The sequence below is a fragment of the Thalassovita mediterranea genome (genome assembly GCF_001458435.1).
Lineage (GTDB): Bacteria > Pseudomonadota > Alphaproteobacteria > Rhodobacterales > Rhodobacteraceae > Thalassobius > Thalassobius mediterraneus.
Window position 1 is genome coordinate 1 of the sequence record NZ_CYSF01000012.1, and the last position, 56,337, is coordinate 56,337.

General features: G+C 57.6%; 55 protein-coding genes, 2 tRNA genes and 2 rRNA genes (1 of these 59 only partly in view). 40 read left to right on the forward strand and 19 right to left on the reverse strand.

The window, feature by feature from the left end:
• The 3 genes from TM5383_RS11165 to TM5383_RS11175 form a co-directional block, all read left to right on the forward strand.
• Positions 1–1,935 (forward strand): 23S ribosomal RNA (locus tag TM5383_RS11165); the annotation flags it as partial.
• 105 nt (positions 1,936–2,040) lie between these two features.
• Positions 2,041–2,155 (forward strand): 5S ribosomal RNA (rrf, locus tag TM5383_RS11170).
• Between the two features lie 64 nt (positions 2,156–2,219).
• A tRNA-Met gene (locus TM5383_RS11175) sits at positions 2,220–2,296 on the forward strand.
• Positions 2,297–2,417: 121 nt separating this feature from the next.
• Here the strand turns inward: TM5383_RS11175 and tmpB are convergent.
• Together tmpB and tmpA are read right to left on the reverse strand one after the other, a co-directional pair.
• Complete coding sequence (tmpB, locus tag TM5383_RS11180; protein ID WP_058319129.1) at positions 2,418–3,020, reverse strand: (R)-1-hydroxy-2-trimethylaminoethylphosphonate oxygenase; 603 nt, start codon at positions 3,018–3,020, stop codon at positions 2,418–2,420.
• A complete protein-coding gene (gene tmpA / locus TM5383_RS11185; RefSeq protein ID WP_058319130.1) occupies positions 3,017–4,156 on the reverse strand; it encodes a 2-trimethylaminoethylphosphonate dioxygenase in 1,140 nt (379 codons plus the stop codon). Before tmpA ends, tmpB begins: the two co-directional genes overlap by 4 nt.
• 104 nt (positions 4,157–4,260) lie before the next feature.
• On the opposite strand from tmpA, the gene TM5383_RS11190 reads away from it, so the two are divergent.
• Complete coding sequence (locus tag TM5383_RS11190; RefSeq protein WP_058319131.1) at positions 4,261–5,115, forward strand: LysR family transcriptional regulator; 855 nt, start codon at positions 4,261–4,263, stop codon at positions 5,113–5,115.
• Positions 5,116–5,131: 16 nt separating this feature from the next.
• Here TM5383_RS11190 and TM5383_RS11195 read toward each other — a convergent pair whose 3' ends face one another.
• Both TM5383_RS11195 and TM5383_RS11200 read right to left on the reverse strand, forming a co-directional pair.
• Positions 5,132–6,526, reverse strand: a complete 1,395-nt coding sequence (locus TM5383_RS11195) for a DUF3179 domain-containing (seleno)protein (RefSeq protein WP_058319132.1) — start codon at positions 6,524–6,526, stop codon at positions 5,132–5,134.
• A 127-nt stretch (positions 6,527–6,653) separates the two neighbouring features.
• A complete protein-coding gene (locus TM5383_RS11200; protein ID WP_231725140.1) occupies positions 6,654–7,607 on the reverse strand; it encodes a carbohydrate kinase family protein in 954 nt (317 codons plus the stop codon).
• A gap of 215 nt (positions 7,608–7,822) precedes the next feature.
• Between TM5383_RS11200 and TM5383_RS11205 the strand changes: the two genes are divergently transcribed.
• Together TM5383_RS11205 and TM5383_RS11210 are read left to right on the forward strand one after the other, a co-directional pair.
• Positions 7,823–8,392: a hypothetical protein gene (locus TM5383_RS11205; protein ID WP_058319134.1), complete on the forward strand. Its 570-nt coding sequence runs from the start codon at positions 7,823–7,825 to the stop codon at positions 8,390–8,392.
• Positions 8,393–8,642: 250 nt separating this feature from the next.
• Positions 8,643–9,077, forward strand: a complete 435-nt coding sequence (locus TM5383_RS11210; protein WP_156415730.1) for a hypothetical protein — start codon at positions 8,643–8,645, stop codon at positions 9,075–9,077.
• Here TM5383_RS11210 and speB read toward each other — a convergent pair.
• Positions 9,074–10,018: an agmatinase gene (gene speB, locus TM5383_RS11215; RefSeq protein ID WP_143570325.1), complete on the reverse strand. Its 945-nt coding sequence runs from the start codon at positions 10,016–10,018 to the stop codon at positions 9,074–9,076. The two genes, TM5383_RS11210 and speB, sit on opposite strands and share 4 nt — an antisense overlap.
• A gap of 319 nt (positions 10,019–10,337) precedes the next feature.
• On the opposite strand from speB, the gene TM5383_RS11220 reads away from it, so the two are divergent.
• The 8 genes from TM5383_RS11220 to TM5383_RS11255 all read left to right on the forward strand — a co-directional run bounded on the left by TM5383_RS11220 (position 10,338) and on the right by TM5383_RS11255 (position 14,605).
• Positions 10,338–11,531: a tyrosine-type recombinase/integrase gene (locus TM5383_RS11220; RefSeq protein ID WP_076400283.1), complete on the forward strand. Its 1,194-nt coding sequence runs from the start codon at positions 10,338–10,340 to the stop codon at positions 11,529–11,531.
• On the forward strand, positions 11,531–12,136 hold the full coding sequence (locus tag TM5383_RS11225) for a hypothetical protein (protein WP_058319138.1): 606 nt from the start codon (positions 11,531–11,533) through the stop codon (positions 12,134–12,136). Before TM5383_RS11220 ends, TM5383_RS11225 begins: the two co-directional genes overlap by 1 nt.
• Positions 12,137–12,235: 99 nt before the next feature.
• Entirely contained in the window at positions 12,236–12,418 is a 183-nt protein-coding gene (locus tag TM5383_RS11230) for a helix-turn-helix transcriptional regulator (RefSeq protein ID WP_058319139.1), read from the forward strand.
• A gap of 216 nt (positions 12,419–12,634) precedes the next feature.
• A complete protein-coding gene (locus tag TM5383_RS11240) occupies positions 12,635–13,153 on the forward strand; it encodes a hypothetical protein (RefSeq protein ID WP_058319141.1) in 519 nt (172 codons plus the stop codon).
• A 170-nt stretch (positions 13,154–13,323) separates the two neighbouring features.
• Positions 13,324–13,545, forward strand: coding sequence for a hypothetical protein (locus TM5383_RS11245; protein ID WP_058319142.1), 222 nt, complete (start codon positions 13,324–13,326; stop codon positions 13,543–13,545).
• The gene (locus TM5383_RS11250; RefSeq protein ID WP_058319143.1) at positions 13,538–13,978 is read left to right on the forward strand and encodes a hypothetical protein; all 441 of its coding nucleotides are present in this window, start codon (positions 13,538–13,540) and stop codon (positions 13,976–13,978) included. The genes TM5383_RS11245 and TM5383_RS11250 overlap by 8 nt, the downstream gene beginning before the upstream one ends.
• Before the next feature lie 41 nt (positions 13,979–14,019).
• Positions 14,020–14,214, forward strand: a complete 195-nt coding sequence (locus tag TM5383_RS17000; RefSeq protein ID WP_159438582.1) for a hypothetical protein — start codon at positions 14,020–14,022, stop codon at positions 14,212–14,214.
• A gap of 79 nt (positions 14,215–14,293) precedes the next feature.
• Positions 14,294–14,605: a GIY-YIG nuclease family protein gene (locus TM5383_RS11255; protein ID WP_058319144.1), complete on the forward strand. Its 312-nt coding sequence runs from the start codon at positions 14,294–14,296 to the stop codon at positions 14,603–14,605.
• 215 nt (positions 14,606–14,820) lie between these two features.
• Here TM5383_RS11255 and TM5383_RS11260 read toward each other — a convergent pair.
• Positions 14,821–14,907 (reverse strand) — tRNA-Leu (locus TM5383_RS11260).
• 148 nt (positions 14,908–15,055) lie between these two features.
• Between TM5383_RS11260 and TM5383_RS11265 the strand changes: the two genes are divergently transcribed.
• Together TM5383_RS11265 and TM5383_RS11270 are read left to right on the forward strand one after the other, a co-directional pair.
• Positions 15,056–16,033: a complex I NDUFA9 subunit family protein gene (locus TM5383_RS11265; protein WP_058319145.1), complete on the forward strand. Its 978-nt coding sequence runs from the start codon at positions 15,056–15,058 to the stop codon at positions 16,031–16,033.
• A 229-nt stretch (positions 16,034–16,262) separates the two neighbouring features.
• Positions 16,263–16,814, forward strand: a complete 552-nt coding sequence (locus TM5383_RS11270; protein WP_058319146.1) for a DUF120 domain-containing protein — start codon at positions 16,263–16,265, stop codon at positions 16,812–16,814.
• Between the two features lie 16 nt (positions 16,815–16,830).
• On the opposite strand, the gene TM5383_RS11275 is transcribed toward TM5383_RS11270, so the two are convergent.
• Positions 16,831–17,637 (reverse strand): undecaprenyl-diphosphate phosphatase, encoded by an 807-nt coding sequence (locus TM5383_RS11275; protein WP_058319147.1) that lies wholly within the window; start codon positions 17,635–17,637, stop codon positions 16,831–16,833.
• Between the two features lie 224 nt (positions 17,638–17,861).
• On the opposite strand from TM5383_RS11275, the gene TM5383_RS11280 reads away from it, so the two are divergent.
• The 7 genes from TM5383_RS11280 to msrA all read left to right on the forward strand — a co-directional run bounded on the left by TM5383_RS11280 (position 17,862) and on the right by msrA (position 27,783).
• Positions 17,862–19,301 carry an NAD(P)-dependent oxidoreductase gene (locus TM5383_RS11280; RefSeq protein WP_058319148.1) on the forward strand — a complete coding sequence of 480 codons (1,440 nt, stop codon included), beginning with the start codon at positions 17,862–17,864 and terminating at the stop codon, positions 19,299–19,301.
• A 132-nt stretch (positions 19,302–19,433) separates the two neighbouring features.
• Complete coding sequence (gene gltB, locus TM5383_RS11285) at positions 19,434–23,972, forward strand: glutamate synthase large subunit (protein WP_058319149.1); 4,539 nt, start codon at positions 19,434–19,436, stop codon at positions 23,970–23,972.
• A 194-nt stretch (positions 23,973–24,166) separates the two neighbouring features.
• Positions 24,167–24,907 carry a monofunctional biosynthetic peptidoglycan transglycosylase gene (gene mtgA / locus TM5383_RS11290; RefSeq protein ID WP_076400285.1) on the forward strand — a complete coding sequence of 247 codons (741 nt, stop codon included), beginning with the start codon at positions 24,167–24,169 and terminating at the stop codon, positions 24,905–24,907.
• A 70-nt stretch (positions 24,908–24,977) separates the two neighbouring features.
• Entirely contained in the window at positions 24,978–25,643 is a 666-nt protein-coding gene (fzlA, locus tag TM5383_RS11295) for an FtsZ-binding protein FzlA (RefSeq protein WP_058319150.1), read from the forward strand.
• A 75-nt stretch (positions 25,644–25,718) separates the two neighbouring features.
• The gene (queG, locus tag TM5383_RS11300) at positions 25,719–26,774 is read left to right on the forward strand and encodes a tRNA epoxyqueuosine(34) reductase QueG (protein ID WP_197407400.1); all 1,056 of its coding nucleotides are present in this window, start codon (positions 25,719–25,721) and stop codon (positions 26,772–26,774) included.
• A 65-nt stretch (positions 26,775–26,839) separates the two neighbouring features.
• The gene (gene msrB / locus TM5383_RS11305; protein ID WP_058319151.1) at positions 26,840–27,286 is read left to right on the forward strand and encodes a peptide-methionine (R)-S-oxide reductase MsrB; all 447 of its coding nucleotides are present in this window, start codon (positions 26,840–26,842) and stop codon (positions 27,284–27,286) included.
• A complete protein-coding gene (gene msrA, locus TM5383_RS11310) occupies positions 27,286–27,783 on the forward strand; it encodes a peptide-methionine (S)-S-oxide reductase MsrA (RefSeq protein ID WP_058319152.1) in 498 nt (165 codons plus the stop codon). The genes msrB and msrA overlap by 1 nt, the downstream gene beginning before the upstream one ends.
• Before the next feature lie 114 nt (positions 27,784–27,897).
• Here msrA and TM5383_RS11315 read toward each other — a convergent pair whose 3' ends face one another.
• Positions 27,898–28,476, reverse strand: a complete 579-nt coding sequence (locus TM5383_RS11315; RefSeq protein WP_058319153.1) for an outer membrane protein — start codon at positions 28,474–28,476, stop codon at positions 27,898–27,900.
• A 257-nt stretch (positions 28,477–28,733) separates the two neighbouring features.
• Complete coding sequence (locus TM5383_RS11320; RefSeq protein ID WP_058319154.1) at positions 28,734–30,239, reverse strand: malonate--CoA ligase; 1,506 nt, start codon at positions 30,237–30,239, stop codon at positions 28,734–28,736.
• Between the two features lie 113 nt (positions 30,240–30,352).
• Between TM5383_RS11320 and TM5383_RS11325 the strand changes: the two genes are divergently transcribed.
• A complete protein-coding gene (locus tag TM5383_RS11325; protein ID WP_143570331.1) occupies positions 30,353–31,276 on the forward strand; it encodes a DMT family transporter in 924 nt (307 codons plus the stop codon).
• A gap of 218 nt (positions 31,277–31,494) precedes the next feature.
• On the opposite strand, the gene TM5383_RS11330 is transcribed toward TM5383_RS11325, so the two are convergent.
• The 4 genes from TM5383_RS11330 to TM5383_RS11345 all read right to left on the reverse strand — a co-directional run bounded on the left by TM5383_RS11330 (position 31,495) and on the right by TM5383_RS11345 (position 35,472).
• Positions 31,495–32,307 carry an ABC transporter permease subunit gene (locus tag TM5383_RS11330; RefSeq protein ID WP_058319156.1) on the reverse strand — a complete coding sequence of 271 codons (813 nt, stop codon included), beginning with the start codon at positions 32,305–32,307 and terminating at the stop codon, positions 31,495–31,497.
• Positions 32,307–33,194, reverse strand: a complete 888-nt coding sequence (locus TM5383_RS11335; protein WP_058319441.1) for an ABC transporter permease subunit — start codon at positions 33,192–33,194, stop codon at positions 32,307–32,309. The genes TM5383_RS11330 and TM5383_RS11335 overlap by 1 nt, the downstream gene beginning before the upstream one ends.
• Positions 33,195–33,196: 2 nt before the next feature.
• Positions 33,197–34,324 (reverse strand): ABC transporter ATP-binding protein, encoded by a 1,128-nt coding sequence (locus TM5383_RS11340; RefSeq protein WP_058319157.1) that lies wholly within the window; start codon positions 34,322–34,324, stop codon positions 33,197–33,199.
• Between the two features lie 62 nt (positions 34,325–34,386).
• Positions 34,387–35,472, reverse strand: coding sequence for a polyamine ABC transporter substrate-binding protein (locus TM5383_RS11345; RefSeq protein WP_058319158.1), 1,086 nt, complete (start codon positions 35,470–35,472; stop codon positions 34,387–34,389).
• Positions 35,473–35,620: 148 nt separating this feature from the next.
• On the opposite strand from TM5383_RS11345, the gene TM5383_RS11350 reads away from it, so the two are divergent.
• The 6 genes from TM5383_RS11350 to TM5383_RS11375 all read left to right on the forward strand — a co-directional run bounded on the left by TM5383_RS11350 (position 35,621) and on the right by TM5383_RS11375 (position 43,157).
• Positions 35,621–36,298: a GntR family transcriptional regulator gene (locus TM5383_RS11350; RefSeq protein ID WP_058319159.1), complete on the forward strand. Its 678-nt coding sequence runs from the start codon at positions 35,621–35,623 to the stop codon at positions 36,296–36,298.
• 129 nt (positions 36,299–36,427) lie between these two features.
• A complete protein-coding gene (locus TM5383_RS11355) occupies positions 36,428–37,825 on the forward strand; it encodes an aspartate aminotransferase family protein (protein ID WP_058319160.1) in 1,398 nt (465 codons plus the stop codon).
• Between the two features lie 448 nt (positions 37,826–38,273).
• On the forward strand, positions 38,274–39,374 hold the full coding sequence (locus TM5383_RS11360; RefSeq protein WP_058319161.1) for an ABC transporter ATP-binding protein: 1,101 nt from the start codon (positions 38,274–38,276) through the stop codon (positions 39,372–39,374).
• A 122-nt stretch (positions 39,375–39,496) separates the two neighbouring features.
• A complete protein-coding gene (locus TM5383_RS11365) occupies positions 39,497–40,588 on the forward strand; it encodes an extracellular solute-binding protein (RefSeq protein ID WP_058319162.1) in 1,092 nt (363 codons plus the stop codon).
• A gap of 80 nt (positions 40,589–40,668) precedes the next feature.
• A complete protein-coding gene (locus TM5383_RS11370; RefSeq protein WP_058319163.1) occupies positions 40,669–41,940 on the forward strand; it encodes an ABC transporter permease in 1,272 nt (423 codons plus the stop codon).
• Between the two features lie 5 nt (positions 41,941–41,945).
• Positions 41,946–43,157, forward strand: a complete 1,212-nt coding sequence (locus TM5383_RS11375) for an ABC transporter permease (protein ID WP_058319164.1) — start codon at positions 41,946–41,948, stop codon at positions 43,155–43,157.
• Between the two features lie 133 nt (positions 43,158–43,290).
• On the opposite strand, the gene TM5383_RS11380 is transcribed toward TM5383_RS11375, so the two are convergent.
• Positions 43,291–44,157, reverse strand: coding sequence for a branched-chain amino acid aminotransferase (locus TM5383_RS11380; protein ID WP_058319165.1), 867 nt, complete (start codon positions 44,155–44,157; stop codon positions 43,291–43,293).
• 209 nt (positions 44,158–44,366) lie between these two features.
• Here TM5383_RS11380 and TM5383_RS11385 point away from each other — a divergent pair, with 209 nt between their 5' ends.
• The 5 genes from TM5383_RS11385 to dxs all read left to right on the forward strand — a co-directional run bounded on the left by TM5383_RS11385 (position 44,367) and on the right by dxs (position 48,727).
• Positions 44,367–44,864, forward strand: a complete 498-nt coding sequence (locus TM5383_RS11385; RefSeq protein WP_058319166.1) for a MarR family winged helix-turn-helix transcriptional regulator — start codon at positions 44,367–44,369, stop codon at positions 44,862–44,864.
• Entirely contained in the window at positions 44,861–45,562 is a 702-nt protein-coding gene (locus tag TM5383_RS11390; protein WP_058319167.1) for a response regulator, read from the forward strand. The genes TM5383_RS11385 and TM5383_RS11390 overlap by 4 nt, the downstream gene beginning before the upstream one ends.
• 98 nt (positions 45,563–45,660) lie before the next feature.
• Positions 45,661–45,903, forward strand: a complete 243-nt coding sequence (locus tag TM5383_RS11395; RefSeq protein WP_058319168.1) for an exodeoxyribonuclease VII small subunit — start codon at positions 45,661–45,663, stop codon at positions 45,901–45,903.
• 4 nt (positions 45,904–45,907) lie between these two features.
• The gene (locus tag TM5383_RS11400; RefSeq protein ID WP_058319169.1) at positions 45,908–46,777 is read left to right on the forward strand and encodes a polyprenyl synthetase family protein; all 870 of its coding nucleotides are present in this window, start codon (positions 45,908–45,910) and stop codon (positions 46,775–46,777) included.
• A gap of 21 nt (positions 46,778–46,798) precedes the next feature.
• The gene (dxs, locus tag TM5383_RS11405; protein WP_058319170.1) at positions 46,799–48,727 is read left to right on the forward strand and encodes a 1-deoxy-D-xylulose-5-phosphate synthase; all 1,929 of its coding nucleotides are present in this window, start codon (positions 46,799–46,801) and stop codon (positions 48,725–48,727) included.
• A 30-nt stretch (positions 48,728–48,757) separates the two neighbouring features.
• Here the strand turns inward: dxs and TM5383_RS11410 are convergent, their stop codons facing one another.
• Positions 48,758–49,618, reverse strand: a complete 861-nt coding sequence (locus TM5383_RS11410; protein ID WP_058319171.1) for an SDR family oxidoreductase — start codon at positions 49,616–49,618, stop codon at positions 48,758–48,760.
• A gap of 20 nt (positions 49,619–49,638) precedes the next feature.
• Complete coding sequence (locus TM5383_RS11415; protein WP_058319172.1) at positions 49,639–50,070, reverse strand: DUF1810 domain-containing protein; 432 nt, start codon at positions 50,068–50,070, stop codon at positions 49,639–49,641.
• 171 nt (positions 50,071–50,241) lie between these two features.
• Here TM5383_RS11415 and TM5383_RS11420 point away from each other — a divergent pair, with 171 nt between their 5' ends.
• Both TM5383_RS11420 and TM5383_RS11425 read left to right on the forward strand, forming a co-directional pair.
• The gene (locus tag TM5383_RS11420; protein ID WP_058319173.1) at positions 50,242–51,726 is read left to right on the forward strand and encodes an AMP nucleosidase; all 1,485 of its coding nucleotides are present in this window, start codon (positions 50,242–50,244) and stop codon (positions 51,724–51,726) included.
• Between the two features lie 131 nt (positions 51,727–51,857).
• A complete protein-coding gene (locus TM5383_RS11425) occupies positions 51,858–52,145 on the forward strand; it encodes an HU family DNA-binding protein (RefSeq protein ID WP_058243622.1) in 288 nt (95 codons plus the stop codon).
• Positions 52,146–52,241: 96 nt separating this feature from the next.
• Here TM5383_RS11425 and TM5383_RS11430 read toward each other — a convergent pair whose 3' ends face one another.
• On the reverse strand, positions 52,242–52,628 hold the full coding sequence (locus TM5383_RS11430; RefSeq protein ID WP_058319174.1) for a VOC family protein: 387 nt from the start codon (positions 52,626–52,628) through the stop codon (positions 52,242–52,244).
• A 93-nt stretch (positions 52,629–52,721) separates the two neighbouring features.
• On the opposite strand from TM5383_RS11430, the gene TM5383_RS11435 reads away from it, so the two are divergent.
• The 3 genes from TM5383_RS11435 to TM5383_RS11445 are packed head-to-tail and all read left to right on the forward strand — an operon-like array spanning position 52,722 to position 54,803.
• Complete coding sequence (locus tag TM5383_RS11435) at positions 52,722–53,597, forward strand: DMT family transporter (RefSeq protein WP_058319175.1); 876 nt, start codon at positions 52,722–52,724, stop codon at positions 53,595–53,597.
• 57 nt (positions 53,598–53,654) lie between these two features.
• Positions 53,655–54,368: a cytochrome c biogenesis CcdA family protein gene (locus TM5383_RS11440; RefSeq protein WP_058319442.1), complete on the forward strand. Its 714-nt coding sequence runs from the start codon at positions 53,655–53,657 to the stop codon at positions 54,366–54,368.
• 18 nt (positions 54,369–54,386) lie between these two features.
• The gene (locus TM5383_RS11445) at positions 54,387–54,803 is read left to right on the forward strand and encodes a thioredoxin family protein (RefSeq protein WP_058319176.1); all 417 of its coding nucleotides are present in this window, start codon (positions 54,387–54,389) and stop codon (positions 54,801–54,803) included.
• 18 nt (positions 54,804–54,821) lie between these two features.
• Here the strand turns inward: TM5383_RS11445 and TM5383_RS11450 are convergent, their stop codons facing one another.
• Together TM5383_RS11450 and aroC are read right to left on the reverse strand one after the other, a co-directional pair.
• Positions 54,822–55,490, reverse strand: a complete 669-nt coding sequence (locus tag TM5383_RS11450) for an HD domain-containing protein (protein ID WP_058319177.1) — start codon at positions 55,488–55,490, stop codon at positions 54,822–54,824.
• Positions 55,490–56,337, reverse strand: the 3' portion of a protein-coding gene (aroC, locus tag TM5383_RS11455) for a chorismate synthase (RefSeq protein ID WP_058319178.1). Its footprint extends 259 nt past the window's final position; only the last 848 of its 1,107 coding nucleotides appear in the window; its start codon lies off the right edge, out of view; its stop codon occupies positions 55,490–55,492. Before aroC ends, TM5383_RS11450 begins: the two co-directional genes overlap by 1 nt.

Sequence of the window (56,337 nt, forward strand, 5' to 3'; positions counted from 1 at the left end):
AATGGGGCCCCACAGGCTTACTGATCCTAACCAAACTCCGAATACCCGGGAGTACTAGATGGCAGACACACTGCGGATGCTAACGTCCGTAGTGGAGAGGGAAACAACCCTGACCTCCAGCTAAGGCCCCTAATTCATGGCTAAGTGGGAAAGCAGGTGGGACGACCAAAACAACCAGGAGGTTGGCTTAGAAGCAGCCATCCTTTAAAGATAGCGTAACAGCTCACTGGTCTAAATAAGTTGTCCTGCGGCGAAGATGTAACGGGGCTCAAGCCATGAGCCGAAGCTGAGGATGCACATAGTGCATGGTAGCAGAGCGTAGTGTGACATAGTTCCATGCGTCTTTAACCTTCGTCATCGAAGGTCTTAGACGCAAGGAGCTTTCTGTGAAGCCGGGGCGTGAGCCATCCGGTGGAGAGATCACTAGCGAGAATGATGACATGAGTAGCGACAAACAGGGTGAGAGACCCTGTCGCCGAAAGTCCAAGGGTTCCTGCTTAAAGCTAATCTGAGCAGGGTAAGCCGGCCCCTAAGGCGAGGCCGAAAGGCGTAGTCGATGGGAACTAGGTTAATATTCCTAGGCCGTGAGGTGGTGACGGATCACAGAGGTAGTTCAGGCTTAACGGATTGTCTGGGCTGCTGAGTGGTCCCTGGAAATAGCCCCTCTTTAAGACCGTACCCTAAACCGACACAGGTGGACTGGTAGAGTATACCAAGGCGCTTGAGAGAACGATGTTGAAGGAACTCGGCAAAATACCTCCGTAAGTTCGCGAGAAGGAGGCCCAGTTTCTAGGCAACTAGTGGCTGGGGGCACAAACCAGGGGGTGGCGACTGTTTACTAAAAACACAGGGCTCTGCGAAGTCGCAAGACGACGTATAGGGTCTGACGCCTGCCCGGTGCCGGAAGGTTAAAAGGAGATGTGAGAGCGTCGAATTGAAGCCCCGGTAAACGGCGGCCGTAACTATAACGGTCCTAAGGTAGCGAAATTCCTTGTCGGGTAAGTTCCGACCTGCACGAATGGCGTAACGACTTCCCCGCTGTCTCCAACATCGACTCAGCGAAATTGAATTGCCTGTCAAGATGCAGGCTTCCCGCGGTTAGACGGAAAGACCCCGTGCACCTTTACTACAGCTTCGCACTGGCATCAGGCACAATATGTGCAGGATAGGTGGTGGGCTTTGAAACTGGGACGCCAGTCCCAGTGGAGCCTCCCTTGAGATACCACCCTTATTCTGCTTGATGTCTAACCGCGGTCCGTTATCCGGATCCGGGACCCTGCGTGGCGGGTAGTTTGACTGGGGCGGTCGCCTCCTAAAGAGTAACGGAGGCGCGCGAAGGTTGGCTCAGAGCGGTCGGAAATCGCTCGTTGAGTGCAATGGCAGAAGCCAGCCTGACTGCGAGACTGACAAGTCGAGCAGAGTCGAAAGACGGCCATAGTGATCCGGTGGTCCCGCGTGGAAGGGCCATCGCTCAACGGATAAAAGGTACGCCGGGGATAACAGGCTGATACTGCCCAAGAGTCCATATCGACGGCAGTGTTTGGCACCTCGATGTCGGCTCATCTCATCCTGGGGCTGGAGCAGGTCCCAAGGGTATGGCTGTTCGCCATTTAAAGAGGTACGTGAGCTGGGTTTAGAACGTCGTGAGACAGTTCGGTCCCTATCTGCCGTGGGTGTAGGATACTTGAGAGGAGTTGCCCCTAGTACGAGAGGACCGGGGTGAACGTTCCACTGGTGGACCAGTTATCGTGCCAACGGTAGTGCTGGGTAGCTATGAACGGAAAGGATAACCGCTGAAGGCATCTAAGCGGGAAGCCCCCCTCAAAACAAGGTATCCCTGAGGACCGTGGTAGACCACCACGTCGATAGGCCAGAGATGTAAGTGCGGTAACGCATTCAGTTGACTGGTACTAATGGTCCGATAGGCTTGATTTGATCCAGTAAAAGTAAGACTGATAAATCAAAAGCATACACCAAAGTGTACTCGGCTTAGACAACACGTTGATAAGGGCTAACAAAAGCCCGTTGTTGCTTATTCGGTTTGGTGGTCATAGCACGAGTGAAACACCCGATCCCATCCCGAACTCGGAAGTTAAGCACCGAAGCGCCAATGGTACTGCGTCTTAAGACGTGGGAGAGTAGGTCACCGCCAAACCTAATAAACAACAACAATCTCTCAAAAACGATGAAAAGCGCATTCGTCACTACGGTGACACTGGCGCGGGGTGGAGCAGCCCGGTAGCTCGTCAGGCTCATAACCTGAAGGTCGCAGGTTCAAATCCTGCCCCCGCAACCAACTTACTAACGCAAGGCACCCTATCGGGTGCTTTTTGCGTTTCAGGTGTTAGAAACACCGAGCGATAAAGCACGTTTTGCACCTAATTTGATGCAAAACGTGCTGTTTGGTGTTCGATGTTTTAGATCGCGCTAGGTTTTTGTGCTGAATGAGCGTCGACCAAGCGTTGGACGCACGGTGCGAAATGACGGAAATCTGGCGTTTCCATACCCGCAATTTTGCCGGCTTCATCGAGATAGCGAACCGCGATGATTTCTTTCAGGTTTGGGTTTTGTTCGAATTCTGAAACCTCTTCTGGGCTCATAGGGCCCCCCTGCAGATTGAGTGAATGAATAGATGCTTCGGACAACCGTTCGAAGTAGCTAGGCTTGGTTGCGCAGAGGTATCGTTTGGCTGCTACGTGGTAACGGCAACAATCGGTGACGACGCTAGGGAAGAACCTTTCCAGTACTTCCGCGCCTGCGTCCTCGTGGTGACGGTCTTCTGTATCGTCCATGGTGAAAGTGCCAAATTCCGAGGTGAAATGTCCTATGTCGTGTAGCAATGCGCCGACGATGATTTCATCTGATTGTCCATTTCGTTCGGCGATTGTCGCGCCTTGCAACATGTGTTCACCCATGGTGACAGGTTCGCCGAGGTACTCTTCGGCGCCGCGGCGTTCAAAGATCGAGGCAAGGAATTCAACGATTGTCTCTGCTGTCAGCGTGTCGATCTGTTGGCTCATTCTGCAGCCTCCTGTCCCAAACGACGCAGGGCGTCACGGGTAGAACGCAGGCCATCTTTGTCGGCGTAACAGCCCTGTAGCCAGCGTGTTCCTGTGCCGGAATAGGCCTTGCGGGCATGCAGAACACGGGTGTTGTCGACAACAAAGGCCTCACCCGGTTCCAGACGGAAGGTGACTTCCATTTCGGGATCATCAATGATTTCGCCCAACCGTCTATATGCCGCGTACCACAGGTCCATTTGGTCGAAGGGAATGTCAGTTGCCGCTGAAAGTGATCTGTTGTTGAACCGAACGCCGATCAATTCGCCATCAGGCGCCAGCTCGATCATCGGGCGGCGCGAGGTAAGGCAAACCCCGTCTTCGCCAGCATACTCGAATTGAGCGCAGTGGCGGGCCAAAACGTTGAAATACTCAGGGTTTTCCAGCTGCAGGCGATGTACGCAGGCAAAGCCGTCAACCACCATATTTTCGCCGCCAGCGGCGGAGCTTTCGAGGCAATACAGAACTTGGATTGAGGGCACGGGATCACGGTAGGGATTGTCTGTGTGCGCTTGCAGGCCTAGGCCGGTAAAGGCGAGGTTGGTTGGATTTACTTCGGTTCGCACTTCGAAATGGCGCCCATAATTTGTTTCCCGAACGAAGCCGAACAGATCTACAACCTTGAACAGGGCGCCGCTTTCGACTGGCCCGCCTTCAATTTTTCCGAACCCGTAACGGGTCACCTGTTCGATCCAATTTGCGAAATCCGCCCCGCGTTGGGCCAGCGCGCTAAATTGCGCTACCGGCACATCGGTTTGCAGGTTGGCGTCCCAAGTTGCGACATTCTCTGATAGCCAGCCCTGGCCGTTCCGTTTCGGTGCGTCATAGGCATGTTCCGCGAGCCAGCCGAGCTGAAAGGTGACCGTTTTGTTTTCAGGCGCAAATGTCACCTGAAGCGTACCATCATTGATGGATGCGGCTGCAATATGCGTATCGACGGGGATGTCACGCAGGGCGATCAGCCGCTGTCCATTTCCGGCGGCGCGGGTTTCGGGATCTGGTGAATTGTCACGCAGCCAGATCGCGTGGTAGCGCGTCGCCCTATCATTCTGGTGCAGTGTTAAATAGGCGCCGTCGGTGGCGATTGTTACGTGCATTGGGTTTTCCTTATCGCTGTTCGCACAAACATTGCCCTTACGTTTCACGAAAACATGCCATAGCCTCAAATTAGAAATACCCCACCTAAGAGGCTGAATTACTTATGAGTGAATCGTCTTATACCCTGCCCCCATTGGAATGGGTTCGCGCGTTCGAGGCGACGGCCCGTCTGGGCAGCTTTACTGCAGCGGCGCAGGAGACCGGACTCACACAGCCAGCGGTCAGCCAGCGCATTGCGAATTTGGAAAAGCACTTGGGCGCGCAGCTGTTCATTCGCCAGCCCCGCACCATTGCGCTTACAGTCGAGGGGGAAACCTGGTTGCCACATGTGCAACGGGCGCTGTCAGGGCTAAGCGACAGTTCCGAAATGTTGTTTGCTAGCGGTCGCAGCCGTTTGACCTTGTCTGCCAGTCAGTCGGTGATCGCTATGTGGCTGGCGCCGCGGATGTCGCAGCTTTGCGATGCAACCAATGCCGAGTTTTCTATTCAGTCTTATACATTAGGCGGCCAAGAGGCGACGACAGACAATACTGTGCAAATCCGCTACGGTGCAGACGATTGGTCCCACGACTATCAGATCCCACTCTTCAAAGAGCAACTGGCGCCGGTTGGCGCACCGCATCTGGTGGCGGCAGGCTGGGAACAGTTGCCGCGGATCGGATGCACTGGCCCCAGACCTGATTGGGACCATTATGCAGCGCGGTTCGGTATTCCTTTGACGCCGATCCCCCAGATACGCATGGATACGATGAATGGTGCTGTTGCGGCTGCACGTGCAGGGCAGGGAGTCGCACTGGCGTCTTTGCCATTATGCGCGTCTGAGCTGACCGACGGATCACTCGTTCAGTTGGGCGGTGATATCTATGATCACAATGAAACCTATTGGCTGGTCGCCACCCGCAGCGCGATCGGGCGACGGCAATGGCAGGCGCTGTGTGATGTGCTGACAGCGCCGTAAAGCCAACCATTGCCGATCATGGGGTCCATAGGCTGGTTTCAGGGTAGAACTGCGACCATGCGAACCAGAAGGCTTCGTGGCTGGCAATGGCTGTTCCAGTTGCATCTGATGCAACTAGACCACCCGCTGACCGGGATAGCTGTACGCCTTTATATTCGACGGATTGCCCTTGTTGCAGCGCAGCCATTGCTATTGCGCGTGGGAATGCAACGGGGCCAGCGGCGGTCAGCACACCAATCACATCCTCCTGCACCGGCAGGCGCGGGTCTACATCGCCAACGGGGAAGATCGGGCCATTGGCATCACGGTTGTTGCGGAAATCAGGGTCGCGCCCTAGCGCCAGACGTTCGGCCAGAACGGTGGTGTCTGGATAGGCGGCCTTCCAGCTGGCCCAGTCCGATGTGATGACGGTCGCCTGATCCAGCACCAGCCCACGTTTGCCATGCGGCCCGGTCAGTGCGTTGCCGCGGAATGTGTCAAAGATCGAATAGGTGGTCAGGTCATACATGACCTTGTTGGATCGGCTCAGCAGGCCAGATGTACGCATCACAGGCCGTTCAATACCTGCGGGCAGCTGATCGGTGAAATACGCCTGTGCCGCACCACAAAGCGTGCAGTAGGGCAACGCCAGATCACGCCCACCCAGTGTATCGTTGACCATTTCACGCACTTCCATGATCTGGCGGGGATAGGCGCGGGCCTCCCCGTTAATGACCACGCCAAAGACCACATCGTCATCATCCACCCAATCGGCCTCTGCCGCGCTGGTCACGGGGGGATTGTCGGCGGCGGGGATGCAGTTGCAGGCGTCATCTGTGGTGTCAAACGGCCGGTCATCAATCAACACGCCGCCCCAGGAGACATGCCGCCAGTCAATGTTGCCCTCGACGAAAATGCGATCCCAGCCGGGGATGATTGTGGTGTAGATCCGTCGCTTGATATCAAGATAATTCGGCGGTTCAGGAATGTCCCATGCGATCAGTGGATCGGTGACATTGCCCCATGCGTTTTGGGTGATACGTGGACGGTTCAGCAGCGTGGCCCCTGCATCGGCCAAGGCATCGCTGAGCTGGCGATTGGTGATAAAGCGCAGCATGTCTGAAATCACCCACGCCAGACGTGGATCGCCCGAATTGCTGATCACCTCCAGTGCGGCGTTATGTTCGGGGCCCCATTGCCCACGCTCGACACTCTCGACAAAGGCCAACTGAACGGCCGCCGCCACATCTTCTGTTAAGGGGCCAGTGGGGACTTCTGGGGCTGCGCCGAATTGGTCGATCACATGTGCGGGCATTTCGGCGCTAACGGCGGCGGTGCTTTTGGTGCCGTAGTCCTGCGCACAGGCGCTGATCGGGGCTAGTGTCAGCCCGGCAAGGGCGGCAAGCAAGGCAGGACGGGTGATTTGGCGCATGTGTAGATCCCTCTGATAACGCGGCAGGTCATGGGCATTACTCAGCGTTTAGTCTGTCGCGGCAGATGCAGCGGCACCAATCACATTGCCTCATCTCTTGGTGAGACGGGCGTCAGGCCATTGGCGCTTAACTGGTTAGTTCGTGTGCCCAAGGGGGATTTGCGCCCTGGCGCGTGACAGTCACCGCCGCGACACGGCTGGCATAGCTAAGAAGGGCGTGCAGGTCTGTCGCTGTCAGGTCTGCTATGTCCTGCCGTGTCAGCGCACCCTGTTTTTGCAGATGCGCCAATGCGCCAGCGTTGAACGTGTCACCTGCCCCGACGGTATCCACCACCGTGACGCTTGGCGCCGAGGTTTCGGCCTGCGCGCCGTTTTGGTGATATGCACGTGCGCCATCCGACCCAAGGGTCAACAGGATGAGCTGGGGCCCCTGCGCCAGTACGGCAGAAATCTGGTTTTCCAGCCCCTTGGCATCGGGGGCCAGCCAATCCAGATCTTCGTCTGACAATTTTACGATGTCGGCCACTGCCAGTAGGGCAGCCAAGCGGTTGCGATACACCTCGGGTTCTTGGATCAGCGTTGGGCGAATATTGGGATCCATCATAATGACACGCTGTGGCGCCTCACGCTGTGCGAGATCCGTGTAAGTCGCTGCAGCTGGCCCATCAATCAAACTGATGCCGCCGATAAACAGTGCCTTAACCGCATCAGGCAAAGGTGCGATATGTTCCAAACGCACCGCCTGCCCGGCGGAGTTTTCATCATAAAAACGGTAGGTTGCCTGCCCGTCGCGAAGCTGTACCATCGCCAGCGTTGTGAGTTCATCATATCTGCAAACATGGCCTGTACTGACGTTACTGTCTGCCAGCCCTTGCAACAGAAGATCCCCAAAACCATCGCGAGAAATCCCCGACAACAGCGCGGTATCGGCGCCCAGACGTCCCAGACCGATCGCCGTGTTGTAGACCGCACCGCCGGCATGGGGAACATAGCCACTGGCCCCGCCAATGGTGGGTTCTGGGATCATGTCGATCAGGGCTTCGCCCGCACAAAGGATCATGTCGCACCTCTTAATTCTCATGAAATGCACCTTAGCCCGATGCGGTAGGGCTGCACAGTTGTCTTATCGCTAGGTGCTGGCCATTGCGTATTGGGCATTCCAATTCTACTAAGGATTCCGACTTATACATCCCATTGAGAAACTTTTTCGGATGCACCCGCTAAAAAGTAGAGCAGTTCTGGCGTTCTTTTGGAGGACAGCAGTGGCGCAACGGACACCAGCGGAGGGATGCAGCAGTGGGATTGTTTCAAGATATCGCCGATCAAACCGCATACAATGTCTCGACTCCGCGGCGTCGTGGTTTTGGCCAGAAAGCCAACACCAACCAATCTGCGCAGTCCGCAGCGGAGGCGCCCGTGAAACGTGACTCGCTTTCTCGTTCGATTTATCGTCAGCGCCAAAGCATTGGCCCTGCCCCGCTGTTGGGTAAAAAGGTCCTGTGTGTCAGCGCCAAGGCGAATTGTGACGTTGAACAGATGTCGATCACCCTGGGCGCCAATGTGATGCCGGTTAGTACCCTGGGCGAAGCAGAGCGCATGCTGCGCGAAGCGCCGCGCGAATGGGATCTGTTGTTCATTATGCGGGATGGCCTGATGCCCCTGGATCATCTGGTGACCGACCTGTTGAGCCTGCGGTTCGCTTTTTCCAACCTGCCGGTTGTGATGTTCTCCACCGCGTTCATGGCCGATGACATGACCAAGGACCGCAGCCCGATCTCTGATGCCTCGATGTGCCTGCCGATGACACAGGGCCGCCTGAAGATGTGTGTCGAAGCCGCGATCGAAAACAACCGCAACAAAGAATAAGTTGCTTTATCACTCAAGCAGGAGCCGGGCAGATGCCCGGTTTTTTTGTGTGCAATGGGTGCTTGCATTAAGGTGACTGTTTTACTAAGAAATATCCAGCCAAGCGATCCGGCCAGGTGAACGCTGTGCAGCGGGAAAACCCGAACAGCGATATATCGGGCGTTCGGTTCACGTTCGCCCCCTCAGGCGGAGTGATCAATTGGCAGACCATACAGGCAACAATCAACACATTCACAGACAAAGCAGCGGTGTGCGCGATACGGATCTGCGCGCCTATGGGTTTGATGGTACGGAATTGGCGCTACTCGCCCTATGCCGTCGACTGTTCGAAGCGGTCAGCAATGGCCGCCCGGCAAGCTGGACGGCGGCACGCGCGGCGGCAACGGAATTTTACGGCTGTGGTTTGGCTGAACCAGTGTTGAACGCAACCCTAGAGGCCGTCGATGCGATGCGCCGCCTGCGCAGTACTGCGTTCAATTATCGCAAAGATGGCTGCAGTTGTTGCCGCAACCGCATCACCCCCGAAGAGCGGTTGTTCATTTCGGCTTTTCATAATCTGCGACGTGGCAAACGATCACGCGCCTATGTGAAGTCTATGCTGCTGGTTGAGGGGCAAGAGCCCGCGGCGCTTTTGGTTGCGTTGGAAATGCTGGACTATACACTTTACGAGCTAGGGCTGACCTAACACGCAGCTGACACACCGGGCAGTACACACAGCATTTCATAGAGCAGGTTCGCTGCGATCATCGCGGTATTGCCAGACGGATCATAGGGCGGCGACACCTCTACCAGATCGCAGCCCACTAGATTTAGACCCTGACACCCGCGCACAATTTCCAACGCTTGGATCGTGGTAAGGCCGCCCATTTCTACGGTCCCTGTACCGGGGGCAAAGGCGGGATCCATACTGTCGATGTCGAAACTCAGGTAAACAGGCCGGTCCCCGATCTGCGTCCGCACCTGTTCCATCAGTGGCGCGGCGGATTTGTGCCACAGCTCTTCGGCCTGAATGACGGTAAATCCCCAGTTACGCGCTGTGTCGAAATCATCCGGTCCATAGCCCGTGCCGCGCAGCCCGATCTGAAAGGTGTTTTGTGCATCGATTAGCCCCTCTTCATACGCGCGGCGGAAGGGGGTGCCGTGGGCGATCTCCTCACCAAACATGTGTTCGTTGATGTCGGCATGGGCATCGACGTGGATCAACGCCACCGGCCCGTGTTTCTTGGCAATTGCGCGCAGCACCGGCAAGGACAGTGTGTGATCGCCGCCCATGGTCAGGGGCACCACCGGATGCTGCAGCATGTCGTCGTAAAATTCGGTGATCCGGCGCACGGCGTCTTTCAGATCAAAGGTATTGATCGCAACGTCCCCGATATCGGCTACGTTGAGCGCGTCAAAGGGGGCTGCGCGGGTCCACATATTGTAGGGGCGGATCATTGCGCTTTCGCTGCGAATCTGACGCGGGCCAAAGCGGGTGCCGGGGCGGTTGCTGGCACCGATATCCATCGGAATTCCCACAAAGGCGGCATCCAGCCCCACCGCCGTGTCCTGCGCAGGCAGCCGCATGAATGTCGACGGCCCGCCAAAGCGCGGCATTTCATTTCCACCAAGGGGTTGATTGAACATCTGACACCTCATCTGCACAGCCTGTTTCAGCCATTAAGAACGAAGTATCCCCATGAAAGATAGGGGTTTTCTAACCCAGCGTGCGAATTCAGTGGAAATTTAGACGCAAAAAAACCGGCTGTCGAAACCTTGAACTCAAGGGCGATCAGCCGGTTTTTTATGGTGCCCAGAAGAAGCACCAACACATTGTTTTTGCATAACTTTCTATGATCAATTCACCCTAATATCCCCCTAATAGTACGGCAAATACTGTCCTGTAGCGTCTTGTTCTGTCCGGGGGCATCCACTACCTTAGGGTGGATATTTAGGTGGATATATAATGCGGGCACAAAACAGGCTTTCGGCATCCTTTGTAAAAGGCGCACCAACTGGAAAGCACTGCGATGGCGCTGGGCTTTGGCTGATAAAGCGCGATGATGGTGGAGCGCAGTGGGTGTTGCGCGTTACCGTTCACGGCAGGCGACGGGAAATGGGCTTGGGTGGTTATCCAACATTGGGCTTGGCTGAAGCCCGCAAAGTCGCCCAGCGCTGGCGAGAAGTGGCGGCAGGTGGCCGTGACCCGATTAAGGAACGCGAAGCCGAAGAGCGGGCTGCACGGCGCGAAGATATTTCATTGGCCATTATCACGGCAGACGCCTTTGAAGCACGCAAAGCCGAACTGAAAGGCGATGGCACGGCTGGGCGGTGGCTTTCTCCTTTGAACATTCACGTTTTGCCAAAGCTTGGCCGCGTGCCGGTGACGGATCTGGACCAACGAGACATTCGGGACACGCTGGCCCCTATCTGGCACACGAAGGCCGACACCGCACGCAAAGCCATGAACCGACTATCAATCGTGATGAAACACGCGGCGGCGCTGGGCTTAGATGTGGATCTGCAAGCCACCGACAAGGCGAAGGCACTTCTGGGCAAGTCGCGGCATGTACCAAAGAACATTCCTGCGATGGCTTGGGCCGATGTGCCAAGCTTCTACGCAAGTCTGGAAGAGCCGACACCAACGCACCTAGCCATGCGCCTTCTTATCCTGACCGGTGTCCGCTCAAAACCATTACGGCTGATCCGACTTGAACAGATTGAAGGTGATGTTTGGACCATTCCCGGCGAAAGCATGAAAGGCCGTAAAGGGCAGACACCTGATTTTCGCGTGCCGCTTTCAATCGAGGCCCAGCGCGTGATTGATCTGGCGAAACCACACGTCCGAAACGGCTTTCTGTTTCCGAACAGCCAAAAGGGCGTGATTAGCGACATGACGCTTTCACGGCACATGGAGCGGCGTGGACTAGAAGCGCGCCCCCATGGCTTTCGCACGAGCTTGCGCACATGGCTAGCAGAAGCCACGGACGCCCCGCACGAAGTCGCTGAAACGATGCTAGGGCATACGGTGGATAGCGGCGTGGTGCGGGCCTACCGGCGCACTGACTTTCTTGAACAACGTGCCAAGCTAAGTGAGCGCTGGGCAGATTATGTAACCGGCGGCGCTGGGCAAGTAGTGAAGTTGGCGGGGGGAGTGTGATGGACAAAGGCAAAAAGGACGGGGACACACTTGCGACAACCGCGACACAGCCCACTTATCCCGAAGCCGTCACAATGGCGCGGCGCTTTCTCGAAAGCTGGATGGCGGGCAATGGACAAGGGCTTGTGGCTGGCAAAAGCCTAGCTGATCCTTGTGACTGGAAGGCGATGAATAACGAAGTCTTAGGAGCTGCGATGTTGCGCAAGCGACCTGATGATTTAGTAGACTGGGCGAATGCTGACCGTGACGGATGGGATGCCCTGCAACTCGGTCTGGCAAACGCCGTAGAGCGGGGCAACGCAATCCCAGCTGAAGCGAGGCAATGGCTGGGTCTTTTTCTTCGTGGCGAGATTGAAAGGCCGCATGGCAGCGCAGGAACGCATAGCGCGGAAGGGCTGCACCTTGCCATTTACATGGCTATTCATGCACTGACACAACGAGGCATAAAGGCGACCCGTAATGACGCGAGTGCACCCGTCAGCGCGTGCGATGCTGTTGCGGATGCTCTGGTACAATTGGGCAAAGAACCCACCACTTTTCACGGCGTCAAAAGAGTGTGGCAGGCGATGAAGAAGCAAGTGAAACCCGGCATCCCCCGGTCTTGACCTTGTGGGGCCGTAATCGTTCCAATTGCAGAGCCATGCACCGAGAAGCCGATTCGGACAACTTTGCATCATCTGAAATCAAAAAGGATGGTGCATTAAATGCAACGCTTTCTAACTTTGACCGAACTGCGCGCCAAGCTTGGCAATCGAAGCCGAAGCGCAATCTATAATGACCTCGAAGCGGGCCGTTTGCCCCAGCCAATCAAACTTGGCGGACGCCTATATTGGCCAGAAAACGAACTGGACGCACACCTTCAAAGCCTGCGCGAAGAGGCCGCTTGATATGGGCGGCGGGCAAATGAAAACCCCGGCGCACGGGCAAGTGCAACCGGGGCAGGATAACCGCTATGCGAATGCGGCGGGCATCCCCAAAGTATCACAACCAAAGCGCTGCGCAAAGCGCGCTGGGCTGTATCAGATCCACCCTGATGGCGGCGCTTTCGCGGGAACTTATGGCCGTTACATCTTGCGCGCCCAAGTCGTGAAAGGCGGTGCGGAATGAGCAAGCCATACAAATATCACAAGAAAGGCACTGGGCGGCACGTACAGCTTCCAGAGTGGCTTCAAGCGACGGAGGCATGGGCAACCATGCGCCCAGCGCCAAGGGCGCTCTACATCGAATTGAAACGGCGCTTTAACGGATCGAACAATGGGGAGATCTATCTTAGCCACCGTGTCGCTGGAGAAGCTTTGAATGCTGACAAAGACTCGATTGGTCCATGGTTGAAAGTGCTACAAGAGCGCGGATTCATTTCCCTAAGCACTCCACCACACCTTGGATCTTCTGGCATTGGGAGGGCATCAAAATGGCGGTTGGAAGAACTTCCAACGCCTGATGGAAAGCCCGCAACTAAGAGCTTTATGCGATGGAAGGAAAAACAAAATCCCCGCGCAAAAAACGGGACACCGCGTCACAAAAAACAGGACACTAAACCCGATAACGCGGCTCAACAGGCAGGAACTGTCATAGAAATTGGGACGCCCAGCGCGCAAAATCAAAAAGTCGCGTCACAATGATTGGGACATATATAGATATAGCCATAGGCAGTGCGTTCTATGACAGTTGGATAGACGCCACCAAATGCGCTCTACCAAATTGGCTTTCCGCACTGCCAAGTTGGTGCTGGCCTTTCTTGGTTCCAGACTACTGCGCCCCTTCACAGTCGCTTTGGCAGTGGGTGACGCTCTTGTTTGCACACTTTGGTTTGGGCACGTTTCTGGGCCTCTTTTCGCCACGCATTGCGCTGGGCGTCCTGATGCTCTGGGCCACCAAAGAGGGCTTTGCGGATCTGCCGATTGCGGGTTGGCCTTGGCAAGTGGTGCTGGATAGCGCCATCGACTTAGGCGCGGGCATTCTGGGTGTGGTGGCTATCACTCGACCAATCAATAAACGGAGGCGTCATGGCTGACCGAAACAACCGCCCCAAAACGGGCCGCGATGAAGCTGGCCGATTCACAACGGGAAACCCCGGACGCCCCCTAGGAGCGCGCCACAAAGCCACTAAGGCAGCGCTGGCGTTGCTTGATGGTGAGGCCGACGCCCTATCGCGTAAAGCAGTCGAACTGGCCCTAAACGGCGACACAACGGCTCTGAGGCTATGTCTTGAGCGTATCGCCCCGCCACGCAAAGACGCGCCCGTCACTTTTGACCTTCCGGCAATGCAATGTGCACAGGATGCAGCAAAGGCCGCTGGCACGGTGTTGCAAGGCGTTGCGCTGGGCGAATTGACGCCAACCGAAGGCGCACACGTTATGGCCTTGATTGAGAACTACCGGCGGACCTTGGAAACAACAGAAATTGAACAGCGCATAGCAGCGCTGGAAGCGGAGGCGCTTAAATGACGTTTAGACATCGACTAGATAAGCTTGCTGCAAAGGCCCCAATGTCAGCAAGTGAACGCCCGACTGAAATCTTTATTGTTGGTATCTGTCCGGAAACCCAAGAAGCTGTTTCCGCTTTTGGTATGTATTCTAGGCAGTCTTTCGAACGCACAAGCGACGAAACTGAAGTGGAGTTTAACGAACGTATCAATCGGTACGGACGGGCGAAGGATATACTACCAGAAAAATCGCATTGATTTTCATCCAAATCGCTTGGCTTCTCTTGGATGAAATGCAGACTTAACTTTGAACGTAGCGAATCAAAGAGGTTGTCACGTGAGCTTTTATCCGGAACGAAAGTTCAAGTATGTCGTTTACAAACTAACGTTTCCGAATGGCAAAATTTACGTAGGCAAAGACATCGGCGTAGGGGGCCACTCAATCCGGTATTTCGGGTCATGGAACCGTGAAATCGTTGGAAAGGACTTTACCAAAGACGAGCTTGCAGACTTCACCCTTCGCAAGGAAATCATCTTTGAGTGCGAGGATAAGACCGAAGTTTCCAAACGCGAGATGGATCTAATAGTCGAGCTTGGGGCTAACAATCCTGAGCGGGGTTACAACCAGACGCCCAAGTTTAGGGGTTAAAAAATAACCTGCACCTTTTAGAGGGTGGCTGTTTCCCTCATTGAGCCAACCAGTGACCTGCGTGGGGAGGCGTATTGCATACACCCCTAAATAACATTCTAGCACAGACGGCTAAATCAGTGGTTCACCAACAGCGCAAAGGGGGATAATTAGGGGGATAAGAAACCATACAATCCGCCATTTATCAAAAAAAACAAATGATTAGGCTGGATTTATGGTGCCCAGAAGAGGACTCGAACCTCCACGTCCATACGGACACTAGCACCTGAAGCTAGCGCGTCTACCAATTCCGCCATCTGGGCACGGGTTGGTGAGGGGCGTTCTAAGGTTAGTGCGGGGGGGTGTCAACGCGATTTTTGAAGTTTTTTTTGCCGCAGGCAATCTCCTTGTGAAAAACCCCTGTAAGCGTTAGAAAACTGCAGCAAATTTTTCTTAGCCGGAGCCTGTAGTATGTCGAAACTCGTGACCATTTTTGGCGGATCTGGATTCGTCGGCCGCTACATCGCGCGCCGTTTGGCGAAAGAGGGCTGGCGCGTGCGCGTTGCAGTGCGTCGCCCGAATGAGGCAATGCACGTAAAGCCTTACGGCACCCCTGGTCAGGTCGAACCCGTGCTGTGCAACATCCGCGATGAGGCATCGGTTGCCTCGGTCATGACTGGTTCGGACGCGGTAGTGAACTGTGTGGGTATTCTGGCAGAGGCAGGCAAAAACGGCTTTGATTCTGTGCAGGCCGAAGGTGCTGGTCGCGTCGCCCGGATCGCTGCGGACCAAGGCGTCGAAACCTTTGTTCATCTGTCGGCCATTGGCGCTGACGCCACCAGCAAGAGCGCCTATGCCCGTACCAAGGGTGCCGGCGAGGCAGCGGTTCAGGCGGCCTTCCCGTCTGCGGTGATCCTGCGCCCGTCGATCATTTTTGGGCCAGAAGACGATTTCTTTAACCGCTTTGCGGGCATGTTCGGTCCGGTCCTGCCGCTGGTGGGGGGCAACACCGTGTTCCAGCCGGTCTATGTTGATGATGTCGCCCGCGCCGCAGTTCTGGGTGTGGAGGGCAAGGCGCCTGCGGGCATCTACGAGCTGGGCGGTCCTGATGCACACAGCATGAAAACCCTGATGAAGGATATGTTGACCGTGATCCGCCGCCGCAAGCTGGTGGTGAATCTGCCGTTTTTTGCGGGCTCGCTGATGGGCTGGTCGTTTGATCTGGTGAAAAAGCTGAGCTTCGGTCTGGTCAAGGGGCCGATCACTGCGGATCAGGTGAAACTGCTGCGTCAGGACAATGTGGTGTCCGAAGGCGCTAAAGGCTTCACAGATCTGGATATCTCCCCCGTCGCGATGGAGGCTGTCCTGCCCGATTACCTGTGGCGGTTCCGTCCGTCGGGGCAGTATCTGGCGATCAAGGAATCGGCCAAGAACCTGCGTCACGGCTGATCCACAGTCGATACTGATTTCATGACTTGGGCGTCGGGATATTCCCCGGCGCCTTTTTCGTATGCCGCACGGCTGATTACGGGGGATCGGGTTATTGGGACGGTTGTGGTATCCCAGTGGTGTGTTAGGCATACCTATCAATTGTAGGGATGATTTGCTGCCCGTATGGGCAGAAGGTGGATCTACCAAATTCCGTTATTTCCTAGCCATTTAATGAAGGCGTCGCTTGGTGTCAGATCGCTTGGTCAGTTACAATGCGTCCGTGGTGTCGGGGCGTGGCATTGCCCGCGACCATGTTGCAGCCGAATACAATGATTTTCGGCAAGCGACGGGAGAGGAGCTGTTTCTTGGTTCATTGAACCTTGTCTTGGCTGAACCTGTCCTCCTCAACAGGGACACAGCGGTTTCAACTGGCGATAGCGGACGTCTGCTTTGGCAGGCGCACCTTCAGGGGATGTCTGTTTGGGTTTATCGCTATGCGAACGCTCCCTTGCATGTAGCGGAGATACTATCGCCGGTAAAATTGCGTGATGCGTTTGACCTGACCGATGGGGATACTGTCGATATTGTCTTGTCTAAACGTGATATCGTGCCGTTGTCGCGAAGACGGCAGGCGGCCTGGCGGCTTTTGTGGCAGGGGCGCGGACATTGGGCATACCAACGGGATTGGTACTACTGGCGATTTCGAACCTTGGCGGCAGATTTGGGGGCGACCCAAAAACCGATCCGCCGCGGGGTTGTCTTGTCTATTCTGAAATATGTTATTCGTGGCTTTCGCTAGAATGTGCGGTCGTGGATCAGGCCGTATAGCCGATCCACAACAGCGCGATACCCAAAAGCACCCGATAAATCACATAGGGGGTGAAGCTGACGGATCGCAGCAGTCGCATCATTAACGTCAGTGCCAGCAGGGCTGCGATAAAGGATAGGCCGGCGACGATTGCGCCATCGCGCAGTGCGTTCATGTTTGCTTCTCCGGCTGCTTTGACGCCCAGCAGGCTGCCTGATGCGATGATTGTCGGGATCGACATCAGCATGGCCAGCTTGGCAGCGTCCTGTCGATCGTAGCCTAGCCAGCGACCGGCGGTGATGGTGATGCCTGATCGCGATGTCCCGGGGATCAGCGCCAACATTTGCGCGATCCCCATCCACAGTGCATCACGCCAGGTCCAGTCGCCTGTGGTCTTCTCGGCGGAGCCACGTTGGTCAGTCCAGTAAAGAAGCAGACCAAAACCCAGCATCGTCCAGCCGATCACGGTGATCGACCGCATGTGGTCGTTTAGTCCAGACATGGCCAGAAACAGTCCAAACAGGATCACCGGAACAGTCGCGATCAGCAGAAGGAATGCCAGCTTGCTTCCTTCGGTGTCGATGCGACCGGTGAGCATACGGGGGATGCCGCTGAGGCCGATCCGCACATCGCGCCAAAAATACAGGACGACTGCGCCCAACGTGCCAACGTGGGCAGCGACATCAATGATCTGGCCTTGGTCCTGCAGGCCTGAAAGATTCGGTAGTAGAATCAGGTGGCCAGAGGATGAAATCGGTAGAAATTCGGTAATGCCCTGAATTAGGGCCAAAATAGTTAGGTGAAGAATAGACATTGTGGATTTTCTCAGATGCTGAATTGTCTTGTGTATAACTTATTGAGTTTTCATCAGAAGAATTAATAAAGGTCCGACTCGGACTTAAAAATCATCGCTTGGCGGCGATATTTCTGCTGTGCGGCGAAAAAATCCGCAACTTAGGTCAGCTTTTATGACTTTTCTTTAATTCGATGCTGTCTTAAAAGGCGCTGGACTAATGTTTTGTTCAGAAAGGCAGCGCCGTGGCCAAGCAACCGATGCTGAAATTTGTGACCGTTGATCGTGACATGCCGGTAAAACGGCAGGCGGATGAGCGTAACAAAGACTTCAATGAGATCTACGCGGAATATGCGACCGCCAAGGCCGAAGAGCAGGCCAGCCGGTGCAGCCAGTGTGGCGTGCCCTACTGTCAGGCGCATTGCCCGCTGCACAACAACATTCCCGACTGGCTGAACATGACCGCCACCGGCCGTCTGGAAGAGGCTTATCAGATCTCTCAGGCTACAAACTCCTTCCCGGAAATCTGTGGCCGTATCTGTCCGCAGGACCGTCTGTGCGAAGGCAACTGTGTGATCGAACAGTCGGGCCATGGCACTGTCACTATCGGCTCGGTCGAGAAGTACATCACCGACACCGCGTGGGAAAACGGCTGGGTGAAACCGATCGTACCGACGGTTGAGCGTGACCAGTCGGTTGGCATCATCGGCGCTGGCCCCGGTGGCATGGCGGCAGCGGATATTCTGCGTCGTCAGGGCGTTCAGGTAACGATTTATGACCGCTATGACCGTGCGGGCGGCCTGCTGACCTATGGTATCCCCGGTTTCAAACTGGAAAAAGACGTGGTGATGCGCCGCGTTGAACAGCTGGAAAAATCCGGCGTTGAATTTGTGCTGAACTGCAACGTGGGCGAAGACATCTCGTTTGATGCGATCCGTGGCAAGCATGACGCGGTTATGATCGCTACCGGTGTTTACAAAACCCGCGATCTGTCCGGCCCTGGTTCGACCGCGACCGGCATTGAACGTGCGATTGATTACCTGACCGTATCGAACAAGCTCAGCTTCGGTGACGAAGTGGCCGAATACGCAGATGGCTCGCTGAACGCTGCTGGTAAAAAGGTTGTGGTTATCGGTGGTGGTGACACCGCGATGGACTGTGTGCGTACCGCTGTGCGTCAGGGCGCAACCTCGGTCAAATGTCTCTACCGTCGTGACCGTGCCAACATGCCCGGGTCCCAGCGCGAGGTTCAGAACGCCGAGGAAGAAGGTGTGGAATTCGTCTGGCTGGCGGCGCCCAAAGGTTTCACCGAAACCGATGGCAATGTCAGCGGTGTGATGGTTCAGAAAATGCGTCTGGGCGCGCCGGATGCGTCGGGTCGTCAGGCCCCTGAGGTGATCGAAGGCGCAGATTACGTCGAAGACGCCGATCTGGTGATCAAGGCGCTGGGCTTTGAGCCTGAAGATCTGCCCAAGCTTTGGAACACCGACGGTCTGGAAGTGACCCGTTGGGGCACCATCAAGGCCGAGTTCAAGACCGGCAAGACCGCTCTGGATGGTGTGTATGCCGTTGGCGACATCGTGCGCGGTGCTTCGCTGGTGGTCTGGGCGATCAAGGACGGCCGCGACAGCGCCGAGGCGATCCTGGAGTATCTGAACGACGCTCAAAGCGTCGCGGCAGAATAAGCCCCAACTGTAGAAATTCTGGGCGGCCCGACGCCGCCCATCCCCGCAAAGATACGGCACTGAACGCAGGGCGTGGACATTCCGCCTGACGCAGCGCCGAGAAGATCACTGCCTCGATTAAGGAGAGCTGATATGACCAAATTTGACGCGAACTGGGCCGCAGCCGAGGAAGCAAAGCGCCAGTGGCTGGCCGAAAACGGCATGTATTCCGTCGAGGAGGAACATTCCTCCTGTGGTGTGGGTCTGGTGGTATCGCTGGATGGTAAACCCAGCCGCAAAGTTGTTGAATCCGGCATCACTGCGCTGAAGGCGATCTGGCACCGTGGTGCTGTGGACGCGGACGGCAAAACCGGTGATGGCGCAGGCATTCACGTGCAGATCCCAGTTCCCTTCTTCTATGACCAGATCAAACGTACGGGTCACATTCCGCACGAAAACCGCCTGATTGCGGTTGGTCAGGTGTTCCTGCCCCGTACCGATTTTGGCGCGCAGGAAAAGTGCCGGACCATCGTTGAAACCGAAGTGCTGCGCATGGGCCACTACATCTACGGCTGGCGTCACGTGCCGGTAGATGTGTCCTGCTTGGGTGACAAGGCAAACGCCACCCGTCCCGAGATTGAGCAGATCCTGATTTCCAACGCCAAGGACATCACCGAAGAAGAGTTCGAGCGCGAGCTGTACGTGATCCGTCGCCGCATCGAAAAGGCTGCGACGGCTGCGGGCATCAATGGCATGTACCTGTGTTCGCTGTCCTGCCGTTCGATCATCTACAAGGGCATGATGCTGGCCGAACAGGTTGCGGATTTCTATCCCGACCTGAAAGACGAGCGCTTTGAAAGCGCCTTTGCGATCTATCACCAGCGTTATTCCACCAACACCTTCCCCGAATGGTGGCTGGCCCAGCCGTTCCGCATGTTGGCTCACAACGGTGAGATCAACACGCTGAAAGGCAACGTCAATTGGATGAAGAGCCATGAGATCCGCATGGCCTCGGGGGCCTTTGGTGATCTGGCTGAAGATATCAAACCGATCATTCCTGCCGGCTCGTCCGACTCGGCGGCGCTGGATTCGGTGTTTGAGGTTCTGGTCCGTGCCGGCCGTAACGCGCCGATGGCGAAAACCATGCTGGTGCCTGAATCCTGGTCGAAACAGGCCAAGGAACTGCCGCAGGCATGGCGTGACATGTATTCCTACTGCAACTCGGTGATGGAACCGTGGGACGGCCCTGCCGCGCTGGCGATGACCGATGGTCGTTGGGTTTGTGCCGGTCTGGACCGTAACGGTCTGCGCCCGATGCGCTATGTTGTGACTGGTGACGATCTGCTGATCGCGGGCTCCGAGGCGGGCATGGTCCCGACCGACGAATCCAGCGTCAAAGAAAAAGGCGCACTGGGTCCGGGTCAGCTGCTGGCGGTGGATATGGAAGAGGGCAAACTCTACCACGATACCGAAATGAAGGACAAATTGGCCGCCGCACAACCGTTCGGTGAATGGGTTGGCAAGATCACCGATTTGGAGGCCGCACTGTCCGGTCTGACCGAACAGCCGATGTTCACCGGTTCTGAACTGCGCAAGCGTCAGATCGCAGCTGGCTACAGCATCGAAGAGCTTGAGCAGATTCTGGCCCCGATGGCCGAGGATGGCAAAGAGGCGCTGGCCTCGATGGGTGACGACACCCCGTCGGCGGTTCTGTCGAACAAATATCGCCCGCTGAGCCACTTCTTCCGTCAGAACTTCTCTCAGGTGACCAACCCGCCGATCGACTCTCTGCGTGAATATCGCGTGATGTCGCTGAAGACGCGCTTTGGCAACCTGAAGAACGTGCTGGACGAAAGCAGCGCCCAGACTGAAATTCTGGTTCTGGAAAGCCCGTTCGTCGGCAACGCCCAGTGGGATGAGCTGGTACGTCAATTCAAGGCTGATCTGGTCGAGATTGACTGTACCTTCCCCGCCGGTGCTGGTGAAACCGCGCTGCGCGTTGAACTGGAACGTATCCGTGCCGAGGCAGAGGATGCCGTGCGCTCTGGCGCGGGTCACATCGTTCTGACCGATCAGCATCAGGGTGAGGATCGTGTGGCTATGCCGATGATTCTGGCCACCAGCGCGGTGCACAGCCACCTGACCCGCAAGGGCCTGCGCACCTTCTGTTCGCTGAACGTGCGTTCCGCTGAATGTGTGGATCCGCATTACTTCGCCGTGCTGATTGGCTGTGGTGCCACCGTTGTGAACGCCTATCTGGCCGAAGATTCGCTGGCAGACCGCATTGAACGCGACCTGCTGGATTGCACCCTGACCGAAGCGGTTGCGCGCTACCGTGACGCGATCGACCAAGGTCTGCTGAAGATCATGGCCAAGATGGGTATTTCGGTCATCTCGTCCTACCGTGGTGGTCTGAACTTCGAGGCGGTGGGTCTGTCCCGCGCCATGTGTGCCGAATTCTTCCCCGGTATGACTAGCCGTATCTCCGGCATCGGTGTGTCGGGCATCCAGAAGAAGGTCGAAGAGGTCCACGCCCAAGGTTGGGGCGGTGGCCGTGACGTTCTGCCGATCGGCGGTTTCTACAAGGCGCGTAAATCGGGCGAGACCCACGCCTGGGAAGCGCAGTCGATGCACATCCTGCAAACCGCCTGTAACCGTGCCTCGTTCGAGCTGTGGAAACAGTATTCGGCCAAAATGCAGTCGATGCCGCCGATCCACCTGCGTGACCTCTTGGCATTCAAACCGCTGGGCACCGCGATCCCGATCGAAGAGGTGGAAAGCATCACCGCGATCCGCAAACGCTTCGTCACGCCGGGCATGTCGCTGGGCGCGCTGAGCCCCGAGGCACACAAAACCCTGAACGTCGCGATGAACCGTATCGGCGCCAAGTCGGATTCCGGTGAAGGTGGCGAAGATCCCGCACACTTCGTTCCGGAACCCAACGGTGACAACCCGTCGGCCAAGATCAAACAGGTGGCTTCGGGCCGTTTCGGTGTGACCGCTGAATACCTGAACCAGTGTGAGGAGCTGGAGATCAAGGTGGCCCAAGGTGCAAAACCGGGTGAGGGCGGCCAGCTGCCGGGCATGAAAGTGACCGATCTGATCGCGCGCCTGCGTCACTCGACCAAGGGTGTGACCCTGATTTCGCCGCCGCCGCACCACGACATCTACTCGATCGAGGATCTGGCGCAGCTGATCTATGACCTGAAGCAGATCAACCCGCGCTGTAAGGTGACGGTGAAGCTGGTGGCCGCCTCCGGTGTTGGCACCATCGCCGCCGGTGTTGCCAAGGCAGAGGCGGATGTGATCCTGATTTCCGGTCACAACGGTGGTACCGGTGCATCGCCTGCAACCTCGATCAAATATGCTGGTCTGCCGTGGGAAATGGGCCTGACCGAGGCGCACCAGGTTCTGGCAATGAACAACCTGCGTGATCGCGTGACCCTGCGGACCGACGGTGGTCTGCGGACCGGTCGTGACATCGTGATCGCCGCCATGATGGGTGCCGAAGAATACGGCATCGGCACCGCCGCGCTGATCGCGATGGGCTGTATCATGGTCCGTCAGTGTCAGTCGAACACCTGTCCGGTGGGCGTCTGTACCCAGGATGAGGCGCTGCGTGGCAAGTTCACCGGCAATGCTGACAAGGTGGTGAACCTGATCACCTTCTACGCGCAGGAAGTTCGTGAAATCCTCGCCTCCATCGGTGCACGCAGCATCGACGAGGTGATCGGTCGCGCGGACCTCTTGAGCCAGGTAAGCCGTGGCTCGGCCCATCTGGATGACCTTGACCTGAACCCGCTGTTGATCACCGTCGATGGCGCGCATGAGATCGTCTACAACCGTGACAAGGAGCGCAACGCGGTTCCTGACACGCTGGACGCCGAAATTGTGCGCGACGCCCGCCGTTTCCTTGAGGATGGCGAAAAGATGCAGCTGTCCTACGCGGTGCAGAACACGCACCGTACCGTGGGCACCCGCACCTCTAGTCACATCGTCAAGAACTTCGGCATGCGCAACGCGCTGCAAGAGGATCACCTGACGGTCAAACTGACCGGCTCCGCCGGTCAGGCGCTGGGCGCCTTTGCCGCGCCGGGTCTGAAACTGGAAGTGTCCGGCGACGCCAACGACTACGTCGGCAAGGGCCTGTCGGGCGGCACCATTGTGGTACGTCCCCCGATGGCCAGCCCGCTGGTTGCGGCTGACAACACCATCATCGGCAACACCGTTCTGTACGGTGCGACTGACGGCTATCTGTTCGCGGCTGGCCGCGCCGGTGAGCGTTTCGCAGTCCGTAACTCGGGTGCGAAAGTGGTGATTGAGGGCTGTGGCTCCAACGGTTGTGAATACATGACCGGTGGTGTGGCGGTTATCCTCGGCTCGATCGGCGCCAACTTCGGTGCGGGTATGACCGGCGGTATGGCCTACCTCTATGACCCAGAGGGCAAGGTTGATGAGTTGATGAACATGGAAACGCTGGTGACCTGCCCCGTGACCGTGGCTCATTGGGAAGATCAGCTGAAAGGCCTGATCGAACGCCATCTGGCAGAGACCGGCAGCCAAAAGGCCGCCCGCATCCTGCAACACTGGGACACTGAGGTGAAAAACTTCACCCAAGTCTGCCCGAAAGAGATGCTGGTGCACATTCCGCATCCCTTGAGTGTTGAGGATCAGGCGGTCCCTGCGGAGTGATCCGTCAGAGGGACGGTTTGATCATCTGAAAATCGGAAAGCCGGGGCCAAGTGCCTCGGCTTTTCTTTTTGTGCGGAGCGCTAAACAGCCCCCGCTCAAAGGTTCAGGATTGCCGACTGGCCCAACGCGCGGCAAAACAGTAAGCTGCGCCAAACCCACCGCAGAGTGGGCATCGGTTTCGAGGATTGTGCGGTATGGCAAAAGGCAAGAAACAGGATGTGCAGGAGATGGGCCTTTGGCGCCGTTTCAAGCGCATTGTTTATTTCAAAATCCTGCGTTTGTTTGGTCGCGTGCTGCGGGTTGCCATGTACCTTGCAGCGCTGATGGTCCTGTGGGTCGCCAGCTATAGCCTGATCAATCCACCCTCCACGATCTACATTCAGCAGGAAAAGGCGCGGCTGGGATCGGTAAAGCGGGAATGGGTGCCTATTGATCAGATTGCGCCGGTAATGCTGCGGTCTGTTGTGGCGGCAGAGGATGCAAATTTCTGCGCCCATTGGGGATTCGACATGCAGGCGATCCGTGCAGCCATTGCCGCAGGTGGCCAGCGCGGGGGATCGACGCTGACGCAGCAGGTGGTGAAAAACGCGCACCTCTGGCACGGGCGCAATTATGTGCGCAAAACGATGGAGGCGTCTTTAACGCCCTTTGTCGAATTGTTCTGGTCCAAGCGTCGCATCCTTGAGGTCTATTTGAACATTGCCGAATTTGACGAAGGTGTCTTTGGCGTTGGCGCTGCCGCTCAGCATTATTTTGGTGTCGGCGCGGCAGAATTGAGCGCGGTGCAGGCAGCGCGATTGGCGGCGATTTTGCCGTCGCCCAAATCGCGATCCGCCATTCGACCGGCAGAGTTCACCCGTCGGCAGGCGGCACGAATCTTGGATGGGGCAGAGACAATCCGCCGTGATGGGCGCGCCGCCTGTTTCGAGGATTGAAAACCGCCCGTCAAAAAGGCATTGAAGGGGACACTCCCCGTCCCGCAGGTATTTCGTAAGGTGTGACCGCATGGCCAAGCTGTATCATTTTCCCTTGTCCCCCTTTTGCCGCAAGCTGCGTCTTGTGCTGGCTGAGAAACGGATCGAGGTTGAGCTGAGCGAAGAGCGCTATTGGGAGCAGGATCCCGATTTCATGCGCCGCAATCCGGCCGGTAAGGTGCCGGTGTTGAAGCTGGACGGCATGATGATGTCCGAAAGCACCGCCATTGTAGAGTATTTGGAGGAGGCCTACCCCGACCCCGCCCTACTGCCGCGCGGCAAGCAAGCACGTTTCGAGGCCCGGCGCATCGCGGCGTGGTTTGATGATAAGTTTCATCACGAAGTCACCTCAAAACTGCTCTACGAGCGGGTGCATAAGAAGGTGATGGGGCAGGGCTACCCGGACAGTAAGAACGTCAAAGCTGGCGCGCAGCGGATCAAGTATCATCTGGATTATATGGCGTGGCTGTTGGATCAGCGCCGTTGGCTGGCGGGCGATCAGATGAGCATTGCTGATTTTGCCGCTGCCGCGCATCTGTCGTCGCTGGACTATATCAGCGACGTAGACTGGAACCGTCATGAGGTGGTGAAAGACTGGTACGCCAAGATTAAATCGCGTCCTGCCTTCCGGTCTATCCTGGCCGATCAGGTTCCGGGTTTCCCGCCGCCGCCGCATTATGCGGATCTGGATTTTTGATCTAAGCTGGCGCTTGGGGCGTTGCCCCCTTGGCCTGTCGGCCAATTCCCCCAGAGTATTTTCGGGATCGTTGAAATGGCAGATGGGCTGAAACAGAGACTGGTTGCACAGGCGATTGCCGAAGGGTTCGACCTAGCGCGGATCTGTCGGCCCTGGGATGTGCCTGAGATGCCGGACCGTTTGCAGGCGTTCCTAGATGCTGGCTATCACGGCCAGATGGGCTGGATGGCGGAGCGCATCCATTGGCGGTCAAACCCCGCTGCCCTCTGGCCAGAGGCGCAATCGGTCATCATGCTGGGCGAAAGCTATACTCCGCAACACGATCCGGCAGAGGTGTTGGTGCATCCCGATTTGGGGGCGATTTCGGTTTATGCGCAGAACAAAGACTACCATGATCTGGTCAAGAAACGGCTGAAACGGCTGGCCCGCTGGTTGATTGCTGAGGTTGGCGATGACGCGCAGGTGAAGGTGTTTGTGGATACCGCGCCAGTACCGGAGAAGCCGCTGGGACAGGCGGCAGGCCTAGGATGGCAGGGCAAGCACACGAATTTGGTTAGCCGCGATCTGGGCAGCTGGTTTTTCATCGGGTCGATCTTTACCACCGTGAAATTAGACACTGATCCAGCAGAAAGGGACCATTGTGGGTCCTGTGATGCCTGTCAGGTGGCCTGTCCGACAGATGCTTTCCCTGCGCCCTATCAGTTGGATGCGCGGCGCTGCATTTCCTATTTGACCATTGAACATCACGGGCCTGTGGATGAGGACCTGCGCGCGTTGATGGGCAATCGGATCTATGGCTGTGACGATTGCCTGAACGCCTGCCCGTGGAACAAGTTCGCCGTTGAGGCGCGCGAATTGCGCTATCTGGCGCGGGATGAGCTGAAAGCGCCCAAGCTGGCAGAGCTGGCAGTGCTGGATGATGCGGGGTTTCGGGCGTTTTTCAGTGGTTCCCCGATCAAGCGGATTGGGCGTAATCGGTTCGTGCGCAACGTCCTTTATGCTATCGGCAATTCCGGAGATGCGGCCTTGTTGCGTGTGGCACAGGGCTTGACCGAGGATGAGGACGACACCGTGCGCGATGCGGCGCGTTGGGCATTGGGCCGATTGCGCACAATCGCGACAGCGGGCTGAAACAGACCTTCCCCCGGGCGGGGAACTGCCTATCTTATCAACAGATAAGAACAGGAGGGCGTTACATGTCCAAATATGTCAAAGACCCCGCCGTCATTGCCACCCTGACCGAGGAACAGCGTTGGGTGACGCAGGATAGCGGCACCGAACGCGCGGGCACCGGTGCGCTGTTAGGCAATAAAGAACCCGGGATCTACGTTGATATCGTGTCGGGGGAGCCTCTCTTTGCCTCCTCAGACAAATATGAATCGGGCTGTGGCTGGCCTAGCTTTACCAAACCGATTGAATCCGCCCATATCGCGGAGTTGACGGATCGCAGCTATGGTATGGTGCGGACCGAGGTGCGATCGACCCATGGTGATAGTCATCTGGGCCATGTGTTCCCCGACGGGCCGCCGGATCGCGGTGGGCTGCGCTATTGCATCAACTCGGCCTCCTTGCGCTTTGTGCATCGCGATGACATGCAGGCTGAAGGATACGGTGACTACCTCAACCAAGTGGAGGATATCTGATGAGCGAACGTGCAGTATTGGCCGGTGGCTGTTTCTGGGGCATGCAGGATCTGATCCGCAAGCTGCCCGGCGTGACGGGCACCCGTGTGGGCTACACCGGCGGCGATGTTGAAAACGCCACCTACAAGAACCACGGCACCCATGCCGAAGGAATTGAGATCCTGTTTGATCCAACCCAGACCAGCTATCGCAAGCTGTTGGAGTTCTTTTTTCAGATCCATGATCCGACCACGGTGAACCGTCAGGGCAATGATCTGGGCATGAGCTATCGGTCGGCCATCTACTATGTGGATGAGGATCAGAAAGCAGTGGCGCTAGATACCATTGCTGATGTTGATGCGTCCAACCTATGGCCCGGTAAAGTGGTGACAGAAGTGGAACCGGTTGGTGCCTTCTGGGACGCCGAGGAGGAACATCAGGACTATCTGGAAAAACACCCTAACGGCTACACCTGCCATTTCCCGCGCCCGGATTGGGTGCTGCCGAAACGGGCCTGATCTATCCAAGTTTAGTCTCTATTACGTGGGTTAGAGACTGTTTTGAGCTGATTGCAAAGAAACGGGCGCCTCGTCATGGGCGCCCGTTTTGGTATTTCATGTCTGAGAATCAGATCAGAAACGGAAGTTAACCTTGGCGGCAAACGTGGTTGCCTCCACATCGGTTCCGCTGCCGTTGAAGTTCGAAATGTCGTGGTACAGAACCTCACCGCCGACCGAGATTTGTTCGGTGACTTTGTGTTCGTAACCTGCACCGACGAAATAGCCTGTGTCGTCACCCAGTCCTGCAACATCAACGCGGACTGCGCCCGCGGTGCCGTAAATAAGGCCATCGCCCAGATCATAACCTGCGCGCACTTTCAGACGTGCGGCAGAGTCTACGTTGCTGCCACCCAGATTGATATCCAGACGATCATAGTCGATGCCAGCACCCACGACCCAATCACCCAGATCGTAGTCATAACCAGCGGTCAGGCCGTAAAAGCCACCGTCAGCTTCGGTTGCGCCGGCTTCCAGATCCGCAAAACCTAGGTTCAGACCCACGTAACCGCCGGTCCAGTCACCGGACACAGGTGCAACATAGGTAGGGGTCGGGGTGGGATCCGCTGGCGCCGGATCAGCAGAACCAGCAAATACAGGCGCTGCGGTCAAAGAGGCAGCAACACCTGCCAGCAAAAATTTGTTCAAGGTCATCCTCGTATCCTTTCAATCAAAACGCCTAACGGACGCGCCAGTGCGACGCGCCCTGCGGCGTGGTGTGATGTCACTGAGATAGGAGTGATACTGGTTAATAAAACGGTAGCGCTGTGCGATGGCAAATCCCTGCCTGATCTGCATTCAGCGATGCGCTAAAACATGCCTGTTTGTGGGGTGGTCTTCGGAATGTGAAGATGTCCCCCCTTTAATTCAATTGTCCCCCGCATAAGGCGAGTGTAGCCGAAAACCCATTTTCAGGCAAATAAGGCTACGTTTTCCTCGCGCAGCGCTTTCTTCTGGACCTTGCCCATCGTGTTGCGCGGCAACGCATCTACGAGGAAAATTTGCTTGGGCTGTTTGAACTTCGCTAGGTCGCTGGCACAGGCCTGCGCAATTGTTTCTACAGTTAGATTGGGGCTGTCTGGGACAACAATGGCAACCACCGCTTCGCCAAAATCAGGATGCGGCACGCCGATCACCGCGCTTTCCAGAACGCCGGGCAAGTCGTCGATCAGGCTTTCGACCTCTTTGGGATAGACGTTGAAACCGCCGGTGATGATCAGATCCTTGGCCCGGCCCACGATGGTGACATAGCCGTCGCTGTCCTGCTGGGCCAGATCGCCAGTGATGAACCACCCGTCAGGGCGCAGTTCCTCGGCGGTTTTTTCCGGCATCTGCCAGTAGCCTTGAAACACGTTGTCGCCGCGCACCTCGATGATGCCGATGTCGTCCTGCGCCACCTTAGCGCCGTCCTTCATGATCCGCAGTTCTACCCCCGGCAGCGGGAAACCGACGGTGCCCGCGCGGCGTTCAGCGTCATAGGGGTTGGAGGTGCTCATGTTGGTTTCGGTCATGCCATAGCGTTCAAGGATGCGGTGCCCGGTGCGTGCCTGCCATTGTTCGTGGGTGTCGACCAACAATGGGGCAGAGCCCGAGATGAACAGGCGCATGTTGGCGGCATGGTCTGGGGTTAGGCGATCATGCTGTAACAGGCGGGTATAGAACGTCGGCACACCCATCAGAGCGGTGGCGCTTGGCATGGCATCAAGGATCGCGTCGGCGTCAAAGCCCGGCAGAAACACGGTGGACGCCCCAGACAGCAGCGCCACGTTGGTGGCTACAAATAGCCCGTGGGTGTGAAAGATCGGCAGCGCGTGGATCAGTACGTCATCGGTTGTGAAACGCCACAGATCGACCAGAGAGGCCGAATTGCTGGCTAGGTTTTTGTGGCTGAGCATCGCACCCTTTGACCGGCCAGTGGTGCCCGATGTGTAAAGGATCGCCGCCAGATCATCGCCGCCTCGCGACACGGGGGCAAAGGCGGGGTCTGCATCTGGCAGATCGGCGGTCAGGCTGCCCTGCCCCGCGCTGTCCAGCGTCAGCACGGTGGCATCTGTTGCCAGGGGGGACAGTTCATCTAAACGCGCGGGGTCACAGACCAAGATGCGCGGGGTGGCGTCGCCTAGGAAATAGCCGACCTCTGCCGCCGTATAGGCGGTGTTGAGCGGCAGGAAGATCCCGCCCGCCATCACGGTACCAAGGTAGAGCTGCACTGCCTCCAGCGTCTTGGCGACCTGTACCGCCACACGGTCCCCCGGTTCCAGTCCCTGCGCGATCAGCCGTTGCGCCAGCGCCTGCGCGCCGGAAAACAGTTGCGCGTAGGTGACATCCGGTTGGCCGGGACGGCTGGCAAAGAGCTTGTCCGGTGTGCTTTCTGCGCCGAGGGACAGGCGGTGGATCAGGTAATTGGTGTCATACATGGCGCGGCCTTGGTCAGTGTGCAAATCCGTAAAAGAACGGCTTCCCCTGTTTTCGCATGGTTTTTCGTCAAAGCAACACTGTAAGATGGCACTATCGCGCGAAAGGATACGGTATGAATCCGGTGAAGGGCATTGCCCTCAAACTCTGCTCGGTGGTGATGTTCATCACTATGGCATCTTTGATCAAAGCAACCTCGCAACATGTGCCCCCGGGGGAGGCGGTGTTTTTCCGGTCGTTCTTTGCGCTGCCGGTGATCATCGCGTGGCTGACCCTGCGCGGCGATCTGCGCACGGGGCTAAAGGTGAAATCGCCCATGGCGCATTTCTGGCGGGGTCTGGTGGGGACATCTGCGATGGGGTTGGGGTTTGCCGGGCTGGGTCTGTTGCCCCTGCCCGAGGTGACGGCGATCGGCTATGCGGCGCCCCTGCTGACGGTTGTGTTCGCGGCGATGTTTCTGGGCGAAGAGGTGCGGTTTTTCCGTATGTTCGCGGTGGGCCTTGGCCTCTTGGGTGTTCTCGTGGTGATTGAGCCGCGTTTGACCCTGTTTCAGGGCGAAACCATGCAGACGATGCAGGCGCTGGGCGTGACGTTTACGCTGATGGGCGCGACATTCGCCGCACTGGCGCAGATTCACATCCGCAACATGGTCCAGAGCGAGGAGACATCGGCGATTGTCTTCTACTTCTCACTGACGGCGACGGGGTTGTCGCTGCTGACGCTGCCCTTTGGCTGGGTGGTGCCCACGGGGTGGGAGGCGATGCTGTTGATCACCTGCGGGATTTTGGGTGGGTTCGGTCAGATTTTCCTGACCTCATCCTACCGTTTCGCGGGGGCATCGGTGGTGGCGCCGTTTGACTATGCGTCGATGATTTTTGCGCTGGGGATCGGCTATTTCATCTTTGATGAGGTGCCTACGATGCAGATGCTGGCGGGTGCAGCATTGGTGGTGTTTGCAGGGGTGTTGATCATCCTGCGCGAACACGCGCTGGGCCTGCGCCGGTCCAAGGCACGCTCGGGTATGACGCCGCAGGGGTGAGGTTCTTTCACCGGGTCACGCAGTGAGCCGGTTCGTGCCTGACCCCGCCCCCAAGGGCGGGCACGAATTCTGACCGATCTCAATTTGTGGAAGAAGCCGCGTTAACTGGGCGTTTGCGCTTGGTTTAGGGCCGCCCTCGGGATCGGGCACGAACCTACCCGAAGCGTTACGACGCTAAGTCGCTCGGGCTGTCGCCCGAGCGTTTGTTTTGGACCAGCTTACCCAGCCGCCGCCTGTTCATCCGCTTTCTGACGCAGCGCCGCGCGTTTGGTGCTGATCGAGGCGATGATCACCCCAATCGTCACCACGCCGATCATCAAGGTCGACAGCGCGTTGATCTGCGGGTTCACGCCCAGACGCACTGCGGACCAAATCTTCATCGGCAGGGTGGTGGCGCCGGGACCAGTGGTAAAGTTGGCAATGACCAGATCATCCAGCGACAGGGTAAAAGCCAGTAGCCAGCCCGAGATTACCGCAGGCGCAATGATCGGCAGGGTCACAAGGCGGAAGCTTTCAAACGGCGTGCAGCCCAGATCCAGCGCCGCCTCTTCCAGCGATTTGTCAAAGCTGACCAGACGCGATGACACAACAACCGACACGTAGCACATGGCAAAGGTTGCGTGCGCCAGAATGATCGTATGCGCGCCCATCTGGGTAAAGATCGGCTTGAACAGCAGGAACAGGGACAGGCCGGTGATCACCTCGGGCATCACCAGCGGCGCAAAGATCATGCCGGAAAACAGCGTCCGCCCCATGAACCGCCCGCCGCGCACCATCACATAGGCCGCCATGGTGCCAAGGATCGTCGCCAACGTGGAGGAGGCAACGGCAACCTTGATCGTCACCCATGCCGCATCCAGCATCTGATCGTTGCGCATCAGCTCGCCATACCATTTGGTCGAAAACCCCGCCCAGACCGTCACCAGTTTCGAGGCGTTGAAGCTGTAGATCACCAGAATGATCATCGGCAGGTAGAGGAAGGCAAACCCCAGCGTCAGCGAGGTGGCGTTGAACCAAGTAAACCGCTTCATTATTCGGCCTCCCGCTGTTTTTGCTCGTTCCGCTGGAACAGGATGATCGGGATGATCAGGATCAGCAGCAGCACAACAGCCACCGCCGCCGCCACAGGCCAGTCACGGTTGGAGAAGAACTCTTCCCACAGGACTTTGCCGATCATCAGGGTGGACGACCCGCCCAGTAGCGAGGGGATCACAAATTCACCGATTGCGGGGATGAAGACGAGGAAACTGCCCGCGATGATGCCGCCCTTGGACAGCGGGATGGTCACCAGCCAGAAGGCTTTGAACCGTGAACAGCCCAGATCCTCAGCCGCTTCCAGCAGGCTGGCGTCCAATTTTTCCAGCGCCGAATAGATCGGCAGGATCATGAATGGCAGGTAGGTGTAAACGATGCCGATATAAACGGCGGTGTTGGTGTTAAGGATGATCAGCGGATCACTGATCAGGCCCAGCCCCATCAGCAGCTGGTTTAGCAGGCCCTCTTGGCTAAGGATCCCCATCCACGCATAAACGCGGATCAGGAAGCTGGTCCAGAATGGCAGGATGATCAGCATCATCAGCGTTGCACGCCATTCCTGCGGCGCTTGCGCCATGCCATAGGCGATGGGGTAGCCCACCAGCAATGCCAGCAGGGTGGAAATGGTGGCGATCTTCAGGCTGGAAACATAGGCCTTCCAGTAAAGGTCATCCTCTGTCAGCCAGACAAAGTTCTCCATGTCCAGCGCAGCAAAGAAGGTTCTCAGCCCTTCCCAGCCAGCAGAGAGATCAATCTGCGGCGTATAGGGCGGGATCGATAGTGCGGTGTCGCTGAGGGCGATTTTCAGCACGATCACAAAGGGGATCAGGAATAGCGCCAGCAGCCACAGATAGGGGACGGATATAAGGAAAAGACGCCGCATCATCAGCGCTCCAACACCGACGCAGCGGTCAGTGTCCAGCTGAGCCAGACCTCATCTTCCCAGGTGAAGTTCCGGCGTGACAGGCGGCGGGTGTTGGTGGCCTGCGCCTTGACCATCACGCCACCGGGCAGTTCGACGTGATAGGTCGAGATGTTGCCGAGGTAGCCGATATCAATAATCTTGCCCTTCACCGCGTTGACCGCGCCTTCGGGTTTTTCTTCACCGATGGAGATTTTTTCGGGGCGCAAGGCGACGAATGCCTTCTGTCCTTCGCTCAACACGGTGGTGGTTTTGGCGTGGATCGGTTCCTGACCTTCGGCCCAGTGGATGTCATAGCCATCCTCGCTGGTTTTATGCGCCGCGCCTTCGATGATGTTCACATCACCGATAAAGTCAGCGACATAGACGCTGTTCGGCTCTTCATAAATCTTCGGCGGGGTGGCGACCTGAATGATCTTGCCGTGGTCCATGACGGCGACGCGGCTGGCGACGGTCATCGCCTCCTCTTGGTCGTGGGTCACGATGACAAAGGTGGTGCCGGTCTTTTCCTGAATGTCCATCAGTTCAAACTGCGTTTCCTCACGCAGTTTCTTGTCCAGCGCGCCCAGCGGTTCATCCAGCAACAGCAGTTTCGGCGCACGGGCCAGTGACCGCGCCAGCGCCACACGCTGACGCTGGCCGCCAGACACCTGATGCGGTTTGCGGCGAGCAAATTGGGTCATGCGGGTGAGGCGCAGCATTTCCTCAACCCGTTCTTCGATCTGCGCTTTGGGCATTTTCATCCGGCGCAGGCCAAAGGCGATGTTGTCCCAGATCGACAGGTGCGGGAACAGAGCGTAGGACTGGAACATCATGTTCACCGCACGTTCATTCGGTGGCACCGCGGCCATGTCCTGACCGGCGATCAAAATCTGGCCTTCGGTCGGGGTTTCAAACCCTGCCAGCATCCGCATCATCGTGGTTTTACCACAGCCCGATGGACCCAAGAGGGCAAAGAATTCGCGCGTGTAGATGTCCTGGGTCAGGTTATCAATCGCGGTAAAGCTGCCATAGCGTTTGGTCACGCCTTTGAATTGGATCAGCGGTTTTTCGGTGGGATCTTCCCACGGCGCAAATACGTCTACAGTCATACCCGTCCCAGTCTGTCAGAGGTCGGCCCGCCCTACGTGGGGCGGGCCGTCATAAATGCGGCTTAGGTGCCGGATTTCACTTTGGTCCACAGACGGGTCACAACCCGCTGGGTTTTCGCCGGATAGGGCGTGGTGATGTAGAAGTTCGACATCGTCTCTTCGTCCGGGTAAATCGCCGGATCGCCGATCACATCCTCAACCAGGTGTTCCTGCGATGCGATGTTGCCGTTGGCGTAGTAGACATAGTTCGACGCTGCGGCCATGTTCTTGGCGTCCAGAATGAAGTTCAGGAACTTGTGTGCGCCTTCGGGGTTCGGGGCGTCGACGGGAATTGCCATCTGATCAAACCACATCAGCGACCCCTCAGCGAAGGCGTTGTAGGCGATTTCCACACCATTGTCGGCCTCGGCGGCACGGTCACGGGCCTGCAGGATGTCGCCGGACCAGCCAACAGCCACACAGATGTCACCGTTTGCCAGCGCGTTGATGTATTCCGAGCTGTGGAATTTCTGGATGTGCGGACGCACCGCGGTCAGCACCGGCTCCGCCTTGGCAATCACGTCCTTGTCGTGGCTGTCGGGGTTTTCACCCAGATATTTCAGCGCCATTGGGATGATTTCCGACGGGGCGTCGAGGAAATGCACGCCACAGGCGGCCAGTTTTTCCATGTTGTCGGGGTTCAGGACCAGTTCCATGCTGTTCAGCGGTGCGTCGTCGCCCAGGATCTCTTTGACCTTGCCCACATTCACACCCAGACCGGTGCTGCCCCACATGTAGTTGATCGAATAGGCGTTTTCCGGGTCGTAGCCTGCGGTCACATCCTTGATCAGGTCCCACAGGTTGCCGTGGTTGGGCAGCTGTTCCAGATCCAGCTTTTGAAACGCGCCCGCGGTGATCTGGCGCTGCAGGAAGGTGCCGGTGGGCACCACCACGTCATAGCCCGACCCGCCGGCCAGCATTTTGGTTTCCAAGAGTTCGTTGCTGTCAAACACGTCATAGACCAGTTTCAGGCCAGTTTCGGCTTCGAACTGCGCCAGCAGCTCTTCGTCAATGTAATCTGACCAGTTATAAACCCGTACTTCATCGGCAGTGGCGGCACCTGCCAGCAAAGCGAATGCTGCAGTGGACGCCAGAATTTGAGTCTTCATGAGGTATACTCCCTATTGAACACGGGTCTTTCTGCCCGGTATCGGAATTTGATCAATTTTTGCCGCGTCTGGCAATATGGTAATGTTTCCACGCTACCGTTAAACTCGCAAGCGAGCCAAAAGACCTGTCAGGGAGAAATACGGCATTATGGACGGCGACGCCCAGAAATTGACCGCAGCCGAAGGCGGCGAAAAACGCCTGCCCGCGCATGAAATTGTCTATCGCACTTTGCGCGAACAAATCCTGTTTGGAGAAATCGCTCCTGGCGAACCGGTGACCATTCAGGGGCTGACCGCCCGGTTAGATGCTGGCATGACACCTGTGCGTGAAGCGATCCGCCGGTTGACGGCAGAGGGGGCGCTGAAATTTCAGGGCAACCGTCGTGTTATTGTGCCCAATTTGACGGCCGACAATATCGAGGAAATTATCATTGCGCGTCAATGTGTTGAGGGGGAATTGGCCGCCCGCGCAACTACGCGTATGACCAAAGAGGCCCTTGCGGATCTGACCCGGCTGGACAATCAGTTGGATGAAGGCATCGCGCAAGGGGACCTGCAGGCCTATCTCGAGTACAACTATCGCTTTCACCGGATGATTTATGATCTGGCCGAAGCCCCCATTCTGGCCGATCTGGCAGAGGGGCTTTGGCTGCGGTTTGGGCCATCATTGCGGGTGGTCTGCGGCAGGGTTGGAACGCAGAATTTGCCGGATAAGCACAAGGACCTGCTGGCTGCGATGTCAGCCGGTGATAGCGCGGCCGCCGCCGCCGCTTGCCTAGAAGATATGATGCAGGGCATGGAGCAGGTTCGCGAGATGCTTGCCTGATTTTTAGGCACATCTGATTCGATTGACATTGGATAATTTGATCATATCCTGATTTTGAGGCCGCCTGACCTGACGTTTTGTGCGTGGTGAATCGCTGTGCGGCATGATTTCAGCCCGATGAGGTGTCAAATGACCGTAATTACGAATCACATGCCGACGGCAGAACTGCAGGCGCTGGATGCTGCGCACCATATGCACCCCTTTAGCACTCAGGATGATCTGGCCAAGCAGGGCGCGCGGGTCATCACCCGCGCCGACGGCGTCTGGATTCAGGACAGCGAAGGCAACAAAATTATCGACGGCATGGCCGGTTTGTGGTGCGTGAATGTTGGCTACGGTCGTGACCGTCTGGCAGACGTCGCCGCGCGCCAGATGAAAGAGCTGCCCTATTATAACACCTTCTTCATGACCACCCACGTACCGGCCATCGCGCTGAGTCAGAAGCTGGCCGAACTGGCGCCGGGGGATCTGAACCACGTGTTCTATGCGGGCTCCGGTTCCGAGGCGAATGACACCAACATTCGCATGGTGCGAACCTATTGGGCCGAAAAGGGCAAGCCGTCGAAAAAGGTGATCATCAGTCGTAAGAATGCGTACCACGGTTCCTCTGTTGGTTCTGCCAGCCTTGGCGGGATGACCGGCATGCACGCGCAGGGCGGCCTGCCAATTGCTGATATTCATCACATTGATCAGCCCAACTATTGGGCCGAAGGTGGTGATCAGTCGCCCGAGGAATTTGGTCTGGAACGCGCCCGTCAGCTGGAACAGGCTATCAATGATATCGGCGAAGATAACGTCGCCGCCTTTATCGCTGAACCAGTGCAGGGCGCTGGTGGTGTTATCGTGCCGCCGGAAACCTACTGGCCTGAAATTCAACGCATTTGCGACAAGTACGAGATCTTGCTGATCGCGGATGAGGTGATCTGTGGCTTCGGTCGGACAGGCAACTGGTTCGGGTCTGAAACCGTGGGCTGGCGTCCTGACATCATGACCATCGCCAAGGGCCTCAGCTCTGGCTATGCGCCGATTGGTGGCTCGATCGTCAGTGATGAGGTGGCCGAGGTGATCGGCGGCTGTGAATTTAACCACGGCTATACCTATTCCAGCCACCCTGTGGCCGCTGCTGTGGCATTGGAAAACCTCAACATCATGCAGGAAGAAAACATCGTCGGTCACGTCCAGAACGAGGTCGGTCCTTACCTGAAAGAAAAGTGGGAGGCGTTGATCGATCACCCGATGGTGGGTGAGGCGAACATTGTGGGCATGATGGGATCCATCGCGTTGACCCCGCACAAGGAAAGCCGCGCGGCCTTTGCGGCGGATGCGGGCACCGTGGGGTACATGTGCCGCGAACGGTGCTTTGCCAACAATCTGGTGATGCGCCATGTGGGCGACCGCATGATCATTTCGCCGCCGCTGGTGATGACCAAAGGTGAGGTGGACGTTCTGATGGAACGCGCGGTGAAGTCGCTGGACGAAGGCATGGCCGCCGCCAAAGATGCCGGATTGTGGGTGCCTGCCAGCTAAAAACCCGCGCGCAAACCGACACCATGCAAACCCCGTCAGATCACTCTGGCGGGGTTTTCTTTTGCTGATTCGGTTGAATGCAACCACTACGGGCGCTGATTCTTGGCGGTTGTAGGTGCTTAGTGCTCAGTTTTTGATCAAATATCTGCGATTTTTTGTTTTCTTTCTTCTCAGTGCGATAGCGGTGAAAAAGGGAAAATATGCGTAAATTCGGATGAGACAAAAACGACATCAAATGCCAATGGGCTAGGGCCTAGGTGGGTGTGTCGTCTTTCTGTTAACGCGAATTTTACGAGGCCAATTCGCCTTAATTCATTTCACAAAAGCGACGACCCATGTCGCTTTTTTGCGCAAAAGTGCCGCGATTCGGTTGCAACGCGGCGTCACTCGCGTTTTAGTCTGATGGAACGAGCGAGAAAATCGCCGACCATAAAAGCGGGGAGTTGCTTTGCCTGACGGATCCACTAGCGATGCTTTTGTCGCGTTTGAACGCGTGCAAAAAAGTTACGACGGTGAAAACCTGGTCGTAAAAGACCTGAACCTTTCTTTGCCCAAGGGCGAATTTCTGACGATGCTTGGCCCGTCAGGTTCTGGAAAAACCACATGCCTGATGATGCTGGCCGGTTTCGAAACCGCCACCCACGGCGAAATCCTTCTTGATGGGCGTCCGATCAACAACATCCCCCCGCACAAGCGCGGCATCGGGATGGTGTTCCAGAACTACGCCTTGTTCCCTCACATGACGGTTGCTGAAAACCTGTCCTTCCCTCTGGAAGTCCGCAAAATGGGCAAATCCGAGCGCGAAGAGAAGGTAAAGCGCGCACTGGATATGGTGCAGATGGGGGCCTTTGGTGGTCGTCGTCCGGCGCAACTGTCTGGTGGTCAGCAGCAGCGTATCGCACTGGCGCGTGCGCTGGTGTTTGAACCGGAACTGGTGCTGATGGACGAACCGCTGGGCGCGCTGGACAAACAGCTGCGCGAACACATGCAGTTTGAAATCACCCGTCTGGCGCATGAACTGGGCATCACCACGGTTTACGTGACCCACGACCAGACCGAAGCACTGACCATGTCGGACCGCGTTGCGGTGTTTGACGATGGCCGCATTCAGCAGCTGGATCCGCCAGACACCCTGTACGAAGAGCCGCAGAACAGCTTCGTTGCGCAGTTCATTGGTGAAAACAACACGCTGGAAGGCGTGGTTCAGGAGATCAGCGGTGACAAATGTCTGATCCGTCTGGACGATGGTGAGCTGATCGACGCCAAGCCGATCAACGTCAGTCAGGTTGGAGAACGCACTCGCGTATCGATCCGCCCTGAGCGCGTCGAGTTTAACAAAGAGCGCCTGCAAGAGGGCGCGCACACCCTGAAAGCCGAAGTGCTGGAATTCATCTACATGGGTGACATTTTCCGCACCCGTCTGCGGGTGGCCGGTAACGACGAGTTTGTCGTGAAAACCCGGAATGCCCCGGATCAGGTACGCCTGAAACCCGGCGAGCAGATCGAAATCGGCTGGTTGCCAGAAGATTGCCGCGCGCTGGACGCGTGACAGTAGGGACAGTCTGCCCCCTCGCTCAAGTGCGGGGGCAGTACCCACAAGGCCTGCGCCGTAACCCGTGACCGTGGGCCCACAACTATAAAATTAACGGGAACAACTCTGGGAGAATAAGTATGAAACTCACCAAGATCTTTATGGCCTCGACTGCTCTGGCCTTTGCTGCTGGTGCTGTAGCGGCAGAAGAAATGACCATCGTGTCCTGGGGCGGCGCCTATTCCAAGTCGCAGATGAAAGCCTACCACGAGCCCTATTCGGCCAAAACCGGCGTCAACATCATCAACGATGACAGCTCTGCCGAAGCGGTTTCGAAACTGCGCGCCATGAACGAAGCAGGCAACGTGACCTGGGACGTTGTTGACGTTGTAGCATCTGACGCGATCCGTCTGTGTGACGAAGGTCTGGCAGAAGAGATTGACTTCAACACCCAACTGGCTCCGGCACCTGATGGCACTTCGGCCGAAGATGACTTTGGCGCGCTGCTGGTGTCCGACTGCTTCATCCCGCAGATCGTATACTCGACCACCTTCGGCTACCGCACCGATCTGGTTGGTGACACCCCGCCGACCGAAATCTGTGACGTATTCGACCTGGAAGCCTACCCGGGCAAGCGTTCGCTGGAAAAGCGTCCGATCGGCAACATGGAGTGGGCACTGCTGTGTGATGGCGTCGCCAAAGACGAAATCTACGAAGTGCTGGAAACCTCCGAAGGTCAGGACCGCGCTCTGGCCAAGCTGGACACCATCAAAGACAGCGTAATTTGGTGGTCCGCTGGTGCAGACACCCCGCAGCTGCTGGCTGACGGCGAAGTCATCATGGGTTCGACCTTCAACGGTCGTCTGTTCTCGGTCATCGAAGAGCAGAACCAGCCGGTTGCGATGCTGTGGGACGCACAGATGTTCGATCTGGACGGTTGGATCATTCCCGCCGGTCTGAGCGAAGAGCGTAAAGCCCGCGCGCTGGACTACATCTACTTCGCCACCGACACCCAGCGTCTGGCAGATCAGGCCAAGTTCATCTCTTACGGTCCGGCACGTGCATCGTCCGCACCGCTGGTCAGCACCCACGCTGAACTGGGCATCGAGATGGCGCCGCACATGCCGACCGATCCGGCAAACGCACAGAACACCTTCCTCTACAACTACGAGTTCTGGGCTGACTACCGTGATGACATCGACGCCAAATTCCAGGCGTGGCTGGCAAAATAAGTCGCTGACTTTTCAGCACACTTAATAGGATGGGCCGCAAAGTACGGCCCATCCACACCAACACTTCCGACGGGGACATTATGAGCGATACCACCGATTCCGGCCCAATGCTGGCCGCCGACGGCACGCCGCTAAAACGCAGCCTCAGCAGGGCGTTACGCCGCCAGAAAATGCGGGCCCTGATGCTGGTTGCCCCGCTGCTGATCTTCGTCCTGATTTCTTTCATTTTCCCGATTGGTTCGATGCTGTTCCGTTCGGTCGAGAATGACATCGTTGCCGACACGCTGCCGCTCACGGTGGTGGAGTTGCAAAAATGGGATGCCGAAAGTGGCGAATTGCCGGATGAGGCGCTGTATGCGGCCTTTGCATCCGACATGGTCAAAGCCATCGCCGCCAAAGAGCACACGAAACTGGGCACCCGCCTGAACTATGAACAGACTGGCCTGTCCTCGCTGTTCCGTAAATCCGGCCGCAAAATGAAAAAGCTGGATCCGGCAGAGGACGCGCCGTTCAAAGAAAAGATCATCAAGATCGACAAAAAATGGGGCGACGTTGAAACGTGGCGCGCGATCAAAACCCATTCGGTTCGTATCACCAACGGCTACTTCCTCAACGCGGTTGATATGCGTCGTACCCCAGAGGGTGCGCAGGCACAGCCAGAGGACAAACAGATCCTGATCACGCTGTTCCAGCGTACATTGCTGATGTCATTGATGATTACCGGGTCTTGTATTCTGCTGGGCTATCCGGTGGCGTGGATTCTGGCAAACCTGCCGGCCCGCACGGCAAACGTTCTGATGATTCTTGTTCTGCTGCCATTCTGGACATCGCTGCTGGTGCGGACATCTGCATGGAAGGTGATGCTGCAGCAACAAGGTGTGATCAACGAAGTTCTGGTCTGGTTGGGTATGGTCGCTGATGATTCCCGATTGGCGCTGATCAACAACCAAACAGGTACGATCATCGCGATGACCCACATCCTGCTGCCCTTTATGATCCTGCCGATGTATTCGGTGATGCAGACGATCAAACCGCATTATGTACGCGCGGCGAAATCGATGGGCGCAACCGATTGGACGGCCTTCTGGCGGGTGTACTTCCCGCAGTCGGTGCCGGGTATTGGCGCGGGCTCCATCCTCGTCTTCATTCTGGCGATTGGTTACTACATCACGCCTGAAATTGTTGGCGGCACCAAGGGTGTCTTCATCTCGAACCGGATCGCATACCATATTTCCAGCTCGCTTAACTGGGGTCTGGCCGCTGCGCTGGGGACCATCCTGCTGGCTGTGGTTCTGATCCTTTACTGGGCCTACGACAAAATCGTCGGCATCGACAACGTGAAGCTGGGGTAACGAACATGGCTGCACTTACACCCATTTCCCGCAAACCCATGTCTCTGGTGCTGCCCACTGTGGCAGCGGCAGGGGGCTTACTCGGACTGTTTGTTGGCACTGCCAACGGATCCGGCCTGATGGGCGTTGTTGTCGGCGCCTGCCTGGTGGTGGCACTGGCGATGATCTTTATCTCGGTTCTGAAGAACGAAGGTCTGGCCAAATGGATTTCCATCGCCGTCATGGCGGTGCTGGGGTTCATCTTCGGCGGTACGCCGGGGGTTATCCTTGGTGCTATCTTTGGCTGGCTGTTCCACTGGTTCATCTACTGGCTCTATGAGGGGCGCTACCGCGCCCGTCTGTTGCCCTATCTGACACCGCGTCAGGTGCTGTGGCACTACACGTTCCGGGTGATTTGCGGGTCGATCTTTGTCTTCCTGATCACGCCGATCCTTGTGGTGATGCCGCTGTCGTTCAACGCGCAGGACTTCTTTACCTTTACGCCTGAAATGCTGCGTCTGGATCCCGAAGGCTATTCGCTGAAGCACTACCGCGACTTCTTCACCAACAATGAATGGCAGCGTTCGTTCAAGAACTCTCTTATCATTGCGCCGATTGCGACGGTGATTTCGGTCAGCCTCGGCACCTTGGCGGCCATCGGCCTCAGCCAGAACCACGTGCCGTTCAAACGGGCGATCATGGCGATCCTGATTTCGCCGATGATTGTGCCGCTGATCATTTCGGCCACCGGCATGTTCTTCTTCTACAGCCAGATTGGTAACTGGATGGAAGGGACGCTGGGCCTGAACAAGACCTTCGTGGGCTATGTAAAGGTGGTGCTGGCGCACGCTGTGCTGGGCATTCCGTTTGTGATCATCACCGTGACCGCAACGCTGGTGGGCTTTGACAACTCGCTGACCCGTGCGGCGGCGAACATGGGGGCGAACCCGGTGACCACCTTCTTCAAGGTGCAGATGCCGCTGATCCTGCCCGGTGTGATTTCGGGTGGTCTGTTTGCCTTCATCACCTCATTTGACGAGGTGGTTGTGGTGCTGTTCGTTGGCTCCGCTAGCCAGAAAACACTGCCATGGCAGATGTTCACTGGTCTGCGCGAACAGATCTCGCCGACCATTCTGGCGGTGGCGACGATCCTTGTTGTGATCTCGATCGCGCTGTTGACCACGGTAGAGATGCTGCGCCGGCGTTCCGAACGTCTGCGCGGGATGAGCCCGAGCTAACAATGGTGGCCGCCCACGGGCGGCCATGCCTCCGGCGGGAGTATTTGCCGGAACATTGAAACGGTTTTGACAAAAGAAAAGGGCGGCCCCGATCAGGAGGCCGCCCTTTTGTGTTGTGAGGTTTCGGTGGCGCTTAGGCGCGCACCAGTGCCTCATAGGCTTCGGAAATTTCGCGGGTCAGGGTGCCGACCTCAAAGGTGTAGTCACCGATTTGGCCCACAGGGGTCACTTCAGCGGCGGTGCCGGTCAGCCAGCACTGTTCAAAACCTTCCAGCTCTTCGGGCATGATGTGGCGTTCATGCACGGTGATGCCGCGCTCTTGCAGCATGCCGATAACGGTGCGGCGGGTGATACCGTCAAGGAAAGCGTCAGGCTTCGGGGTGTGGACCTCACCGTCTTTGACGAAGAAGATGTTGGCGCCGGTCGCTTCGGCCACATAGCCGCGGTAGTCATACATCATCGCGTCCGAGCAGCCTTTGTCCTCGGCGGCGTGTTTGGACATGGTGCAGATCATGTAGAGGCCAGCGGCCTTTGCCTCATGCGGGATGGTGGCGGGATCGGGACGGCGCCATTTGGCGATGTCCAGTTTCGCGCCCTTCATTTTTGCGTCGCCGTAGTAGTTGCCCCATGCCCATGCGGCCACGGCCAGTTGAACAGGGTTCTTGCGCGAGGCAACGCCCATGTCCTCGCCCGCGCCGCGCCATGCGATCACGCGCACATAGGCGTCGGTCCAACCGTTGGCTTCCAGCACCGCGTATTTGGCGGCCTCAATCTCTTCGATCGAGTAGGGGATTTCCATGTCCAGCAGTTCAGCCGAGCGGATCAGGCGCTCTGAGTGTTCCACAGATTTGAAGATTTTGCCGTTATAGCAACGCTCGCCCTCAAAGACAGAAGAGGCGTAATGCAGCGCGTGGGTCAGAATGTGGACATTTGCGTCACGCCATTCCACCAGTTTACCGTTCATCCAGATCTTGCCGTCGCGATCATCATATCCGGCCATTGCCGTGCCTCCTGACTGCCTGAGGTATTTTGAAAATTGCGCTCAATTGATCCGAAGTGGACATATTGTTGCGCTAAAACTGCGATTCGGTAACATTCGCACCTTGGAAAGTCAACAAGACTGACATAAGCTATTGATAACAACATAGAACAATATGTCGCCGTATAGTATTTTCACGGTGTGTGTTTGGGGTGCAGCTGGGGAACAGTATGAACGACGTTGGTATGGGCGAAAACCTCCTCTTTCTGACAGACGAACAACTCCGTCAGGGGATTGAGGCGATGTTTTTTGCCTATCGCGGCTTTACCGCTGATCCTGATCGCATTTTGGCGGGTATGGCCTATGGCCGAGCGCACCACCGCGCGATCCACTTTATCAATCGCGCACTAGGAACGACCGTGAATAATTTGCTGATCCTCTTGGGGGTGACCAAGCAGTCGTTGAACCGCGTGCTACGCACCTTGATCGAGGATGGTCTGGTTGAAAGCCGCGTCGGCGTGACCGACAAGCGCGAGCGCAACCTTTATCTGACAGAGGCGGGAGAGGCGTTGGAACGCCAACTGTCTGACGCCCAACGTGCGCGGATGCGCGCGGCTTACCGTGCGGCGGGACCGCAGGCGGTGGCAGGCTTCCGTCAGGTGCTGGAGGCGATGATGGATCCTGAAATGCGACGTAAACACCACGCTCTGCGGGAGGCTGGCCAATGATTGATGTCGATGCACACCTGTTGATTGTTGATGACGATGAACGCATTCGCACCCTGTTGCAGAAGTTTTTGATGCGTAACGGCTTCCTCGTGTCAGCGGCGCGGGATGCGGCCCATGCGCGGCGCCTGTTGTCGGGGCTGGATTTCGACATGATCGTCATGGATGTGATGATGCCCGGTGAGGATGGCGTGGCCCTGACGCGCGAATTGCGTGAAACCATGGCGACCCCGATCCTGTTGCTGACCGCCAAGGGTGAAACGACGGATCGCATTGCGGGGCTAGAGGCAGGGGCCGATGATTATCTGGCGAAACCCTTTGAGCCCAAAGAGCTGTTGTTGCGGATCAACGCGATCCTGCGCCGAATGCCAGAGCCGGAGGCGCAGGACGAAGCGCCGCGCGTGCTGGCGTTGGGGGATGTGCGTTATGATATTGATCGCGGTGAACTGTGGCAGGGCGATGAAATGGTGCGCCTAACCGCCACCGAAAGTCAGCTGATGAAGATCTTTTCTGCCCTGCCGGGCGAACCGATCAGCCGCGCCAAACTGGTCGAAGATTTGGGCCGCGATCGTGGCCAAGCGCAGGAACGGGCGGTGGATGTGCAAATCACCCGTCTGCGCCGCAAGTTGGAAAGTGATCCGAAACAGCCACGCTATCTGCAAACCGTGCGCGGTGCAGGCTACATGCTGGCGCCGGATTGATACGCTGTATTGATGATTTGCGATACGCTGTGACCTCGACTCTGCCCTATAGATATGGTCTGACAGCGCTTAACGATCAGATGTGAAGGGATTGCCCGATGAGCGAGACACCGGTTGCCGAAATGAGCTTTGAACAGGCGATGCAAGAGCTGGAAAGCGTTGTGACCCGGCTGGAGCGTGGCGATGTGGCGTTGGAAGAGTCGATTAACCTCTATCAGCGTGGTGCAGAGCTGAAGAAGCGCTGCGAGGACAAGCTGAAAGAGGCTGAAGAAAAGGTTGCCGCCATCACGCTGGATGGCAATGGTCAGCCCAATGGTCTAAAGCCGGTCGAAGGTCTGTAAACCCGTGTTTGACACCCGTTTGAAAGACGCCGCATCACAGGTGCAGGCGCATCTGGACCGCGTTTTGGGCGAACTGGATGATCTACCGGTGGTGCAGGCGATGCATTACGCCAGTGCAGGCGGCAAACGGTTGCGCGCCTTTCTGGTGCTGGAAAGCGCCCGTTTGCATGGTATTGCACCGGACCAGGCGATCTGGGCCGCAACGGCGGTTGAGGCGCTGCATGCCTATTCGCTGGTCCATGATGATCTGCCCTGTATGGATGACGATGATCTGCGCCGTGGCCTGCCCACGGTTCATGTGAAATGGGATCAGGCCACCGCTGTGCTGGCTGGGGACGCCTTGCAGACGCTGGCGTTTGAACTGCTGGCCCGGGTTGAGGCATCCAATGATCCAGCGGTGCGGGCCGAATTGGTGCTGACGCTGGCGCGCGCATCTGGCGCGGCGGGTATGGTGAAAGGGCAGGCGTTGGATATCGCCGCTGAAACAGCCGCGACCCCGCTGACACTGGAACAGATTACCGAATTGCAGGCGGGTAAAACCGGCGCCTTGATCGAATGGTCGGCCTGTGCAGGCGCGGTGCTGGCCGGCGCGGATACCAGCGCGCTGTCCATCTATGCGCAAAAACTGGGTCTGGCGTTCCAGATCTGGGACGATGTGCTGGATGTCGAAGGCGACGCCGAAACTGTAGGCAAGGCCGTGGGCAAGGATGCTGATGCGGGTAAGGCGACCTTTGTGTCGCTCTTGGGCCTAGAGGCAGCGAAAACTCGCGCAGAAACCTTGGTGAAAGAAGCCTGCAGCGCCCTAGATTGTTATGGGGATGAGGCGGAAACCTTGCGACAAGCGGCCCGTTTCGTTATCTCGCGTCACAGCTAAAATTCCACCCCGGAGGGGGCCATGTCAGACAGACCCGATACACCGCTTCTTGATCAGGTGAATACACCTGCGGACCTGAAACGGTTTAATGATGCGCAGCTGCGCCAGATCGCGGACGAACTGCGTCAGGAAACCATTTCGGCGGTGTCGGAAACCGGCGGCCATTTGGGCGCTGGTTTGGGCGTTGTTGAATTGACCGTGGCGATCCACTCGGTCTTTGACACCCCGAAGGACAAATTGATCTGGGACGTCAGCCATCAGTGCTACCCGCACAAGATCCTGACTGGCCGTCGCGATCGCATTCGTACCCTGCGCCAGCAGGACGGGTTGTCGGGGTTCACCAAACGGTCGGAATCGCCCTTTGATCCCTTCGGCGCGGCGCACAGCTCTACCTCGATCTCGGCGGCGCTGGGCTTTGCCGTGGCGCGCGATCTGGGCGGCGTGATTGACACCGGTCTGGGCGATGCAATTGCGGTGATCGGCGATGGATCGATGTCGGCTGGCATGGCGTTTGAGGCGATGAACAACGCGGGCCATCTGGGCAAGCGGCTGTTTGTGGTGCTGAACGACAACGACATGTCGATCGCCCCACCCGTTGGCGCGCTGTCGAACTATCTGAACCGCCTGTATACGGTTGAGCCGCTGCAAGACATCAAGCAGGCCGCCAAGGGCGCGGTTAGCCTGTTGCCCGAACCTTTCCGTGAAGGGGCGAAGCGGGCCAAGGAAATGCTGAAGGGCATGACCATTGGCGGCACCCTGTTCGAGGAATTGGGCTTTACCTATGTGGGTCCGGTGGACGGTCACGATATGGGCCAGCTGCTGCAGGTCATGCGCACGCTGAAAGCCCGCGCAACTGGTCCGGTGCTGATCCATGTGCAGACCAAAAAGGGCAAAGGCTACGCCCCCGCAGAGGCGGCGATTGATAAGGGCCATGCAACGGCCAAGTTTGATGTGCTGACCGGCAAACAGCACAAAACGCCGTCGAACGCGCCCAGCTACACCAGCGTCTTTTCCAAGGCGCTGCTGGCCGAGGCCGCAGTGGATGACAAGATCACCGCTGTGACCGCCGCAATGCCGGATGGCACCGGCCTTAGCCTGTTTGCCGAACGCTATCCCAGCCGTTGCTTTGACGTGGCGATTGCCGAACAGCACGGCGTGACCTTTGCCGCCGGTCTGGCGGCGGGCGGGATGAAACCGTTCTGCGCGATGTATTCAACCTTCCTGCAGCGTGGCTACGATCAGGTGGTTCATGACGTGGCGATCCAGCGCCTGCCTGTGCGCTTTGCCATCGACCGCGCCGGTCTGGTGGGCGCCGATGGGGCGACCCATGCGGGCAGCTTTGACACCGCGTTTTTGGCGAACCTGCCGGGCATCGTGGTGATGGCCGCCGCGGACGAGGCAGAGCTGATGCATATGGTGGCCACCGCCGCTGCGCATGATGAAGGGCCGATCGCCTTCCGTTACCCGCGTGGTGAGGGTGAGGGCGTCGATCTGCCCGAGCGCGGCACCCCGCTGGAAATTGGCAAGGGCCGGATGATTCAGGAGGGTGCCCGCGTGGCGATCCTGTCCTTTGGCACCCGTCTGTCAGAGGTGATGAAAGCCTGCGACGCGCTGGCGGCCAAGGGGATCACCCCCACAGTGGCCGATGCCCGCTTTGCCAAGCCGCTGGATGAGGATCTGATCCGTGATCTGGTCGCCAACCATGAGGCGCTGATCACCATCGAAGAGGGGGCCGTTGGTGGTTTCGGCAGCCATGTGGCGCAGTTCCTCGCAGAGGAAGGGCTGTTTGATAATGGTCTGAAATACCGTTCGATGGTGCTGCCGGATATCTTCATTGATCAGGCCAGCCCCAAGGCGATGTATGACGTCGCGGGCCTGAATGCCTCGGATATTGAGGCCAAGGTGCTGTCGGTTCTGGGCGTCGCCCGTCTGGATGAAAAACGCGCCTGATTGGGCGTTAGATTGTGATCCTCAGCGCGTTCATTGCGCTGAGGTTTCCGCCGCCAACAGCGCGGCCAACCCGCTACGGTAATCTGGATATTTCAGCGTAACGCCCAATTCATCGCGAATGCGGTCGTTTCGCACGCGCTTTGACTCGGCATAGAAACTGCGCGCCATTGGCGTCATCTCGGCGGTTTCATAATCCACCGCTTCGGGCACTGGCAGGTTCAGCAGTTCCGCTGCGTGGGCGATCACATCCTCTGGCGGGGCGGGATCATTGTCACACATGTTGTAGATCGCGCCGGGATTGGGGCGGTTGATCGACGCCAGCAGGATCTGTGCAATATCCTCCACATGGATGCGGCTGAACACCTGACCTTCCTTGATGATGCGCCGCGCGGTGCCATTGCGCACCTTGGCAAAGGGGCCGCGTCCGGGACCATAAATGCCCGCAAGGCGGAAGATATGCAGTGGCAGGTCAGGGAGCGCCTGCCATGCCGCCTCTGCCTCCACCCGCAATTGCCCGCGTTTGGTCGAGGGGCTGAGCGGTGTATCCTCATCCACCCAGCCGCCTTGGTGGTCGCCATAAACGCCAGTGGTGGACAGGTAGCCGGCCCATTCATATTGATCCGCACGTTCAGCGATTTGGCTGGCGTAGCGGTTCAGCACCGGATCGCCCTCTGCATTCGGGCCGGCAGAGATCAACAGGTGGCTGGCCGTCGCGATATAATCGCTCAGATCCTCATCCCATAGTACCGGCTCAACGCCCGCCGCACGCAACGCATCGCATTTTTCCGCCTTGCGCGTGGTGCCGATCACCCGCCATCCCAGTGGCACCAGTAGGTCGGCCAGCGCCGCCGCAGAATAGCCGTGGCCGAAGGAAAGCAGGGTCTTGGTCATAGTGGGCCTCATGTCAGGGATCAGGCGACCTGAGCTTTGCGCAGCAGCGCTTCGGTCACTTCGCATCTGGTGCCGTCATAAAACATCTCTACCACCTGTGCAAAGACAGGCGGCGCGCCTGCAACATGCGAAAATAGCGTCGCACAGCTGCGCAGTTTCAGCGCATCCACAGGGCCAAGGATCATATCGGCAGGCTGATCGAGGTGTTGCAGCATCAGGTCCATCATATGCAGCAATCTGGGCCCCAGCACCGGATGGTCAAGGTAGGCTGTGGCCTCTGCCAGCGACTCGATCCCATAGTGTAGCGCGGTGTCTGATCGGCCCAACCCAATGAGTTGCGGATAGATGTACCACATCCAATGGCTGACCTTTCGGCCCTCGCTCACCTCACGTTCCGCGGTGGCATAGCTACGCTCTTGGGCGGCGATGAAACGGGACAGGTCGTAGGTCATGTGCGGGGTGGCCAATGGATCAGGGTGCTGTGAGGGACAGGATGACAAGTTTCGCAACCTAGCGAAAGGCCGCCATACCAAAGAGATTTGCCCATAAGCTGCGCTTTCTGCCGCCCGCCTGCTTGCGGCGACCTGTTCCCCGTGCCAACGTCAGGGAAAAGGGAACGCGAAATGCCCCAAGATATTCCAGACCATTTGATTGAAACCCCGATCCTGCCAGACGCAGAAAGTTTCAGCGATCCAGAGGCAGCCGTTGCCCGCCTAGAGGCGCTGTATCACGGTTCCACTGCCTTCCTGATTGAGAAGTTCCGCGATGTGATGGCGGTGTGCTCTGCCGATCGTCGTTACCGCGCTTATTATCCAGAGGTGCGGATCACCACCACCACCCATGCCAAGGTGGACAGCCGGTTGAGCTTTGGCCATCTGGCGCAGCCCGGCACCTTTGCCGCGACGATCACGCGGCCGGATCTGTTCCGCAATTACCTGTGCCAACAGATCGCGCTGTTGATCAAGAACCACGGCGTAGATGTGCAGGTTGGCCTGTCCGATACCCCGATCCCCGTGCATTTCGCTGTCGCGGGGCAGGGGGACATCACCGTGCCGCAGGAAGGCGCGGGTAGTTTCGTGCTGCGCGATGTGTTCGACGTGCCGGATCTGGCGACGACCAATGATGACATCGTGAACGGCACCTATCAGGTGCCGGATTGTGGCACCCTGCCGCTGGGCCCGTTTACCGCGCAGCGGGTGGATTATTCGCTGGCCCGCCTCAGCCACTACACCGCCACCGATCCAGAGCATTTCCAGAACCACGTGTTGTTCACCAACTATCAGTTCTACGTCTCGGAATTTGAAGGCTACGCGCGCCAGATGCTGGCCGATCCTGACAGCGGCTACACCTCCTTCGTTGCGACTGGCAATGTAGAGATTACGGGTGCCGATCAGCCCCTACCGCCGACGGAAAAGATGCCGCAGATGCCGACCTATCACCTGAAACGGGCGGATGGATCGGGCATTACGCTGGTCAACATCGGGGTTGGCCCGTCAAACGCCAAAACAGCCACCGATCATATCGCGGTGCTGCGCCCTCATGCCTGGATCATGGTCGGGCACTGTGCCGGTCTGCGATCCAGTCAGAGCCTGGGGGACTTTGTCCTCGCCCATGCCTATCTGCGTGAGGATAGGGTGCTGGATGATGATCTGCCGGTTTGGGTCCCGATCCCCGCGCTGGCTGAAATTCAAATCGCAATGGAAGAGGCCGTCGCGGTTGAAACCCAGCTGGAAGGCTATGACCTGAAACGGGTGATGCGCACCGGCACGGTGGCCAGTCTGGACAACCGCAATTGGGAACTGCGCGATCAGTCGGGGCCAGTGCAACGGCTCAGCCAATCGCGCGCCATTGCGCTGGATATGGAAAGCGCGACCATCGCCGCAAACGGCTTCCGCTTTCGGGTTCCATACGGCACCTTGCTGTGCGTCAGCGATAAACCGCTGCACGGCGAGTTGAAATTGCCGGGAATGGCTTCTGACTTCTATAAAACACAGGTTTCGCGCCATTTGCTTATTGGCATTCGGGCCATGGAAAGGCTAAGGGAGATGCCGTTGGAGCGCATTCACAGTCGAAAACTGCGCAGTTTCGATGAGACGGCGTTCCTGTAATCGGATTAACCCGTATTTTTTACTTGTTTCGGTGCTGTTGCAGATCACAATCCGTTGTGTTTATACGCCAGATACCGTTAACTATGCGCGATGAGGCCCAAGTGATCGGGCGAATTAAGGAGACCTAAAAAATGGCAAAACCGATGACCAAAACTCAGCTGGTCGCTGCTCTGGCCGAGGAAATGGGCGCGGAAAAGAAAACCGCAAGCGCTGCACTGGACGCTGTTGTGTCGATCATCACCAAAGAAGTATCGGGTGGCGGCGCCGTAACCCTGCCCGGCATCGGCAAGATCTATTGCCGCGAACGCCCCGAGCGTATGGTGCGCAACCCTGCCACCGGTGAGCAGATCAAAAAAGAAGCGGACAAGGTTGTGAAAATGACCATCGCGAAAGCGCTGAAAGACAGCGTAAACGCCTAAGTTCGCATCCGTCATTGCACGGATCAGAATACGGAAAGGGTCGCCTGCGGGCGGCCCTTTTTGTTTGGTCGGGCATCAGGACTTAGAGGCAAAGGATCAGAGGAAAGTTTGCACTTCGATCAGGTAGCCATTCGGGTCCTCGCAAAAGAAACTGTAGATGCCGAAGGCCTCGATCGTTTCGGGGGCTCCTCGGCAGGGCACACCTTTGGCCTGTAGCGCCTGATAGTAGCCATCCACATCGTCATGCAGCAGGGTAATCATGCCGCCCTGTGGCTGTACCACCCGATCCTCAAAGGCGCGGCAGACGCCGATATAGCTGTTGGGGCCTGTCTGGTAAATCCGCGCTGCGCCTGCGTCCCGCCACAGCGTTAGGCCAAGGGCATCGTGATAAAATGTGGCGGCTTTTTCCAGATCCTCGCAATAAACCCAGGTGATCATGCCGGTGATCATAGATGTGATTTCGGTGCCTGTGCCGTCCTGCATGTTTTGTATCCCCGTAGTTCTCTGGCTTGTCGGTTAGGCCAGCAGCATGTTAGCGGGGAATAGGGAAGCACGGGACATAGGGTAGGGCAAGGCATGAACGCAGGTGCAATCGGGTTGGGTTTGGCCTTTGCCTTTATGTGGTCGTCGGCCTTCACCTCGGCGCGGGTGATTGTGGAATACGCCCCGCCTCTTGCCTCTCTTTCGCTGCGGTTTCTGATTTCCGGCCTGCTGGGCGTGATGATCGCGCGGATGCTGGGGCAGTCGTTCCGGCTGACCCCTGCGCAATGGCGGGCGACGGTGATTTTCGGGATCTGTCAGAACGCGCTGTATCTTGGGCTGAACTTTGTTGCCATGCAATGGGTGGAGGCGTCGCTGGCGTCGATCATCGCGTCCACCATGCCGTTGATGGTGGCGATTGCAGGTTGGCTGGTGTTTCGCGAACGGCTGTCCCCACTTGCGCTGGCTGGGCTGGGATTGGGTATTGTCGGCGTGGTGCTGATCATGGGCGCCCGTATCGGCGCTGGTGTGGACCTGTTGGGGGTCGCGCTGTGCTTCATCGCGGCGGCGGCGCTGACGGTGGCAACACTGGCGGTGCGCGGGGCTTCCTCCGGTGGCAATGTGATGATGATCGTTGGCTTGCAGATGCTGATTGGGTCCGCGGTGCTGGCAGTGCCGGCGGCACTGTTTGAACCGCTAGAGGTCACGTGGAGCTGGCAGTTGGTCGTGGCCTTTGCCTACACCACATTGGTGCCGGGATTGGCGGCCACATGGGTGTGGTTCACGCTGGTCAACCGCATCGGCGCGGTGAAGGCGGCAACCTTCCACTTCCTCAACCCGTTTTTTGGCGTCGCAATTGCGGCAGCTTTGCTGGGCGAACAACTGGGGTTGAGCGACGTGGTGGGAGTTGTGGTGATCGCGGCGGGGATTCTGGCCGTGCAATTGTCGAAACAAACACCCACGACCTCGTGATCCGCTGTCAGGGTATTGTCGGGTGACTCGCGCGTTGGCGCGCGGCATCTTGGCGGTATGGAACTGTTTTTTGGCTACCTTGCTGGTCTGCTGACCCTGATCAACCCCTGCGTTTTGCCGGTGTTGCCGATTGTGCTGACCGGCGCCTTGCAGGCGCATCGGCTGGGGCCTGTTGCGCTGGCGTTGGGTATGGGCGTCAGCTTCGTCAGTTTTGGCCTGCTGATTAGCGGATTTGGCTTTGCGCTGGGTATTGATCAACAGATGATTTCCGACGCCGGTGCGGTGTTGATGATCGGCTTTGGCCTGATCCTGTTGGTGCCACGATTTTCGGCCGCTTTTTCCACGGCGACGGCGGGCATGGCGGCCTCTGCCGATGGGCAGATGAACAGTGTCGATCATACGTCGCTGCGTGGTCAGTTTCTGGGTGGTCTGCTGTTGGGGGCGGTTTGGTCGCCCTGTATCGGGCCAACGCTGGGCGGGGCGATTTCGTTGGCGTCGCAGGGCGGTAGCCTTTTGTGGGCGGGGGCGATCATGGTCAGTTTCGCTGCCGGCGTCGGCACGTTGATCCTGGCGTTGGGCTATGGCGCGCGGGGTCTGTTGACCCGCCACAAGGGTGTGATGCGCGTGATTGCTGAAAAAGCACGCCCTGCGATGGGCATTGTCTTTCTGTTGGTGGGCACTGCGCTACTTTTCCGTTTGCAACACTATGCCGAAGCTTGGGCCGTGAACGCGCTGCCCTATAGGTTACAGGATCTGTCGGTCCGTTTTTGATTTGAAGGAGAGATGGGAATGAAACGTCGGGACTTTATCGCGCTGGGCGCCGCTGGACTGGCAACCGCTGTACTGGCCCCTGCCGCGCAGGCGGCGGCGCTGAATTACAGCGAAGGTCTGGTGAAAAAGCACCTCGCCGCAGGGGACACCGTGTTTCTGGATTTCAAGGCCAGCTGGTGCAGCACCTGCGCCGCGCAGGAACGTGTGATCAAGGCGCTGATGGCGGATAACCCAGCCTATGGCGAAAAGATCGTGTTCATCGATGTGGATTGGGATCAGTTTGGCCGCTCCGATCTGGTGAAGGAACTGCGCATCCCCCGCCGGTCCACCCTTGTGGCGCTGAAGGGCGACGAAGAGCTGGGGCGTATCATTGCGCAAACCAGCCGTAGCGTGATCAAGGATTTGATGGACAAGGCGCTGACAGCTGCATCCTGACGGGTGCAGGCCGTCGTGTCAGGTAAACCAGTGTTCTGGCGCGGGCTGTCCCAGTTCGGTCGCCAGATCACGCAGGTAACGCATTAGCACAGCGACCCGTTCTGCGGCGATCTGCTGGCCCGTTTGGGTCAGTATCCCATCGCCCAAGCGCAGCAGTTTCACCGCGAAATGATCCAGCGTCTGGGTGCCATCATCCAGTGGCCGCGCAGTGGCAAAGGGGTCATCCGTGGCATAAAGCGGGCGGCCCAAACTGCCCGAAACAGCAAAGCATCGCGCCAACCCGATTGCGCCGATGGCGTCTAGTCGATCTGCATCCCGCAGGATCTGTGCCTCATGGCTTTCAGGCTCTATTCCGGCGGAAAAGCTATGGGCGCGGATCACGTGCTGGGCCGCCGCAACCTCGGCCGTGCTATACCCCAGTGCGGTCAGATGTGGCGCTGCAGCCTCTGCTGCAAGGGTAGAGGCGTCGCTGCGGTTCGGTGCATCCTTGGGCAGGTTCACCAGATCATGCAGGTAGGCACCGGCCAAGAGGATACGCAGATCGCCGCCTTCAGCGGTCGCGATACGTTCACAGGTGGTCCAAACCCGATCCAGATGCGCCAGATCATGGGCGCTGTCCTGCGCCATCTCCGCCGCCGCGATGGCGCGCAGGGACTGGCGCAGTACCTCGATCTGCGGGGCTGGCATTAACCGATCTGGCCGCGGTTTTCACCGATCTGACCACGATGCAGCAGCAGATGGTCCAGGATCACACAGGCCATCATAGCCTCTGCCACCGGCACCGCGCGGATACCGACGCAGGGATCATGGCGGCCCTTGGTCACCACCTCAATCGGGGTGCCGTCCTTGCGGATCGACTGGCGCGGGGTCAGGATGGACGATGTCGGTTTCACCGCAAAGCGGACAACAACGTCCTGTCCGGTGGAAATACCACCCAGAATGCCTCCCGCATGGTTGGACGAATAGCGCGGCTGGCCGTCGTTGCCCATGTAGATCTCATCCGCGTTTTCGGTGCCCTTCAGGCGGGCAGCGGCCATGCCTTCGCCGATCTCAACACCTTTTACGGCGTTGATCGACATCATCGCGGCGGCCAGATCGGTGTCCAGCTTGTTGTAGATCGGGGCGCCGATCCCGGCGGGGACGCCGCGCGCCACTACTTCGATCACCGCGCCGACGCTGTCGTGATCTTTGCGCAGTTTTTGCAGGTAATCTTCCCACTTCTGGGCTTCATCCGCGCCTTGGGGAATCCAGAAATCGTTCTGATCAATCGCATCCCAGTCGAACTGGTCGCGGTCAATCTCCAGATCGCCCATCTGGGTCATATAGCCCTTGATCTCCAGCCCCGGAACGATGGCCTTGATCGCTTCACGCGCCAGACCACCCGCCGCCACACGCGCCGCCGTTTCACGGGCAGAGGAGCGTCCGCCGCCGCGATAGTCGCGGTTGCCGTATTTCTGGTGATAGGTGATGTCGGCGTGACCGGGGCGGAAGGTCTGGGCGATGTCGCCATAATCCTTCGAGCGTTGATCGGTGT

Bases quoted from the DNA above. Each gene is read 5' to 3' on its own strand.
- TM5383_RS11225 (WP_058319138.1), top strand. From the start codon at position 11,531: ATGGACAAAGGCAAAAAGGACGGGGACACACTTGCGACAACCGCGACA.
- TM5383_RS11370 (WP_058319163.1), top strand. From the start codon at position 40,669: ATGAGCGATACCACCGATTCCGGCCCAATGCTGGCCGCCGACGGCACG.
- TM5383_RS11435 (WP_058319175.1), top strand. From the start codon at position 52,722: ATGAACGCAGGTGCAATCGGGTTGGGTTTGGCCTTTGCCTTTATGTGG.
- TM5383_RS11450 (WP_058319177.1), bottom strand. From the start codon at position 55,490: ATGCCAGCCCCGCAGATCGAGGTACTGCGCCAGTCCCTGCGCGCCATC.
- TM5383_RS11325 (WP_143570331.1), top strand. From the start codon at position 30,353: ATGAATCCGGTGAAGGGCATTGCCCTCAAACTCTGCTCGGTGGTGATG.
- TM5383_RS11395 (WP_058319168.1), top strand. From the start codon at position 45,661: ATGAGCGAGACACCGGTTGCCGAAATGAGCTTTGAACAGGCGATGCAA.
- TM5383_RS11350 (WP_058319159.1), top strand. From the start codon at position 35,621: ATGGACGGCGACGCCCAGAAATTGACCGCAGCCGAAGGCGGCGAAAAA.
- TM5383_RS11315 (WP_058319153.1), bottom strand. From the start codon at position 28,476: ATGACCTTGAACAAATTTTTGCTGGCAGGTGTTGCTGCCTCTTTGACC.
- TM5383_RS11385 (WP_058319166.1), top strand. From the start codon at position 44,367: ATGAACGACGTTGGTATGGGCGAAAACCTCCTCTTTCTGACAGACGAA.
- TM5383_RS11420 (WP_058319173.1), top strand. From the start codon at position 50,242: ATGCCCCAAGATATTCCAGACCATTTGATTGAAACCCCGATCCTGCCA.
- TM5383_RS11445 (WP_058319176.1), top strand. From the start codon at position 54,387: ATGAAACGTCGGGACTTTATCGCGCTGGGCGCCGCTGGACTGGCAACC.
- TM5383_RS11335 (WP_058319441.1), bottom strand. From the start codon at position 33,194: ATGCGGCGTCTTTTCCTTATATCCGTCCCCTATCTGTGGCTGCTGGCG.
- TM5383_RS11390 (WP_058319167.1), top strand. From the start codon at position 44,861: ATGATTGATGTCGATGCACACCTGTTGATTGTTGATGACGATGAACGC.
- dxs (WP_058319170.1), top strand. From the start codon at position 46,799: ATGTCAGACAGACCCGATACACCGCTTCTTGATCAGGTGAATACACCT.
- TM5383_RS11415 (WP_058319172.1), bottom strand. From the start codon at position 50,070: ATGACCTACGACCTGTCCCGTTTCATCGCCGCCCAAGAGCGTAGCTAT.
- TM5383_RS11265 (WP_058319145.1), top strand. From the start codon at position 15,056: ATGTCGAAACTCGTGACCATTTTTGGCGGATCTGGATTCGTCGGCCGC.
- msrB (WP_058319151.1), top strand. From the start codon at position 26,840: ATGTCCAAATATGTCAAAGACCCCGCCGTCATTGCCACCCTGACCGAG.
- mtgA (WP_076400285.1), top strand. From the start codon at position 24,167: ATGGCAAAAGGCAAGAAACAGGATGTGCAGGAGATGGGCCTTTGGCGC.
- TM5383_RS11430 (WP_058319174.1), bottom strand. From the start codon at position 52,628: ATGCAGGACGGCACAGGCACCGAAATCACATCTATGATCACCGGCATG.
- TM5383_RS11250 (WP_058319143.1), top strand. From the start codon at position 13,538: ATGGCTGACCGAAACAACCGCCCCAAAACGGGCCGCGATGAAGCTGGC.
- TM5383_RS11200 (WP_231725140.1), bottom strand. From the start codon at position 7,607: ATGAGAATTAAGAGGTGCGACATGATCCTTTGTGCGGGCGAAGCCCTG.
- TM5383_RS11380 (WP_058319165.1), bottom strand. From the start codon at position 44,157: ATGGCCGGATATGATGATCGCGACGGCAAGATCTGGATGAACGGTAAA.
- TM5383_RS11375 (WP_058319164.1), top strand. From the start codon at position 41,946: ATGGCTGCACTTACACCCATTTCCCGCAAACCCATGTCTCTGGTGCTG.
- TM5383_RS11410 (WP_058319171.1), bottom strand. From the start codon at position 49,618: ATGACCAAGACCCTGCTTTCCTTCGGCCACGGCTATTCTGCGGCGGCG.
- TM5383_RS11440 (WP_058319442.1), top strand. From the start codon at position 53,655: ATGGAACTGTTTTTTGGCTACCTTGCTGGTCTGCTGACCCTGATCAAC.
- fzlA (WP_058319150.1), top strand. From the start codon at position 24,978: ATGGCCAAGCTGTATCATTTTCCCTTGTCCCCCTTTTGCCGCAAGCTG.
- TM5383_RS11275 (WP_058319147.1), bottom strand. From the start codon at position 17,637: ATGTCTATTCTTCACCTAACTATTTTGGCCCTAATTCAGGGCATTACC.
- gltB (WP_058319149.1), top strand. From the start codon at position 19,434: ATGACCAAATTTGACGCGAACTGGGCCGCAGCCGAGGAAGCAAAGCGC.
- TM5383_RS17000 (WP_159438582.1), top strand. From the start codon at position 14,020: ATGTCAGCAAGTGAACGCCCGACTGAAATCTTTATTGTTGGTATCTGT.
- msrA (WP_058319152.1), top strand. From the start codon at position 27,286: ATGAGCGAACGTGCAGTATTGGCCGGTGGCTGTTTCTGGGGCATGCAG.
- TM5383_RS11425 (WP_058243622.1), top strand. From the start codon at position 51,858: ATGGCAAAACCGATGACCAAAACTCAGCTGGTCGCTGCTCTGGCCGAG.
- TM5383_RS11345 (WP_058319158.1), bottom strand. From the start codon at position 35,472: ATGAAGACTCAAATTCTGGCGTCCACTGCAGCATTCGCTTTGCTGGCA.
- TM5383_RS11365 (WP_058319162.1), top strand. From the start codon at position 39,497: ATGAAACTCACCAAGATCTTTATGGCCTCGACTGCTCTGGCCTTTGCT.
- TM5383_RS11195 (WP_058319132.1), bottom strand. From the start codon at position 6,526: ATGCGCCAAATCACCCGTCCTGCCTTGCTTGCCGCCCTTGCCGGGCTG.
- queG (WP_197407400.1), top strand. From the start codon at position 25,719: ATGGCAGATGGGCTGAAACAGAGACTGGTTGCACAGGCGATTGCCGAA.
- TM5383_RS11355 (WP_058319160.1), top strand. From the start codon at position 36,428: ATGACCGTAATTACGAATCACATGCCGACGGCAGAACTGCAGGCGCTG.
- TM5383_RS11240 (WP_058319141.1), top strand. From the start codon at position 12,635: ATGAGCAAGCCATACAAATATCACAAGAAAGGCACTGGGCGGCACGTA.
- tmpB (WP_058319129.1), bottom strand. From the start codon at position 3,020: ATGAGCCAACAGATCGACACGCTGACAGCAGAGACAATCGTTGAATTC.
- TM5383_RS11330 (WP_058319156.1), bottom strand. From the start codon at position 32,307: ATGAAGCGGTTTACTTGGTTCAACGCCACCTCGCTGACGCTGGGGTTT.
- TM5383_RS11320 (WP_058319154.1), bottom strand. From the start codon at position 30,239: ATGTATGACACCAATTACCTGATCCACCGCCTGTCCCTCGGCGCAGAA.
- TM5383_RS11340 (WP_058319157.1), bottom strand. From the start codon at position 34,324: ATGACTGTAGACGTATTTGCGCCGTGGGAAGATCCCACCGAAAAACCG.
- speB (WP_143570325.1), bottom strand. From the start codon at position 10,018: ATGTTCAATCAACCCCTTGGTGGAAATGAAATGCCGCGCTTTGGCGGG.
- tmpA (WP_058319130.1), bottom strand. From the start codon at position 4,156: ATGCACGTAACAATCGCCACCGACGGCGCCTATTTAACACTGCACCAG.
- TM5383_RS11220 (WP_076400283.1), top strand. From the start codon at position 10,338: ATGCGGGCACAAAACAGGCTTTCGGCATCCTTTGTAAAAGGCGCACCA.
- TM5383_RS11230 (WP_058319139.1), top strand. From the start codon at position 12,236: ATGCAACGCTTTCTAACTTTGACCGAACTGCGCGCCAAGCTTGGCAAT.
- TM5383_RS11190 (WP_058319131.1), top strand. From the start codon at position 4,261: ATGAGTGAATCGTCTTATACCCTGCCCCCATTGGAATGGGTTCGCGCG.